The organism is Microbacterium esteraromaticum, from assembly GCF_900163815.1.
GTDB lineage: Bacteria > Actinomycetota > Actinomycetes > Actinomycetales > Microbacteriaceae > Microbacterium > Microbacterium esteraromaticum_B.
In genome coordinates this window covers 1-57671 of record NZ_FUKO01000012.1, presented here as the reverse complement: position 1 = coordinate 57671, position 57671 = coordinate 1, and the positions used below count along the sequence as shown (strand labels likewise).

The window sequence follows — 57671 nt, the reverse complement described above, 5'->3', positions numbered from 1 at the left end:
CGAAGCGCGCAGCGGCAGTATCCTGGGCGTCGTCTGCCAGCTCGGCGGGCAGACTCCGCTCGGTCTCGCGAAGGGCATCGAAGCAGCCGGGTACACGATTCTCGGCACCAGCCCCGCCGCGATCGACCTCGCCGAGGAGCGCGAGCTCTTCTCGCGCCTGCTCGACGAGGCGGGGCTCGTCGCTCCGCGCAGCGGCACCGCCATCGACGTGGACGCAGCCGTGCGCATCGCCGAGGAGATCGGCTACCCCGTGCTGGTGCGGCCGAGCTTCGTGCTCGGCGGTCGCGGCATGGAGATCGTCTACGACACCCCGACGCTGCGTGACTATTTCGTGCGCACCGCGGGCGAGGTGGTCATCGAGGCGGGCAAACCGCTGCTCGTCGACCGCTTCCTCGACGACGCGATCGAACTCGATGTCGATGCGCTCTACGACGGCACCGATCTGTACATCGGCGGCGTGATGGAGCACCTCGAAGAGGCCGGCATCCACTCCGGTGACTCCAGCTGCACGCTGCCTCCGGTCTCGCTCGGCCGCACCGACGTCGACCGCATCCGCGTGGCCACCCTCGCGATCGCTTCTGGCGTGGGTGTGCGCGGCCTGCTGAACGTGCAGTTCGCGATCAGCGCGGGCGTGCTCTACGTCATCGAGGCCAACCCGCGGGCGAGCCGCACGGTGCCGTTCGTATCGAAGGCACTCGGCATTCCGATGGCGAAGGCGGCCAGTCGCATCATGGCCGGTGCGACCATCGCCGACCTGATCGCCGAGGGGATGCTCCCCGTGCAGGACGGCTCTCGCATCCCGCTGGGAGCGCCGGTGGCGGTCAAGGAGGCAGTGCTTCCGTTCAAGCGCTTCCGCACGGCAGACGGCAAGATCGTCGATTCGGTGCTGGGGCCGGAGATGCGCTCCACCGGTGAGGTCATGGGAATCGATCGTGATTTCCCGACGGCCTTCGCGAAGAGCCAGGCTGCCGCCTATGGCGGCATGCCCACCTCGGGAACCGTCTTCATCTCGGTGGCGGATGCCGACAAGCGCGCCGTCATCCTCCCCGCGCACCGCCTGCAGCAGCTCGGATTCACGCTGGTGGCCACGGAGGGCACGGCCGAGATCCTCAGCCGCAACGGCATCGATGTCACGGTCGTGTCGAAGTACAGCGACACCGTCGACAGCGGTGAGGTGAACATCGTCGACCTCATCAACGACGGCGAGATCGACATCGTCGTTAACACGCCCAGCGGCGGTGCCGCGCGTGCAGATGGCTATGAGATCCGTGCGGCCGCGGTCGCCGCGGACAAGGCGCTGTTCACGACGATGGCCGTTCTCGGCGCCGCGGTCAGCGGAATGGATGCCGCACACGAGAGCTTCTCGGTGCGCAGCCTGCAGGAGTACGCGCATGATCGGCAGGCGTCGATGTGACTGCGTCCTTCGGGGCACGTCTGCAGACTGCGTGGGATGCGCACGGTCCGCTGTGCGTCGGGATAGACCCGCATGCCGCACTGCTCGACCAGTGGGGCCTGCCGCAGAGCGCCGACGGCATCCGCTCCTTCGGGCTTGCCGTGGTTGCGGCCGCGGCGGGTCGGGTCGGTGTCGTGAAGCCGCAGGTCGCGTTCTTCGAGCGCTTCGGGTCGCGAGGATTCGCCGCGCTCGAGGACGTCATGGCATCGGCCAGAGCTGCGGGTCTGCTGGTGATCGCCGACGCCAAGCGCGGCGATATCGGCTCCACGATGGCCGGCTACGCCGCAGCCTGGCTGGAGCCGGGTTCGCCGCTGGAAGCGGACGCGGTGACGATCAGTCCTTATCTGGGACCGGAGTCACTGCGCGATACGCTCACCAGCGCAGTGCGCGCGGAGAAGGGCGTCTTCGTGCTCGCGGCGACCAGCAACCCGGAGGCGGCTGCGCTGCAGTCCGCGCTCACCGTGGACGTCGCTGCTGGTGTCGAGCAGACCGTTGCACAGCGGGTTGTTCGCGACGTCACCTGGGTCAACGGCTCGGACGCATTCGACGGCGGCATCGGGCCCGTCGGCGTGGTCATCGGCGCGACGGTCGATCGCGCCGAACTCGGGCTGGATGACGGGATGCTGATCAGCACGCCCATCCTCGCCCCCGGTTTCGGAGCGCAGGGCGCGACTCCGGAAGATCTCACCCACCGCTTCGGATCACTCGCCGGCAATGTGCTCGCGAGCGAGAGCCGGAGCATCCTCGGCGCCGGACCCGATGGCATTGCCGAGGCGATCACCGCGCGTGCGACGCGTTATCAGGAGGTTCTTCGTGGCTGAGCGCCCGGCTGTACCGGTTGTCGATCGTCTTGCCGCGTCACGGCGTGCACTGGAGCGCCGACGGGCGCGCGCCGCGCTCAAACGCGACCTCACCACGCGGGTGATCGCACCTCAAGATGTGCTCAGCGCCGCGCTCGCGGATGCGGACTCCGACGCCGCGACGATGCGCATCACCGATTTTCTGATGGCACTGCCGGCGATCGGCGCCGGCAAGCGGGATCGCGTCCTGGAGCAGCTGCGGATCTCGGACGTCAAGCGCCTGGGCGGCCTCGGCGTGCGTCAGATCGCGGCGCTGTCGGAGTGGCTCGACGAGCGGTTCCCGATTCCCGCTCCGCGCAGTGGTCGCAGCCGATTGCTCGTGCTGGCCGGTCCGACGGCGGTCGGCAAGGGCACGGTCGCTGCGTGCATTCGTGAATCCCACCCCGAGATCCACCTCTCTGTGTCGGCGACCACACGCAAGCCCCGACCCGGCGAAGTCGACGGTGTGCACTATTTCTTCGTGGATGACGCGGAATTCGACCGGCTGATCGCTGAGAATCAGCTGCTGGAATACGCCGTGGTGCACAATTCGCACCGCTACGGCACGCCGCGCCGGCCAGTGGATGAAGCACTGGCTGAAGGAAAGACGGTCCTGCTGGAGATCGATCTGCAGGGTGCCCGCCAGGTGCGCGCCGCCGAGCCCTCGGCGACGCTGGTCTTCCTGCTGCCTCCGTCGTGGGACGAATTGGTGCAGAGACTCGTGGGCCGGGGCACGGAGGATGCCGAGGAGCGCGCCCGCAGATTGCGCACCGCACGCACCGAACTGGCTGCCCAGAACGAGTTCGATTTCCGCATTGTTAACGCGGACGTCGCCACGGCGGCCCGGGAGGTCGTAGAATTGTCTTCAGTCTCTGCGCGTTGAGCTTTCGCGCGCGCTCTCAACTGCTTCGCGGCACGTCATAAAACTACGACACCGCCGCCTGACCAGGAGGTCCACCATGGCCGGAACCAACCAGGGCATCATCGATCCGCCGATCGACAACCTTCTCGAGCGCGTCTCGTCGAAGTACGAGCTCGTGATCTTCGCGTCCAAGCGCGCGCGCCAGATCAACGATTACTACTCCGACCTGCACGAGGGCAACCTCTTCGACAACGTCGGCCCGCTGGTCGACTCGTCGGTGGAGGACAAGCCGCTCACCATCGCTCTGCACGAGATCAACGAAGACAAGCTCCGCATCCGTCACGCTGAGTGATCTTCGCACCGGGAGCCGCCGACGTCCGTACCCGGATGTCGGCGGCTCCCTGCACACTGGCGTAGAGCCGAATCCGGCTCCGCCCGAACTTCCAGCCCTGGAGCATCGATGAGCGCGTTGCGTCTGTTCACGTCCGAGTCCGTCACCGAGGGACACCCCGACAAGATCTGCGACCAGATCTCGGACAGCATCCTCGATGGTCTGCTGACCGTCGATCGCGATTCTCGCGTCGCTGTCGAAACGCTCGTCACCACCGGTCTTGTGCATGTAGCGGGTGAGATCCGCACCGAAGGCTACGTGGACATCCCCACGATCGTGCGCGACGTGGTCAACGGCATCGGATACACCTCCAGCGACATGGGTTTCGACGGCTCGTCGTGCGGGGTGAGCATCTCTGTGGGGGAGCAGTCCTCCGACATTGCACACGGTGTCGATCAGGCCCAGGAGCAGCGCGACGGCGGGTCCACCGACCCGCGCGACGAGCTCGGCGCAGGCGACCAGGGCATCATGTTCGGCTTCGCGACCAACGAGACTCCGCAGCTCATGCCGATGGCGGCATGGACCGCGCACCGCATCGCCGAGCGACTCACCGACGTGCGCCGCTCGGGTGAACTCGATTTCCTGCGGCCAGACGGCAAGACACAGGTCACGCTGGGCTACGACGGCTTCACACCGAAGACCATCGATTCGGTCGTGCTGTCGACCCAGCACCACCCCGACATCTCGCAGGAAGAACTGCGCGCACTGGTGCGCACCGCCGTCATCGACCCGGTGCTCGCTCAGATCGGTCTCGACCTCGCCGATGACCTCAAGTACTACATCAATCCGGCCGGACCCTTCGTCACCGGCGGGCCGAAGGGCGATGCGGGGCTCACCGGCCGCAAGATCATCATCGACACCTACGGCGGCGCAGCCCGCCACGGTGGCGGTGCGTTCAGCGGCAAGGATCCGTCGAAGGTCGACCGCTCGGGTGCCTACGCGATGCGATGGGTGGCGAAGAACGTCGTCGCCGCAGGACTCGCCGACCGGGCAGAGGTGCAGGTGGCGTACGCCATCGGCGTCGCCCGCCCGGTGGGGCTCTACGTCGAGACGTTCGGCACCGGCAAGGTCGACGAAGCAGCCATCACACGCGCCATCACCGATGTCTTCGACCTGCGTCCGCAGGCGATCATCGAGGAACTCGACCTGCTGCGCCCGATCTACGCTCAGACAGCGGCCTACGGCCACTTCGGCCGCGACAACGCCGACTTCACGTGGGAGAAGACCACCCGCGCTGACGAGCTGCGCCGCGCCGCCGGCCTCTGAGTCGACATGACATCGGGGCGGCGCATCGCGCGTGTGCTCATCGATTCACCTCTGCCGCAGCTGGATCGACTGTTCGACTACGCGCTCCCACCGCAACTCGGCAACGTCGAGTGCGGCGTCCGGATCAAGGCGCCGCTGCGCACCGCCGGCCGGGTGATCGACGGCTACATCGTCGAGATAGACGAAGAGCACGATGCGGCGCGAGCCCTCTCCGAGATCGAGAGCGTCGTCTCGCCGGTGGTCGTCTTGCCCGACCGGCTGTACCGACTCGCGCGCCGCGCGGCTGATCGCGCCGCCGGCTCGGCATCCGACATCCTGCGGCTCGCAATCCCGAAGCGCCAGGTGCGCGTCGAGAAGTCGTGGCATCCGATCGAGGACGCACCTCTGCCAGACGCTGACGCCCATGAACGCGCCACCGAAGTCATCGCCGCGTACGACGGTCTCGATGAGGTGCTCGCCGAACACGCACGCGCCGCGGTCGAAGCCATCCCCGTGCAAGAGGGCGCGATTGCCGGGTGGGCACTGCTACTGGCTGCCACGGCGACGACGAAGCTCGCCGGGGGACACTCCAGCATCCTCGTCGTGCCCGACTACCGCGATCAGGAGATGCTGGTCGCGGCACTGAACACCATGCTGCCGGCCGAGGCTGTCGTCAGGCACGACGCCAGGCAGACGAACCCCGACCGGTACCGTGCGTTCCTGCGAACCCTGGGCGACGCACCGTGCGTAGTGATCGGCAATCGCTCCGCGGTCTATTCGCCGGTGCAGGCGGGTCTGGTCGCGATCTGGGATGACGGCGACCCGCTGCTCGCCGAACCGCTGGCACCGTACGTGCACGCGCGGGACGCGGCGCTCATCCGCCAGGAGCAGGAGGAGAGCACCCTGCTGCTGGTCGGACACACGCGGTCGAGCGATGCCGAACGGCTGGTGCAGCACGGCTGGATGCGCGATGTGACCGCCGTCCGACGGATCACACCGCGGGTGCTGCTGAGCACGCCGCAGGAGCTGGAGCAGACCGCGCAGCGCGTGCCATCCAGCGCCTTCTCCGCTGCGCGAGCGGCCACCGCTGAGGGCCCGGTGCTGGTGCAGGTCGCACGACCCGGGTTCTCACCGACCCTGGTCTGCGCGACGTGCCGCACCCCCGCCCGATGCGCGCACTGCGGCGGCCCGCTGGGAGCACGTCGCCGCGGCGCCGTACCGGTCTGCGGCTGGTGCGGACGCGCGGCGAACTCGTGGCGGTGCGCAGAGTGCTCGTCCGACAAAGTGCGCCTGGCCTCCTCGGGCACAGAGCGCACCGCCGACGAACTCGGTCGGGCCTTCCCCGGGGTGCGGGTGATCGTCTCCGACGGTGCTCACCCCGTGACGCAGGTCGATACGAAACCTGCACTGGTCATCGCCACCCGCGGCGCCGAGCCCATCGCCGAGGAAGGCTATCGCGCGGTCATTCTGCTCGACGGCGCCCGGATGCTGCAGGCCCCCGATCTGCGGATCGGCGAGTCGTGCCTGCGCTGGTGGGCGAACGCGGCCGCTCTCGCAGCGCCCGGCGCACCGATCCATCTCGTCGGCGTCAACGGGCCCGTGGCGCGCGCGCTGGCCACCTGGAGCGCGGCGGGATACGCGCGCAGCGAGCTCGAGGATCGGCTGCCGCTGCACATGCCGCCGACGACCCGCGTCGCGCAGATCGACGGGCTGCCGGCGTCGGTTCGGGCAGCCCTGGATGCGCTCGCTGAAATCGGCATCCGCGGTGAAGCGGTGCTCGGCCCATTGCCCCACGGCGATGACGGCAGAGTGCGCGCACTCGTGCGCTTCGGCTACGCGGCTGGCCAGACAGTCGCCAGCACCCTGCGTGCCGTGGTCGTCGCGGACGCCGCACAGAGCCGACGCGGACGCGGCCGTGTTCGAGCCACCCTCGCGGTGCATCTCGATATCCTCGAACCAGAGATCTGATCGACGACCTCGCATCAGCACAGCCCCATACTCACCGGAGAACCTTCATGCGCCTCGTCTTCGCTGGCACACCCGCCGTCGCGATTCCCACCCTGCAGCTGCTCGCCGCACGTCATGAGATCGTCGCTGTGGTGACCCGGCCCGATGCGCCACTGGGCCGCAAACGGATCCTGACGCCCTCACCCGTGGCCGCAGCCGCTGCCGAGCTGGGAATCGCGGTGATCAAGACCGCCCGGCTGGATGACGACGCCACCGGTCGGATCGCCGCGCTCCGCGCTGACCTCGGGGTGATCGTCGCCTACGGCGGAATCGTCCGGGAACCGCTGCTGTCGACACCTGCGCACGGCTGGATCAACCTGCATTTCTCGATGCTGCCGCAGTGGCGCGGCGCCGCACCGGTGCAGCGCGCGCTCATCGCAGGCGATGCCGAACTCGGGGTGAGCGTGTTCCAGCTCGTCGCACAGCTGGATGCGGGCGACGTCTTCGCCGCGCGCACGGTCGCGATGCCCGCTGAGGCCACGGCGGATGCTGCTCTGAGCATCCTCGCCGACGACGGTGCGCAGCTCACTGCCGATGTCGTCGATGCAATCAGCGACGGATCAGCGGTGGCAGTTCCCCAGGTCGGCGAGGTCTCCCTGGCGCCGAAACTCGTACTTGAAGACGGGCTGATCGACTGGGCAGAGAGCTTCGCAGACATCTTCGGCCGCTACCGAGGGGTCACTCCGGAGCCCGGCGCGCACACCACAGTCGATGGCTCCCGGCTGAAGATCCTCGCCGCGTCTCCCGCCGCGGACGACGCGCCGAAGCTCGCCCCCGGCGAAATCGTCGGCACGAAGGCATCGGTGCTCATCGGCACAGCCACAGTCCCTCTCGATGTCACGCGCGTGCAGCCGGCGGGCAAGGGCGCCATGAGCGCAGGCGACTGGTGGCGGGGCCAGCGCGAGCACGAGAATCTGAAGGCAGGATCATGAATCGTTCGCACGACGGGGCCCGGTCTTCGGGCGTTCCTCGTCCTCGCGCCATCCAGCCCGCACGCTGGGTCGCCTATGACGTCCTGCACGCCGTCTCGGTCTCCGACGCCTACGCGAACCTGCTGCTGCCGAAGCTCATTGCGGATGCGGAGCTCGACACGCAGGACGCTGCTCTCGCCACCGAACTGACCTACGGCACGCTGCGCCGGCGAGGAACCTACGACGCCATCATCGCCGAAGCCGCTGGTCGCTCCGCAGACGACATCGATGCTGCCGTTCTCGACGCACTGCGACTCGGAACGCACCAGCTCCTCGCCACGCGAGTGGCCCCGCACGCCGCAGTGAACGAATCCGTGAATCTCGTCGCCGCAGAAGTGGGTCGCGGTGCCTCTGGTTTCGCGAATGCCGTACTGCGGCGCATCGGCCGCGACACAGCCGAGACCTGGCAGGAGCGCATCGAGGGGCACGCCCGCTCAGACGACGAGAAGCTCTCGCTGCGCACCGCGCACCCGGTGTGGGTGATCCGTGCGCTGCGCCGAGCCCTCGCGGCAGAAGGACGAGTCGAGGAGCTCGACGACCTGCTGCACTACGACAATCTCTCGCCCGAGGTGACGCTGGTGGCTCTTCCCGGACTCGCTGAGCCCGGCGAGCCACGGCGTCCATACGCGCCCACGGCCTTCGGCTCGCCCGGAGGAGACCCGCGTGACGCGATGGCGCACTCGAACGGAGCGATTCGAGTGCAGGACGAGGGCTCGCAGCTGGTCGCACTCGCGGTGGCAGGTGCCGCACCGATCCGCGAAGGAGAGCACTGGCTTGACCTGTGCGCGGGGCCGGGTGGCAAGACCGCGCTGCTCGCCGCGCTCGCCCATGCCGGCGGTGCGGTGCTGGAGGCCAACGAAGTGGTGCATGCACGTGCCGGTCTCGTCCGTCAGGCTGTGCGCCCGCTGCCCATCGACGTCACGGTCCATGAGAGCGATGGTCGCGAGTTCGCCGCGCGGCATCCCGGCGAGTACGACCGCATCCTGGTCGACGCGCCGTGCACGGGCCTCGGTGCGCTGCGGCGCCGTCCGGAAGCCCGCTGGCGGAAGTCTCCGGAAGACGTCGCTGAGCTCGTCGTCCTGCAGACCCAGCTGCTGGATGCTGCGATCGACGCACTCGCGCCGGGGGGCATCGTCGCCTACGCGACCTGCTCGCCGCACCTCGCCGAGACCACTGGCGTCGTGGCCGACGTGCTGCGGCGCCGACCGGACGTCCGAGAACTCGATGCGCGCGCGGTCCTTACCGAGGTGTCATCTTCGCCGATCGACCTCCCCGCTTCAGATGCGGCTGCGGTCGGCTCGGCTGCACCGGGTCGCCTCAGCGCGCAGCTGTGGCCGCACCGGCACGGCACCGACGCCATGTTCCTCGCGCTGCTGCAGCGTCCGACGATCACCGCACCCGATGCCCGCACGACGAACGGAGACCGCTGACATGACCCTGCCCGGAGCACCGCGCATCAACCCCAGCATCCTGGCGGCGGATTTCGCCAACATGCAGGCGGAACTCGCCCGCATCGCCACGGCCGACTACGCGCATGTCGATGTGATGGACAACCACTTCGTGCCCAACCTCACGTTCGGGCCGCAGATGGTCGAGCGCATCCAGGCGACGAGCCCGATCCCGCTGGATGTGCACCTGATGATCACCGACCCCGACCGCTGGGCACCGGGCTACGCCGAACTGGGAGCGGCCAGCGTCACCTTCCACCTCGAGGCGGCTGCGGATCCCGTTGCTCTTGCTCGCCGACTGCGGGCGATCGGCGCGCGTGCCGGGATCGCCATCAAGCCCGGCACCGCGGGGGAGCCGCTGTACGACATTCTCGATGAGTTCGACCAGATCCTCGTGATGACCGTCGAACCCGGCTTCGGCGGACAGGGCTTCATGCCGGAGACCATGCCGAAGCTGCGCGCGCTGCACGATGAGGCGCGCCGACGCGGCTCGGACGTCTGGCTGCAGGTCGATGGCGGGATCACCGACAGCACGATCGCCCAGGCCGCCGCCGCCGGTGCCGACACCTTCGTCGCCGGTTCAGCCGTGTACAGCGCCGACGACGTCGAGGCTGCTGTCACAGGTCTTCGTGAGCGTGCACGAGCGACTACCCTGGAATCGTGAAGACTTTCGACGAACTTTTCGCCGAGCTCAGCGCTACGGCGCTGGCCCGCCCCGAGGGCTCGGGCACCGTCGCACAGCTTGACCGCGGCATCCACGCGATCGGCAAGAAGGTCGTCGAAGAGGCGGCCGAGGTGTGGATGGCAGCCGAGTACGAGACCGCCGAGAACACGGCCGAGGAGATCTCGCAGCTGCTGTATCACCTGCAGGTGATGATGCTCGCGAAAGGGCTGAGCCTGGAGGATGTCTACCGACATCTCTGAGCGCGTCCCGACCAGACCGTTCGATTCTGAAAGACACCCATGCTCCGCATCGCCGTACCCAACAAGGGTTCGCTGTCCGAAACCGCCGCCGAGATGCTCACGGAGGCCGGCTACACGGGTCGCCGCGACCCTAAGACGCTGCACGTGATCGACGCTGACAGCGACGTCGAGTTCTTCTATCTGCGTCCCCGCGACATCGCGACCTACGTGGCCTCCGGTGCGCTCGATGTGGGCATCACCGGGCGCGACCTGCTCCGCGATGTCCGACAGGACGACGCGCGCGAGATCGAGCAGCTGGGCTTCGCCCGCTCGACGTTCCGCTTCGCTGCCCCTCCCGGTCGTTACTCCACCGTCGAAGATCTCGCGGGCGTGCGCGTCGCCTCCGCCTATCCCGGCCTCGTCGACGATTTCCTTCGCGAGCACGGGGTCGAAGCCGAGCTCGTCGCCCTCGACGGCGCCGTGGAATCGGCCGTGCAGCTCGGCGTCGCCGACGTGATCGCCGATGTCGTGGAGACCGGCACCACCCTGCGCCAGGCGGGCCTTGAGATCTTCGGTCCGGTCATCATCGAATCCGAAGCCGTGCTGATCAGTCGACCAGGCGATGCGCCGGGCACCGCCCGGCTGCTGCGGCGGCTGCGAGGCGTGATGGTCGCCCGGCAGTTCGTTCTCCTGGACTACGACCTCCCGGCGAACCTCATCGAGCAGGCTGTGGCGATCGCCGGCGGCCGAGAGTCGCCGACGATCTCACCTCTGCGCGATCCGGATTGGGTGGCCGTGCGCGTGATGATTCCGCGTCGCGGCATGAATCAGGTGATGGATGACCTGTACGCCCTGGGCGCACGGGCTATCCTCGTCTCGGCGATCCACGCGGCGAGACTCTGATGACCGTCTCCGCTCGTGTCATCCCGTGCCTGGACGTGGCCGGCGGCCGGGTCGTGAAGGGCGTGAACTTCCAGAACCTGCGCGACATGGGCGATCCTGTCGAACTCGCCGCGCACTATGCCGCGCAGGGTGCGGATGAGATCACCTTTCTCGACGTCACCGCGACCGTCGATGCGAGGGCCACGACCTACGAGATGGTGCAGCGCACCGCCGAGCAGGTCTTCGTTCCGCTGACCGTCGGCGGGGGAGTGCGCAGCGTCACAGACGTCGCCCGACTGCTCTCCGTCGGCGCCGACAAGGTCGGGGTGAACTCCGCGGCCATTGCTCGCCCCGAGCTGATCGATGAGATCGCCGATCGCTTCGGCGCGCAGGTGCTGGTGCTCTCGCTCGATGTCAAGCGCGCGAGCGGCACCGCATCCGGTTTCGCCATCACGACCCACGGCGGGCGCTCGGAGACGACTCTGGATGCGCTCGACTGGGCGCGAGAGGCGATCGAGCGCGGTGCGGGCGAACTGCTCGTCAACTCCATCGACGCCGACGGCACGAAGGACGGCTTCGATCTCGAACTGGTCCGACTGATGCGGGAACTCTCCTCGGTGCCGGTGATCGCCTCCGGCGGCGCGGGAACGGTCGATCACTTCGCCCCGGCGATCGAGGCCGGAGCGGATGCTGTGCTCGCCGCCAGTGTCTTTCACAGCGGCCAACTCTCGGTGAACGACGTGAAGCAGGCGCTGCGCGCCGCCGGCGTGACGGTGCGACTGTGAGCATCATGGAGGACGACATCGCGCGGGTCGTCTGGAATGACGCGGGCCTCGCACCGGTGATCGTGCAGCAGCACGACACGCGCGAAGTGCTGATGCTCGCGTGGATGGATGCCGAAGCGCTGCGGAGGACCCTCACGGGCGGGCGTGCCGTGTACTGGTCGCGATCGCGTCAGGAGTACTGGCGCAAGGGCGACACCTCGGGCAACACGCAGCGCGTGCATGGGGTCGCTGTCGACTGCGACGGCGACACCATTCTGCTCATGGTCGACCAGCAGGGGCCGGCCTGTCACACGGGCACCCGCACCTGTTTCGACGGACGTGCGCTGACGATGACTTTCACGGAGGGCGAGTGAGCATGCTGCGACGCGCACGCTCACTTGCTGTGCTCTGCTTTCTGCTCGCAGGCGGCATCGGCATCATCTCCTCCACCCAGACCTGGGTGGAGGTGACCAGAGCGGATGCCGGTGAGCAGCTGCTGGTGGCAGGAGCCGACGCGGTCGCGCTGCTCGCGCCCCTCTCGCTGGCGGTGCTGGCACTGGGTGCTGCGCTGTCGATTGCCGGACTCGTCCTGCGGTACCTGTTCGCGCTGCTGGGGGCGGGCGGTGCACTGGTGCTCATCACCAGCACCCTGCCCGTGGTCTTCGACCCGCCGGTGGAGGTCGTCGCCGCTTCCGTGGCCGAGGCGACCGGCCTCAGTGGCACCAGCGCCCTGCACGAAATCGTCGCGAGTCTGACACCCACCGCGTGGCCGGCTGTGGCCCTGTGCGCGTGGGTGGTGCTGCTGGCGGCATCCGTCTTCGTCGTCGCCACGGCGCATTCCTGGGCGGCCGGTGGCAAGCGCTACCGCTCGACCGCAGAAGCTCACCATCAGTCCACCGGCCCGTTGGACGCAGTCGATTCCTGGGACGAGCTGTCTCATGGCACCGATCCCACCGACTGAGCCGGATAGACTAGACCCATCGCCGACCCTCCGGAGGAGAACATGACCAATCCGATCGCCGACCCCGGTCACGGGCACTCACCTGCTGCCTGGGTAGCAGTGACGATCATGCTGATCGGCTTCGCCATCGGCACCGTCTTCTTCTGCCTCGAGCAGTCGACGGGCGTGTGGATCTCTGCCGCCATCGTCGTGATCGGTGCGATCACCGGCGTGGTGCTGGCCAAGGCGGGCTACGGAGTGAAGGGCCCGAAGTACGCGCCCAAGGCGCACTGATGGTCCTCGCCGACCTGACGGCCGGCGCAGTCGAAGACGCTCAGCGTCGCGCGCTCACACGTCCGCTCGCGGACGTCGAGCGTGACGCGGCGGCGCGCCCCGCTGCTCGCGACGTGCTCGCCGCCCTCGCTCCAGCCGACCGGGTGAAGATCATCGCCGAGGTGAAGCGCGCAAGCCCATCGCGCGGCGTGCTGGCCGACATTCCCGACCCAGCACGGCAAGCAGCCCTGTATGAGCAGGGCGGTGCCTCGGCGATCAGCGTCCTCACCGAGGAGCGCCGCTTCGGCGGCAGTCTCGCCGATCTTGAGGCCGTGACTTCGCGGGTCTCGCTGCCCGTGCTGCGCAAGGACTTCATCGCCACGCCCTATCAGGTGTTCGAAGCACGCGCCGCAGGTGCCGACCTGGCTCTGCTGATCGTGGCAGGACTTTCACAGAAGGTGCTCCGCGAGTTGTACGCGTTGATCCTCGAGGTCGGCATGACGCCGCTCGTCGAATCGCATTCTGCGGACGAGCTCGAGATCGCGCTCGATCTGGGGGCCGACCTCATCGGCGTGAACGCCCGAAATCTGAAGACCCTCGAGCTCGACCGCGACATGTTCGGGCGGCTCGTCGATCGCATTCCGGATACGGCGGTCAAAATCGCCGAATCCGCCGTGCTCAGCCCGGCTGACGTCGCACACTATCGGCAGGCCGGCGCCGATGTGGTGCTCATCGGCGAAGCGCTGGTCACGGGCGATCCCGTCTCGACACTCACCGAATTCCTCGCAGCAGGCTCCATGCCCGTGCGCGAGATCAAGGAGAAGCAGTGACTGCAAGCCTGCGCGACCAGCATGGGCCGTTCTTCGGCGAGTTCGGCGGACGGTACATGCCCGAGTCTCTGATCGCCGCGATCGACGAGCTCACCGTCGCATACGAGGATGCCATCGCCGACCCGGAGTTCCGGCGCGAGCTCGCGACGCTGCTGCACTCGTACGCGGGCCGGCCATCGCCGATCACCGAGGTGCCGCGGTTCGCCGAGCATGCCGGCGGTGCGCGGGTCTTTCTCAAGCGAGAAGACCTGAACCACACCGGGTCGCACAAGATCAACAATGTGCTCGGCCAGGCGCTCCTGACCAGACGACTCGGCAAGACGCGCGTGATCGCCGAGACCGGTGCCGGTCAGCACGGTGTCGCCACGGCGACCGCTGCCGCGCTCTTCGGCCTGGAATGCACGATCTACATGGGCGAAGTCGACACCGAGCGCCAGGCACTGAACGTCGCCAGAATGCGCCTTCTGGGCGCCGAGGTCATCGCGGTGACCACCGGATCTCGCACCCTGAAGGACGCGATCAACGACGCATACCGGGATTGGGTGGCCACCGTCGAGACCACCAACTACATCTTCGGAACGGCGGCGGGGCCGCATCCGTTCCCCGCGATGGTGCGTGATTTCCAGAAGATCATCGGCGAGGAGGCCCGCGAGCAGCTGCTCACCGAAGCGGGTCGTCTGCCGGATGCCGTCGTGGCCTGCGTCGGCGGCGGTTCGAATGCGATCGGGATGTTCGACGCCTTCCTCGATGACGACGACGTGAAGCTGTACGGCGTCGAAGCCGCGGGCGACGGAGTCGACACTCCGCGTCATGCCGCGTCGATCGAACGCGGCCGCCCGGGTGTGCTGCACGGTGCCCGCACCTACCTGCTGCAGGATGAAGACGGTCAGACGATCGAGTCGCACTCGATCTCCGCCGGTCTGGACTACCCGGGTGTCGGCCCGGAGCACGCATGGCTGAACGACATCGGTCGTGCCGAGTACATTCCAGCCACCGATGACGAAGCGATGCAGGCACTGCGACTGCTGAGCCGCACCGAGGGCATCATCCCCGCGATCGAGTCGGCGCACGCGCTGGCCGGTGCGCAGCGGATCGGCCGCGAACTCGGCCCGGACGCCATCATCGCCGTGTGCCTCTCCGGACGCGGCGACAAGGACATGGACACCGCCGCGCAGTACTTCCATCTGTACGACGAGCAGGAGACAGATTCGTGAGTCGCGTCGAAGCAGCCATCCGCAAGGCGCAGGATGCCGGGCGCGGCGCGTTCATCGGCTACCTGCCGGTCGGCTACCCGGACCTCGAGACCAGCATCCAGGCCGCGCTGACGCTCGCACGCAACGGGGCGGACATCATCGAGCTCGGTCCGCCCTACTCGGATCCGGTCATGGACGGCGCGGTCATCCAGGAAGCCACCCAGCAGGCACTGGCCAATGGATTCCGCATGCGCGATCTGTTCACGGCTGTGAAGCGCATCTCTGCAGAAACGGATGTGCCGGTCATCGTGATGACGTACTGGAACCCGGTCATGCAGTACGGAGTGGACCGCTACGCCGATGACCTGCTCGCTGCCGGCGGCGCAGGCCTGATCACTCCCGACATCACGCCGGAGTCGGCATCCGAGTGGATCGCTGCGAGCACGCGCACCGGCCTCGACCGCATCTTCCTCGCCGCGCCCACGTCGAGTGATGAGCGCCTCGATCTCGTCATCTCGTCTTCCACCGGGTTCGTTTACACCGTCTCGACGATGGGGATCACGGGGGAGCGGGCAGCACTCGACCTCGCCGCGCGCACGCTCGTCGAGCGCATGCGCTCTCGTGGCGAGACGCGCGCCTGCGTCGGCATCGGCATCTCCAATGCCGAACAGGTCGCCGGAGTGATCGAATACGCCGACGGAGCGATCGTCGGCACCGCCCTGGTGAAGGCCCTCCGCGACGGCGGACTCGAGGCTCTCGCCGAAACCACCAGAACACTCGCCGACGGCACTTCGTCGACGCGATACTAGGATCGTCTTCATGCCTTTCGCGCTTCACAGCACCCTCTCGGGTGTGCCCATCAGCATCCCGAGCCCGCCGGTCAGCTCTTTCCCACTCGGCCCGCTGACCATCCACTTCTACGCGCTGTGCATCATCGCCGGCATCATCGCCGCCGTGCTGCTCACGAATCACCGCCTCACCAAGCGCGGGGCGGAGAAGTGGGTCGTGATAGACATCGCGATCCTCGCGGTGCCGATCGCCATCATCGGCGCGCGCATCTTCCACGTCCTCACGCACCCGAACTTCTACTTCGGACCGGACAAGAACACCTGGAACCCCTTCGAGCCCGGTTCCGTCTGGGCCATCTGGGAGGGCGGCATCGCCATCTTCGGCGCTCTGCTCGGCGGAGCAGTCGGCGCGTGGCTCGGCTGCCGGTGGACCGGCATCCGCTTCTGGACGTTCGCCGATGCGCTCGCTCCGGGGATGCTGCTCGCACAGGCCATGGGCCGCTTCGGCAACTGGTTCAATCACGAGCTCTTCGGTCTGCCCACGGACCTGCCCTGGGGTCTGGAGATCGAATCGACCAACCCGGCGTTCCCCCCTGGCCTTGCCGAGGGCACGCTGTTCCACCCGACTTTCCTGTACGAGGTCATCTGGAATGGTCTGGGTGTCATCGCGCTGCTCTGGCTCGGACACAAGTTCCGCCTGCAGTGGGGCAAGCTCTTCGCGATCTACCTGATCTGGTACAGCGCAGGACGCATCGTGTGGGAGTCGATCCGCATCGACCCGAGCGAGATCATCCTGGGACTGCGCAGCAACGTCTGGGCTGCGATCATCGGCGTGGTCGTCGGTCTCGTCATCATCGTCGTGCAGACGCGCCGTCACACCGGCGTCGAACTCTCGCCGTATGTGCCCGGTCGGGAGCCCGCGACGGCGGATGTACAATCGCAGAACGATCCTTCCGACTTCGTCGATCTGAGTGAGCCTCCGGCTGAAGAAGTCATCGCAGGAGCCACCGCCACAAGCACCGCTCACTCCAGCGAGGACGACGTTCGATGACCATCTCCGTCGAGCGACACCCATTGCACTGAACGAGCGGGCCGACGACGTCCCCAGGTTCATCTGAAATCTGAGGACGGTAACTGGTGTATTTCCAGCCACCCTATGGCGCCTCCGGCGCCTACCCCCCAAAGCAGGGACTGTACAACCCGGCGTTCGAGAAGGACGCCTGCGGCCTGGCCATGGTCGCGACGCTGCGCGGCGAAGCCGGGCACGACATCATCGCACTGGCCCTGCAAGCGCTGCGAAACCTGGAACACCGCGGTGCAATCGGCTCTGATGCCGGCACCGGCGATGGCGCCGGCATCCTGACCCAGATGCCGGATGCGTTCCTCCGCTCGGTCACTGAATTCGAACTTCCCCCCGCTGGTGAATACGCCGCCGGCCTGGCGTTCCTCCCTCGGGAGTCGAGCGCCCGCCGCGAGCAGAAAGCCGGCATTGAGCGCATCGCCGCCGAGGAGGGCCTCACGGTCCTGGGCTGGCGTGTCGTTCCCACCGCCAACGAGAACCTCGGCAAACTCGCCGATGAGGCCCGCCCCGCATTCGAGCAGCTGTTCCTCGCGTGCCTTGGCTCCGGCGACAGTGCTGGCTCCGCGCTCGCACTGGACCGCCTCGCCTACCGGGTGCGCAAGCGCGCGGGCCATGAACTCGCCGCGTACTTCGTCTCGCTGTCGGCGCGCACGCTCGGCTACAAGGGGATGGTGACCACCCTGCAGCTGGAGCCGTTCTACCCGGATCTGCAGGATGAGCGCTTCGCGTCGGAGCTCGCGGTGGTGCACTCGCGCTACTCGACGAACACCTTCCCGTCCTGGCCGCTTGCACAGCCGCTGCGCATGCTCGCCCACAACGGCGAGATCAACACCGTCGGCGGCAACCGGAACTGGATGCGGGCGCGCCAGTCGCAGCTCGCATCTGAGCTTCTCGGTGGCATCCGCCCCCTGTTGCCGATCTGCACCGTCGGGGCCAGCGATTCCGCGTCGTTCGACGAGGTGCTCGAACTGCTCACCCTGACCGGGCGCAGTCTGCCCCACGCCGTGATGATGATGGTGCCGGAGGCGTGGGAGAAGCAGTCCGACATCGATCCCGATCTGCGGGCGTTCTACGCCTACCACGCGAGCCAGATGGAGCCATGGGACGGCCCGGCCGCGCTGATCTTCACCGACGGCACGCAGGTCGGCGCAACCCTCGACCGCAATGGGCTGCGTCCAGGACGGTGGACAGAGACCACCGACGGGCTCGTGGTGATCGGCAGCGAGACCGGCGTGCTCGAGTTCGAGCCGCAGCGCATCAAGCGCCGCGGGCGGCTGCGTCCGGGCCACATGTTCCTCGTCGACACCGCTGAGGGGCGCATCGTCGACGACGAGGAGATAAAGCGGGATCTCGCCGGGATGCACCCATGGCAGGAGTGGCTCGACGAGGGCGCAGTGCGACTGGCTGATCTGCCCGAACGCGAGCACATCGTGCACCCCGCAGCATCCATCACCCGCCGTCAGCGCACCTTCGGCTACACCGAGGAGGAAGTGCGCATCCTCCTCACGCCGATGGGGCAGAACGGCGCGGAGCCGCTGGGTGCCATGGGCAGCGACACCCCCGTCGCCGTGCTCAGCGCGAGGCCGCGCCTGCTCTTCGACTACTTCGTGCAGCAGTTCGCGCAGGTCACGAATCCGCCGCTGGATGCCATCCGCGAGGAGGTCGTGACGAGTCTGCGGCTGGGCCTCGGACCCGAACGCAACCTGCTCAGCTGGGGGCCGGATCACGCCCGCACCGTGACCCTGGATTTCCCGGTGATCGACAACGACGAGCTGGCGAAGATTCGTCACATCGAACGGGCCCTTCCCGGCCGCTCCAGTGCCACGATCAAGGGGCTCTATCATTTCGACGCGGGTCCGCACACGCTGCAGGAGAGGCTCTCCGAGATGTGCGCCGAGGCGGATGCCGCAATCGAACGCGGCGCGGAGCTGCTGATCCTCTCTGACCGCGACTCGAACAAGGATCTCGTTCCTATCCCGTCGCTGCTGATGGTGTCCGCTGTGCACCATCACCTGATCCGACGCCAGAACCGCATGAAAGTCGGTCTGGTCGTCGAGGCGGGCGATGTGCGCGAGGTCCATCACGTCGCCACATTGATCGGCTACGGCGCGTCGGCGGTGAATCCCTACCTGGCGATGGAGACCGTCGAGCATCTGGTCCGCACCGGTTTCATCACCGGCATCACCCCCGAGAAAGCGGTGCGCAACGTCATCTACGCGCTCGGCAAGGGCGTGCTGAAGATCATGTCGAAGATGGGCATCTCCACGGTCTCCTCGTACGCGGGAGCGCAGGTGTTCGAAGCCATCGGCCTCAGCCAGGAACTGATCGATACGTACTTCACCGGCACCGAATCGAAGCTCGGCGGAATCGGCCTCGAAGACGTCTTCGCAGAGAATCAGGCGCGTCACGACTTCGCCTATCCGGAAGATGCGGCCGCACGGGCCCACGAGCGGCTGTGGACCGGCGGCGAGTACCAGTGGCGGCGAGACGGATCACCGCACCTGTTCAACCCGGATACGGTCTTCCGGCTGCAGCACTCGACCCGCACTCGACGCTACGACATCTTCCGCGAGTACACGCAGCTCATCGACGATCAATCGCGTGAGCTGAAGACCCTTCGCGGGCTGTTCGAACTGCGAACCGGCGAGCGTCCGCCCGTTCCGCTCGACGACGTCGAACCGGTCAGTTCGATCGTGAAGAGGTTCTCCACCGGAGCGATGAGCTATGGCTCAATCTCTCAGGAGGCGCACGAGACTCTCGCGATCGCAATGAACCGCCTCGGTGCGAAGTCGAACACCGGCGAGGGCGGTGAAGACCCGGAGCGTCTCACAGACCCCGAGCGCCGCAGCGCCATCAAGCAGGTCGCATCCGGCCGGTTCGGCGTCACCAGCCAGTATCTGACCGAAGCCGACGATCTGCAGATCAAACTCGCTCAGGGTGCGAAACCGGGGGAGGGCGGTCAGCTGCCCCCTCAGAAGGTTTATCCGTGGGTTGCGCGCACACGCCACGCGACGCCAGGGGTGGGGCTGATCTCGCCTCCGCCGCACCATGACATCTATTCGATCGAAGACCTCAAGCAGCTGATCTACGACCTCAAGCGCGCCAACCCGCGCGCGCGGATCCATACGAAACTGGTCAGCCAATCCGGCATCGGCGCCGTTGCCGCCGGCGTTGCCAAGGCACTCAGCGACGTCGTGCTCATCTCGGGCCATGACGGCGGCACCGGTGCGAGCCCGCTGAACTCGCTGAAGCACGCTGGCACGCCGTGGGAGCTCGGCCTCGCGGAGACCCAGCAGACCCTCATGCTCAACAGCATGCGCGACCGCGTGGTGGTGCAGGTCGATGGCCAGCTGAAGACCGGCCGTGACGTCATCATCGGGGCGTTGCTGGGCGCGGAGGAATTCGGGTTCGCCACCGCGCCGCTGGTGGTGAGCGGGTGCATCATGATGCGCGTCTGTCACCTCGACACGTGCCCGGTGGGTGTCGCGACCCAGAACCCGGTGCTGCGCGAGCGTTTCACCGGCAAGCCGGAGTTCGTCGTCAACTTCATGGAGTTCATCGCGGAGGAGGTGCGCGAGCTGCTCTCCGAACTCGGATTCCGCACGCTCGAAGAGATCGTCGGCCGCACCGAGCTACTGCGGACGGATGCTGCCGTGCGGCACTGGAAGACCGAGGGGCTGGATGTGTCGCCGATCCTGCATGGCCCGGCGTTCCCCGCGAGTGAGCCGCGTCGCAGTTCCCGTTCCCAGGACCACGAGCTCGACAAGCACTTCGACAATATGCTGATCGGGTTGTCGGCCGACGCTCTCGACGCGGGCGCTCCGGTCGTGATCGACCTGCCCATCCGCAACACCGAGCGCGCTGTCGGCACCATGCTCGGCAACCGTGTGACGGCGCGCTACGGGGCCGAAGGTCTCGCCAGAGGCACGATCGACGTCACTCTGCGGGGCACCGCCGGGCAATCGCTCGGCGCATTCCTGCCTTCCGGCATCGTGCTCCGACTCGAGGGCGACGCAAATGACTACGTCGGCAAGGGGCTCTCCGGCGGTGACATCACGATCCGTCCGCCGCGAGAGGCGACATACGCCCCGCACCACAGCGTCATCGCCGGCAATGTGATCGGCTACGGAGCCACTAGCGGAGCGCTGTTCATCTCCGGAATGGTGGGGGAGCGCTTCCTGGTGCGCAACTCGGGAGCCACCGCCGTCGTCGAGGGTGTCGGTGATCACGCCCTCGAGTACATGACCGGCGGGCTCGCCGTCATCCTCGGTGAGACCGGCCGCAACTTGGGTGCCGGCATGTCCGGCGGCATCGCCTACGTCCGTAGCCTCAACCCTGCCCAGGTGAACACGGAGGGCCTGGGCTCGGGGGAACTGCGCCTGGAAACCCTGGACGGGGCCGACACGGAAGTGCTGCGCACGCTGCTCGTCGAGCATGTCGAGCGAACCGGTTCGCCACTGGCATCCGAGATCCTGGCCGAGTTCCACACCGCCGCGGCCGGTTTCGTCAAGGTTCTGCCCCGCGACTTCGCCGCCGTGCAGAACATGCGGCAGGAAGCCGAGGCAACAGGACTCGACCCCGACGGCGACGATATGTGGCAGCGAATCCTGGAGGTGACCGGTGGCTGACCCCAAAGGCTTTCTGAAGACGACCGAGCGCGAGCTGCCTGCCCGGCGCCCGGTTCCGGTGCGGATCCTCGATTGGAAGGAAGTATACGAACCCGGAGACCGCACCGTGCTCAAGCGTCAAGCGGGACGATGCATGGACTGCGGTGTGCCGTTTTGCCACTCGGGATGTCCGCTGGGAAATCTGATCCCGGAGTGGAACGACCTCACCTGGCGCGACGAGGGCCGCATGGCCATCGACCGACTGCACGCCACGAACAACTTCCCGGAGTTCACTGGGCGCCTGTGCCCGGCGCCCTGCGAGAGCGCCTGTGTGCTCGGCATCAATCAACCCGCGGTGACCATCAAGCAGATCGAGGTCTCGATCATCGATGAGGCCTTCACGCACGGGTGGGTGGAACCTCAGCCGCCACAGCGTCTCACCGGCAAGACCGTCGCCGTTGTCGGTTCGGGACCCGCGGGTCTCGCAGCCGCGCAGCAGCTCACCAGAGCGGGGCACACCGTGGTCGTGTTCGAGCGCGACGATCGCATCGGCGGTCTGCTGCGTTACGGCATCCCCGATTTCAAGATGGAGAAGCGGCACGTGGAATCCCGGCTGCGTCAGATGCAGGACGAAGGGACGCGATTCCGTGCCGGCGTCGAAGTCGGCCGGCACATCTCCTGGGACGATCTGCGCGCGCGCTACGACGCTGTGCTGATCGCGACGGGCTCCACCGTGCCGCGGGAACTGCCGATACCCGGGCGAGATCTGCCGGGCGTGCACTTCGCCATGGAATACCTCGTCGAATCGAACCACGCGACCGCCGGTGACTCGGTCGCCGACCAGATCAGCGCTGCGGGAAAGCACGTCGTCGTCATCGGCGGCGGCGACACCGGCGCCGATTGCATCGGCACCGCACATCGCCAGGGCGCGCTGAGCGTGACGAACCTCGCCATCGGACGCCAGCCCGGTGTCGAGCGCGCGGAGCATCAGCCGTGGCCGATCATGCCGACGCTGTTCGAGGTGCAGTCCGCTCATGAAGAGGGCGGAGAGCGCACGTATCTGGCATCCACCGTCGAATTCCTCTCGGATGCTGCGGGCGTGCTGCGCGCTGTGCGCGTCGCGGAGACGGAGTTCGTGGACGGCAAGCGCGTGCCCAAGGGCGGCAGCGAACGCGAGATTCCCGCAGATCTTGTGCTGATAGCCATGGGGTTCACCGGCCCGGAGACGCAGTCGTTCACTGGCCGTACGACCCCAGCGGTGACAGAGCGAGGCCTCCTGGTCCGGGATGACGGCTACGCCACCTCAGAGCCCGGGGTCTACGTCGCCGGTGATGCTGGCCGCGGACAGTCGCTGATCGTGTGGGCGATCGCCGAAGGGCGCGCCTCCGCCGCGGCGATCGACCGTCATCTGATGGGATCCACATCGCTTCCGTCGCCGGTGGACGTCACGGATGTCGCGCTCGGCATCCGGCCCGCGTAGGCTGAGCGCGGCAACGTCGCCTAATTTCCCTGTTCCCCCTCACCCTGGAGATGCCGTTGAGACGCGCGAAAATCGTCGCCACACTCGGACCCGCAACCTCGACCTATGAAACGGTCCGCGCCCTGATCGACGCGGGCGTGGACGTCGCTCGGCTGAACCTCAGCCACGGCGACTACTCGGTTCATGACGCAAACTACGCGAACGTGCGGCGTGCTGCCGAAGACGCCGCGCGCGCCGTCGCCATCCTCGTCGACCTGCAGGGACCGAAAATCCGCCTCGGCAAGTTCGAAGACGGTCCGTACGAGCTCGAGGCCGGTGACATCTTCAAGATCACGACCGAGGACATCATCGGCAACCGCGAGATCTGCGGCACGACGTTCAAGGGTCTGCCCAACGACGTCAAGCCGGGTGACTTCCTGCTGATCGATGACGGCAAGGTCCGTGTCGAGGTCGTCGAGTCCGACGGCACGGTCGTCACCACGCGTGTCATCGTCGCAGGCGCCGTATCGAACAACAAGGGCATCAATCTGCCCGGCGTCGCCGTGAACGTGCCCGCGCTGAGCACAAAGGATGAGGACGATCTCCGCTGGGGGCTGCGCATCGGTGCAGACCTGATCGCGCTGTCGTTCGTCCGCGACGCGAGCGATGTGCGACGCGTGCACGAGATCATGGCGGAGGAGGGCGTCCGCGTCCCCGTGATCGCCAAGATCGAGAAGCCGCAGGCGGTTGAGGCGCTCGAGGAGATCGTCGACGCCTTCGACGGCATCATGGTCGCTCGCGGCGACCTCGGAGTCGAGCTGCCGCTCGAAGCCGTGCCGATCGTGCAGAAGCGCGCCGTGGAGATCGCACGCCGCATGGCGAAGCCGGTCATCGTCGCCACGCAGATGCTGGAATCGATGATCAACAGCCCCGTGCCGACCCGCGCCGAGACCTCGGACGTCGCCAACGCCGTGCTCGATGGCGCGGATGCCGTGATGCTGTCGGGCGAGACGAGCGTCGGGGACTACCCGGTCGTGGTCGTAGAGACCATGGCGCGCATCATCGAGTCCACGGAGGAGCACGGTCTGGAGCGCATCGCGCCGCTGACGAGCACACCCCGCACGCAGGGCGGTGCCATCACGCTGGCCGCTCTCGAGGTCGCGGAGTTCGTCGAGGCCAAGTTCCTGTGCGTGTTCACGCAGTCAGGTGACTCCGCACGCCGTCTGTCGCGACTGCGCTCGCGGATCCCGATGCTGGCGTTCACGCCCGAGCCCGGCATCCGTCGCCGCATGGCGCTGACGTGGGGCATCCGCTCGACGCTGGTCGACATGGTCAAGCACACCGATGCGATGTACCTGCAGGTCGACGAGCACCTTTTGAAGAACAAGCTGGCCGAGATCGGGGATCGCGTGGTCGTGATCTCCGGTTCCCCTCCCGGCATCATCGGCTCCACCAACGACATCCGCGTCCACAAGGTCGGGGATGCCGTGGGCGGAGCGGCGCCGGTCTACAAAGCCGGAATCTGAGCACAAGACGAGGGCGGAGCCGCAGGTTCCGCCCTCGTCTGTGCGCTAAAGTCGTTCACGGGCCGGCGTGGCGGAATGGTAGACGCGGAGCACTCAAAATGCTTTGTCCGAGAGGTCGTGTGGGTTCGAGTCCCACCGCCGGCACCAATGCCTGGAGGGTCGCCTTGCGCGGCCCTCCGCGCGTTCGCACCTGCAGCAGCGTCAGTCCGATAGGATTTCATCTGTGACCGAGCAAGAACAGCCTGAACAGCCTGAACAGCCCACGGCATCCGCCCCGCGACGCGTCGTCGTCGCGGAGGATGAGTCGCTGATCCGCCTCGACATCGTCGAGATCCTGCGCGACAACGGCTTCGATGTCGTCGGTGAGGCTGGTGACGGCGAGACAGCCGTGCAGCTCGCCACGGAGCTTCGCCCCGATCTGGTGATCATGGACGTGAAGATGCCCCAGCTGGATGGCATCAGCGCGGCCGAGCGCCTGCACAAGGCGAACATCGCTCCTGTCGTGCTGCTGACGGCATTCAGCCAGAAGGAGCTGGTCGAGCGTGCGAGCGAGGCCGGTGCGCTGGCCTACGTCGTCAAGCCCTTCACCCCGAACGACCTGCTGCCGGCGATCGAGATCGCACTGGCACGCCACGAGCAGATCATCACGCTCGAAGCCGAGGTCGCCGACATGGTCGAGCGCTTCGAGACCCGCAAGCTCGTCGATCGCGCCAAGGGCCTCCTGAACGAGAAGATGGGACTCTCCGAGCCCGAGGCATTCCGCTGGATCCAGAAGGCGTCGATGGACCGCCGCCTCACGATGCAGGATGTCGCGAAGGCGATCATCGAGCAGCTCGCTCCGAAGAAGTAACCACAGCCTTTATCAGAACGGCCCCGTTGCGACGCAGCGGGGCCGTTCTGCTTCTGCAGCCGTGTCAGGCCGGCATGTCCTTGATCATGTTCGTGATGCGGATCGTCGAGCAACGGCGGCCCTGTTCGTCATCGACCGCGATCTCATGCACGGTCATGCTGCGCCCGAGGTGCACAGGCGTGCAGACCGCGGTGACGATGCCGGAGGTGGCCGAACGGGTGTGCGTCGCGTTGATGTCGACTCCGACGGCGAGGCGGCCGGGTCCGGCGTGCAGGTTCGCGGACATCGAACCCAGCGACTCGCCGAGCACGACGTAGGCGCCGCCGTGCAGCAGGCCGACCGGCTGAGTGTTGCCCTCGACGGGCATGGTTGCGACGCTGCGCTGGATGCCGAATTCGGTGAACTCGATGCCCATCTTCTCGGCCAGCGCTCCCATGCCACGGTGGGTGGCCCATTCCAATCCGGCGGTCTGGGTCGTTTCGGTCATGCATCCTCCTCGGCGAGTGTCCGCCACTCTCGTTAGGCTTGCAGGGTGACGGACTCCGCAAAGCCTACCCTCATGGTCGTCGACGGCCACTCGCTCGCCTATCGTGCCTTCTTCGCCCTGCCGGTCGAGAATTTCACCACGAAGGACAACCAGCACACGAACGCCATCTACGGCTTCTTGTCGATGCTGGTGAACCTGATCAAGGCAGAGAAGCCCACCCACCTCGCCATCGCGTTCGACACGTCACGGCACTCGTTCCGCACCGATGAGTACCCCGAGTACAAGGCGACCCGATCAGAGAGCCCCCAAGAGTTCAAGGGCCAGATCCCTCTGCTGCAGGACTGCCTGGCCGCGATGGCTATTCCGGTGCTCACCCAGGTCGGCATCGAGGCCGATGACATCCTGGCCACACTCGCGAAGCAGGGTTCTGAGCAGGGATACGACGTGCTCGTGGTCTCCGGCGATCGCGACACGATCCAGCTCGTGAATGACGATGTGACGCTGCTGTACCCCTCGGTGCAGGGGGTGTCGCAGCTGAAGCGCTACGATCCCACGGCGGTGGAAGAGCGCTACGGAGTGCGTCCGGAGCAGTATCCCGACGTCGCAGCCCTCGTCGGCGAAACCAGCGATAACCTCCCGGGCGTGCCGAAGGTGGGGGAGAAGACCGCCGTCAAGTGGCTCACCCAGTTCGGAACTCTCGATGAACTACTCGCCCGGGCCGAGGAGATCAAGGGCGTCGTCGGCGGCAACCTCCGCGAGCACATGGATGCTGTGCGCAGAAACCGCAAGCTCAATCGCCTCCTCACCGACGTGGAGCTGCCCGTCTCTCCGGACCAGTTGGCAGTCGCGCCCATCGATGCGCAGGCAGTGCGTGACATCTTCGCGCGCCTGGAGTTCCGCACCCTGCTTCCGCGTGTGTTCGACGCCGTTGGAGCGGGTGATGAAGCGGTGCACGATGAGCCGGCGATGAAGGTCCCCGCGCCGACCGAGTCTTCGGCATCCGCCATCGCGGCCTGGCTGAACACGCAAGACGACGAGATCGCCGTCGCCTTCGCCACCGCGGGCGGGGTGATCTCTCGAGTGGGAGTCGCCAGCCTCACTGAACTGCACGAGTGCGATTGGAACGATGAGACGGCGGTGGCGCTGGGGCCCTGGCTCGCATCCGACGCGGCAAAGGTCATCAACGACGCCAAGTCACCGCTGAAAGCGCTGCTGCGGGCTGGAATCCGACTCGGCGGCCTCGCGTACGACACGCTCCTGGCCGGCTGGCTGATGCGTCCGAGCTTCCCCGACAAGACACTCGGTCACCTCGTCTCCCGCTATCTGGATGAGAAGCTGCCAGAAGCCGACCCCACTCAGCTCGTCCCCGAGACCGACGGCGCCACCCCATCGCAAGAGGCGTGGTTCACCCTGCGCACGGCAGCTGCAATCCGTGAAGACATGCCCGAGTCGGTGGCATCCGTCCTCACCGACATCGAGCTGCCGACGCTGCTCGTCCTCGCCGATATGGAACTCGCGGGCGTCGCCGTCTCGCACGACGTGCTGTCGACGTTCTCTGCCGAACTGCTGACGCGCACGGACGGCATCGCCGTCGACGCGTTCGCTCTCGTCGGACGAGAATTCAATCTCGGCTCGCCGAAGCAGCTGCAGGAGGTGCTGTTCGAAGACCTGCAGCTGCCGAAGACGCGCAAGACCAAGACCGGATACTCGACGGATGCTGCGGTGCTCGCCGACCTGCGCGAATCGAACCCGCATCCGTTCCTCGACCTGCTGCTGCAGCACCGTGAGGCGACCAAACTGCGACAGATCATCGAATCGCTCGACAGCGCGATCGGCAAGAACGGGGCGATCGCCGACGATCACCGCATTCACACGACGTACGTGCAGACCGGCAGTCAGACCGGCAGGCTCTCCAGCACCGACCCGAACCTGCAGAACATTCCGGTGCGCACGGAGGAGTCCAGGCGCATCCGCAGCGCATTCGAGGTCGGCGAGGGCTACGGAACGCTGTTGACGGCCGACTACTCGCAGATCGAGATGCGCATCATGGCGCACCTGTCCGGAGACGAGGGCCTGATCGAGGCGTTCCGCACCGGTGAGGATCTGCACCGTTTCGTCGGTGCGCGAGTCTTCGGCGTCGAGCCGGAGGAAGTCAGCTCGGCCATGCGCACGAAGGTGAAGGCGATGTCGTATGGCCTGGTGTACGGGTTGAGCGCCTTCGGTCTTTCCAAGCAGCTGCGCATCGAGCAGTCCGAGGCGAAGAAGCTCATGCTCGAGTACTTCGCGCGCTTCGGTGCGGTGCGCGACTACCTGCGGGCATCGGTGATCAAAGCCAAGGAAGACGGCTACACCGAGACGATCTTCGGACGCCGTCGCCCGTTCCCCGATCTGAGCAGCCCGAACCGCGTGCTGCGTGAGAATGCCGAGCGCGCGGCGCTCAACGCGCCGATTCAGGGCAGCGCCGCGGACATCATGAAGATCGCACTGATCAGAATTCACGATGATCTTCACGGCAGCGAACTGCGGTCTCGTGCACTGCTGCAGATCCATGACGAACTCGTCGTCGAGGTCGCACCGGGGGAGTGGGATGCGGTGGAGGAGATCGTCCGCGCCCGAATGGCTGGTGCCGCAGAACTCACCGTGCCGCTGGATGTGCAGGTCGGCCGTGGTCGCGACTGGAACGAGGCCGCGCACTGACAATCTCAGTGGCCCAGACCTTCGTGGGTCCCTGAGCCTGTCGAAGGGCCACCACAGATAAGCTCGAATCCATGATTGCTGAAGCTCGCATCCCCTCGGCCATCGATCAGATCGCAGAGGACTGGGTCGACACACTGGTCGATCTTTCACCGGTTCTGGCTACCTATATCGGGCGAAACGAAGCCAATGGGCGCCTCGATGATGTCAGCCCGGAAGGCCACGAGCGCTCAGTGGCTGCCACTCGTGAGGCTCTCGCGCGCCTGGATGCCACGGAGCCCACCGACAGCATCGACGCGATCACCAAGACCGATCTCTCGGCAGAGCTGCGGCTCGAACTCGAGCTGCACGATGCACAGTGGCACCTGCGCGACCTCAATGTGATCGCCTCGGCTGCGCAGGATTTCCGACAGGCCTTCGATCTCATGCCGACCGCCGAGGTCGAGGACTGGGCTGTCGTCGCTGAGCGCCTGGCCGCGGTTCCGGATGCGCTCAAGGGGTACACCGAGACTCTCCGTGAAGGAATCCGGCGGGGTGTCGTGCCCGCGCGTCGCCAGGTCGTGGAGGTTGCCAAGCAGATCACCCGCTACAGCGCTGACGACGGCTTCTTCGCCTCCTTCATCGCCGGCGCCGCTCCGCAGGAGGGCCAGCTGCCGGCATCCCTCGCCCGTGAGCTCGCCGACCGCGCCGGGGCCGCTCGGGTCGCGTACGACACGCTGGGCTCGTTCCTCAGCACCGAACTCGCGCCGGTCGCCGGTGAGGAAGACGCTGTCGGGCGTGAGTTGTACGCGCTGAATTCGCGCCGCTTCCTCGGCGCGAGCATCGACCTCGACGAGACCTACGAGTGGGGTCGTGAAGAACTCGCTCGGATGATCGCCGAGCAGGAGTCCATTGCGAATGAGATCCTCCCGGGTGCCACGCTGGAAGAGGCTGTCGCCCACCTCGAGGCCGACCCGAGTCGCAAGCTGCATGGGACCGACGCACTGCAGAAGTGGATGCAGGAGACGAGCGACCGCGCCATAGCCGAACTCGGGGTCTCGCATTTCGATATTCCCGAGGAGATCCGCGCACTGGAGTGCATGATCGCGCCGACGCAGGAGGGTGGGATCTACTACACCGGTCCCACGGACGACTTCTCCCGCCCGGGCCGGATGTGGTGGTCGGTGCCCGAAGGCGTCACCGAGTTCGACACCTGGCGCGAGCTGACGACCGTCTACCACGAGGGTGTGCCCGGTCATCACCTGCAGATCGCGCAGGCGACCTACAATCGCGCTGAGCTGAATACGTGGCGTCGGGTGCTCGCCGGCACCTCCGGCCACGCCGAGGGATGGGCCCTGTACGCCGAGCGTCTCATGGAGCAGCTCGGTTACCTCGATGACCCGGCTGACCGTCTCGGGATGCTGGACGGGCAGCGGATGCGCGCGCTGCGCGTCGTCCTCGACATCGGCGTGCACCTCGGCAAGCCCCGTCTCGATGGCGAGGGAGTCTGGGATCATGACTACGCGCTGGAGACGATGCGGCAGAACGTGAACATGCCGGACGAGTTCCGGCAGTTCGAGGTCAACCGGTACCTTGGCTGGCCCGGGCAGGCACCGTCGTACAAGGTCGGCCAGCGCATCTGGGAAGAAGTGCGTGATGCTGCGCGTGCGCAGCAGGGCGAGGCGTTCTCATTCAAGGATTTCCACAAGCGCGCACTGGACATCGGCGGTGTCGGACTCGATACGCTGCGCACGGTCTTCGCCCGCTGATCCCGACGTCGCCCAGGACAGCTCTGCGTCCGCACAGGAATAGGGTGGAGAGCATGGCGGCAGTGCGATTCGTGGCGATCGGCGATTCCTTCACCGAAGGGGTCGGCGATGAGCTTCCCGATGGCACCGTTCGCGGATGGGCGGACATCGCTGCGCAGGGCTGGGCGGATGCGACCGGCGCGCCGATCGAGTACGCGAACCTGGCGATTCGAGGGCGTCTGGCGTGGCCGATCGTCGAAGAGCAGCTGGAGCCGGCGCTCGCGCTGAAGCCGACGCATCTCTCGTTCAACGGCGGTGGCAACGACATCCTGCGTCCCAATACTGATGTCGAGCACATCGCGGACGTGTTCACCCGAGTCCTTCGACGCTGTGACGAAGAGGGTGTGCGGCTGATCATCCTCTCGGGAGCCAATCCGAGTGCGCAGCTGCCGCTGGGTCCCGTGTTCCAGCGGCGCGGCGATGCTCTGTCGAGCGCCGTGCTGAGGCGCGTCGAGGGGCGGCCCGATGTCGTGCAAGCGCTGAACTGGCCCGACACCGAACTGTCGCAGCCGAAGTACTGGTCCGAGGACCGACTGCATATGAACACGCACGGGCACCATCGGGTGGCGGCGCGGGTGCTGCATGCCCTGCAGCTCAACCCGCCAGAAGAGTGGTGGTCGCCCACCTCGACGCCGACGGCCGGACCGTCAGGCCTGAAGTACTACCGCGAGTTCGTGGGGCCGTGGATCAAACGCCGAGTGACGCGCACCTCCTCGGGCGACGGCCGCACAGCGAAGTACGCCGACTGGGTGGAAAGACACCCGCAATGAGCCGCTTCTCCGGCCGGCGACTACCGCGCCGCCTCACACAGCTCTTCGTCGGACTGTTCCTTTACGGCATCGGCATCGCGTTCATGATCCGCGGTGCGATCGGCGCCGCCCCCTGGGATGTTCTCACTCAGGGCATCACCCGGCATGTGCCGCTGACCTTCGGCACGGTGACGATTCTCGTCAGCGGCGTGGTGCTGCTGCTGTGGATCCCGATCAGGCAGAAGATCGGGATCGGCACGGTCATGAACGCGCTGTGCGTCGGCCCGGCCGCCGATGTCGGGTTCCTGCTGATTCCAGAGGCTGAGCCCCTGTGGTTGCGCGTGCTGTTCTTCGTCATCGGACTCACCGTGCTCGCCGCAGCGACCGGCTTATACATCGGCGCGCACTTCGGCCCCGGCCCACGTGATGGCCTGATGACAGGCCTGCACCAACGACTCGGCTGGCCGATCTGGATCGTGCGCACCTGTCTCGAAGTGACGGTCGTCGCCATCGGATGGGCGCTCGGCGGCAACGTCGGCGTCGGTACCGTCGCGTTCGCGCTGCTGGTCGGCCCGATGTGCCAGTTCTTCATGCGCGTGTTCGCGGTGCGCATCGCCGGGGGAGAGAAGTCGACTCGCACCGAAGGTCCTCGCACCGGCCCACTGCGGGTGACGGGCTGAGCATGGATCTGTGGGAGATGCGGGCGCTGCCGGCAGGCGCGGTCACGCTGCACGATGCGCGTCGTGACGAGCACCGCACCGTTGACCTGGAGCAGTTCGAGATCGGCGTGTTCGCTGTCACCGAAGAGCAATTCGCCGAGGTGCTGGGTGTGCCCGCGCAGCATCCCCGTCGACCTGCGCGAGATCTCAGCTGGCTGCGGGCGATCCGCTTCTGCAACGCCGCATCGGAATGGGAAGGGCTCGACCCGGCCTACGCGTTCGAAGGCGAGGACATCACCTGGCATGTGGATAGCGACGGTTACCGGCTGCCGACCGAAGCGGAGTGGGAATACGCCTGCCGAGCAGGGTCGGTCGGACCGCACTACGGTCCGCTGTCTGAGGTCGCGTGGTCTGCGTCCGACGGCGTGGATGCGCCACAGGATGTCGGGATGAAGCTGCCGAATCTGAATGGTCTCTTCGACACGCTCGGCAATGTGTGGGAATGGTGCTGGGACTTCCTCGATCCGGAGCGATACGACGACTACCGGGTGTTCCGGGGCGGCGGGTTCGCCGACGATTCCTGGAGCGTTCGCGCATCTGTGCGCCGTGGCGGGGCTCCGCGCATGCACCATGACGACGTGGGCATCCGGCTGGCGCGCGGCGGCTTCGATGGACAGGACGCCGCACAGGGGTGGTCGGCGAAGGCGGATATCGAGCGGGGCGGACGCGGCGGCTCGCGCCCGATGGGGTGGACTCCGCGCAGCTGACAGCATCCGCCGATAGGTCTTAGCGGTGTCGACGTCGTTCCGGGTCGAGGCCCATGCGGATGCGGGTGTTCTTGCGCTCGTAGATGATGAACGTGATTCCGAGCGCCCACAACGGCACCTGGGTGAGGAAGGCGAGGCGAAAGGCATCGAGCGAGTATGTGTCGGGCGTGCCGGCGCCCTGCAGGTCGAGCGTGAGTCCGATGAGGAAGATGGCGGTGAGCGCGGCGAGGAAGCCGCCGGAGTTGGTGACGCCGGTTGCGGTGCTGAGGCGGTGCGCCGGGTTGTGGGTGCGGGCGTGGTCGAACGCGACCATGGATGCCGGGCCGCCCGCGGCCAGGCAGACGACGAGCACCACGAGCAGCCAGAAGGGCGCGGGCCCTGGCCAGAACGCGACCGCGAGCCATGCGAGCACCTGCACACCGACGCTGGGCAGCACCAGCGCCAGGGAACGGCGCGTAGGGATACGGCGAGAGAGGATGCCGAGTATCGGGCTGAGGACCATGGCGACGACCACGTTCAGCGACAGCAGGCCCGCCGCTGCGGTGGGGGACAGACCTTCGCCAGCAGTGAGAAAGGGCATTCCCCACAGCAGCAGCAGAGCGGTGCCGGCGAACGGGGTGGTGAAATGCGACCAGAAGGCGAGTCGCGTGCCCGGGTGCGCCCAGGCAGCTCGGATGCCGACGCCCGTGTCGATGGCCGACGTGATGACCTGGATCACACCGGTCTCGGTGTTGACGGTAACGTCGGCTGCGCGCTCGGGTGGGTGATTGCGGATGATCGCCCAGACGAGCACCGCGAACAGCAGGCCGAGGCCTGCGATGCTGCCGAAGGTGATCGTCCAAGTCGTGGCATGCAGGAGCGCGGCCAGGGGGAGCAGGGCAACAAGTTGGCCGGACTGACCGACCAAGCCGGTCATCTGCACCATGATCGGTCCACGCTGCGCGGGGAACCATGTGGCGACCAGTCGCAGCACCGCGGGGAAGATAGCGGCGTCTCCGGCGCCGAGCAGCACGCGTGCGATGAGGGCGATGCCGATGCTGGGGGAGACCGCCATCACGAACTGGCCAGCTGCCATCAGAAGCATGCCGATGACCATGATCGGGCGGGAGCCGTAGCGGTCGAGCAGTACTCCGATCGGGATCTGCATGCCGCCATAGACGGCGAGCTGCACCACGGCGAAGAGCGACAGTGTGGCGGCATCCGCGTGGAAGCGCTCGGCAGCATCCACGCCAACGGAACTCAGCGAACTGCGGTTGGTGATCGCGAGCACATACGCAGCGACGGCGACGCCCCAGATCAGCCAGGAACGCCATCCCGGTGCCTCACGGAGCAGGGGAGTGGCGGTCACTTTCCCAGAGTAGTCGGCGCGGCCGGCATCCCTGCCGTCGATGACTGTGGACGGTTCAGCTGGTGGAATCCTCCTGGAATGCGCGAACTTCCTGCGCGCACCGGCATGCCGCAGCGATCTTCGCGGCCCAGTCCAGTGCATCGTCGTAGGTGGGCAGCTCGAGCACGGTATACCCGCCTTCCATCTGCGCGGTCTGCGAGTACGTGCCCTGCGTGATGTTGCGTTCCGCATCGACGCGCGCCGGTGGCAGCAGCTCGTCGATGCCACCGTTGAAGATCCATACACCAGCCTCCTTCGCCTCCTGCACGACGGCCCGTGCGGCCTCGGCCACAGCCAGCAGTTCCTCGTCGGAGAATGTCATCGCAGCGCTCGGGAACGAGATCAGGTACTTGGTCATGTCTTTACCGTAGGGGAGACGGGCGACGAACGTAATAACTGCGACGTTCAGGCGAAATGGGTTGTGGATGTGCGGCGGCGGGAAGACATTCGGTCTGCACACTTCGGGTTCCTGTCGACTTGTCCACTGTCCGCATATCGGTTATGACCTGGCCTTCGCCAGTATCAGAGGCACACTGCTCGCGCACAGCGAGGGGGGTGCCCCTATGTCGTTTGTCAAGCCGCGAAGGCGGGCGTCGTGGCTCGTGATTCGTAGAGGGTGCCGTCGCGGAGCATGGCGTAGAGGACGTCGCATCGGCGCCGTGCGAGGGCGATGAGGGCTTGGTTGTGGCGTTTGCCTTGGGCGATCTTGCGGTCGTAGTAGGCGCGCGAGATCGGGTCGCGGAGCGCTGCGAAGGCGGAGAGAAACAGTGTTCGTTTGAGGATCTTGTTCCCGCGCCTGGAGGGGTGCTCGCCGCGGATCGATGAACCAGATCTTCGCGTGACCGGTGCGAGCCCGGCGTAGGCGGCGAGGTGGCCGGCGGTGGCGAAGTCTTTGCCGGAGATCTCGGTGAGGAGCCTGGCTGCGGTCCTGACGCCGACTCCGGGCATGCTCGTCAGGACGGGCTGAAGAGGGTGCGCCTCCACGAGACGTTCGACCTCAACGGCGATCTCGGCCCGTTGCCGGCGCAGACCTGCGAGCTGTTCCGCGAGGCGCGGCAGAACGAGCGCGGCGGCGTTGGTGCCGACCACGACGACCGTCTGCTCGCTCAAAGCCGCGATGATCTGCTCCGCGAGGTGGCGTCCCATGCGGGGTGCGAGCTTGACCAGCCGGTTGCCGAGCCGGGTCGCTCCCGCGGCCTTCATCGTGGCCGGAGACGGATAACGCTGCAACAAGTCCAGCACGGCCGGATGATCCAGATGCGGGCCGAGGACCCGCTCCAGGGCAGGGTGGATCTGCGTGAGAAGCCCGCGGATCCGGTTGCTCGTCGCGGTGGCCTGCCCGACAAGGTCGTCATCGAAACCGCAGAGCATGGAGAGCTCAGCGACCTGTTCGTCGGCGAGTTGTATTGACCGCAGTGCGTGAGGGAGTGTGCGGGCGGCTTGCGCGATGATCGCCGCGTCCCGAGCGTCGGTCTTCGCTTCGCCCGCGTGCAGGTCTGCGATGCGGCGCATCGCGAGGCCGGGGAGATACCCCACTAACACGGCCTCCGCCTGAGCGACCGCAATCGGAAGGGCGCCTATCGTCGCGGGCTGATCCACGACGAAGAGCACCAGGCCATGTCGTTTCAGGCTGCCAATGACCGTGCGTAGTCGCGCCTCGTCATTCGGGAGTGCCTTGTCATAGAGCACCGCTCCGCTCCGGTCCAGGGCAACGGCGTGGTGTTCGCCCTTGCCGACGTCGACACCGATGAAGACATCGACTTGTTCGTATCGTTCGATTGTCACCTGCTTCTCCGTCCGTGAGACGTGGCCTGAACCAGGGCGGTGAGTCTCGGCATCCACGTTACGAACGGCCTCAGCATCCGCTGGGTCCAGCCCCTATCAGCGATCACTCACTGCCGAACCGGACCCGGTGACAACACCCCCCGGATCATCAACGACTGGGGGCAACAATCATGCCGGGCCCGGCAGGCCAACACCCTCCAAGAATGACTCCTGAACGGCTACGAAGAAAGTAACGAGGGGATGCCGTCCTTCCTCGAGCGGTTGGGATTCGTGCAGCGTCTGCTCGACGGCCTCGTCGTCGAGGCGACGGCGCAGGTGATCGAACGTGACGGTGCGCCCCGCGACGAACGGCTGACCATGCAGAGCGGATGCCGGGATGCATCCGAATTGCTCCGCCGCATGCTGCGGGTGGACGGACCCACGGCTCGCCGCCCGCGTGAGCTCGTGGTGTCAGCTCACCCGTTCGCTTCGTCGTCCCCGAAGCACTTCTGAACGTCGAGGCCGCTATCCTCGACCTGTGCCAGAACGGCGTCAGCGTCCTTGCCCGGCTCGATACCGGCGGCCGTCAGGCACTCGCGGTACTTGACGAACGTTTCGGAGTCGTACGACTTGGAAAGCTGCCATTGGAAGTCGACGGGCGCAAAATCGACATAGCACTTGTCATACACAGGCTTCGCTTCGGCGAGGTAGGAGAACTGGCGCACGCCGCCGACGTCGCGCTTGACGGAGAGTTCGGCACCGCCCTGATTCATGCACGCCTCGAAATTCGCGTATGCCTCGTCGTACACCTGTTGCGTGACGACTTTCACACCCTCGGGCAGAGGTCCTGCTTCGGGGTTGTTGAATGCTCCGCCGAACGCGGCCAGCCCGCCGACTGTCCCATGCCGGCCGTGGCGACGAGTGCGCCGACGATCATCGTTCGCTTCTTCATGTCTCGTCCCTCACGAATTCACAGTCGATAACCCGGCGACCGACGTTACGACGGGATTTCACCAGCAACGCACCGGCGCATCACCTCGAGGGACGTGTAGATCATGCCAATCGTCTTCCAGTAATCTGACATAATGTGCATTATCGGTTATTCCTCACAGGAGGTCATCCATTGGTGTTGACGACGTGGAGCCCGTGACGATGCCACGATTCGCAGAGGACATTGTCACCGGACACTGCAACGACATCCAGGCCTGCAAGCCTCAACGCGCTCGCGCACTGAATAGCGTCATAGCCGCGAAGCGCGTCAGTGCGCGCGAGCGATGCGGCTGTCCGCATCAAGGTCTCATCAACCTCGACTGCGGAAATCTCCTGCCAGAGGTCAGCGAGCACCGTGAGGGCAGCTTCATGCTCATCTGCATCGATTCGATGTGCGCGAACGGCAGACGCCAGCGCCGCAGACGCCTCGACGTAGGTCACCCGGGAAGACAACTTCGCACTGGCTCCATCCCACAGACGTGCGCAGCGTGACGTAGTCGGTTCGGCGATAAGGAGCGGAACCAGTGCCGATGTATCCAGATAAACGATCATCTGCGTTGTTCTGTGATCAGATCGCTGACTAGTACGCCTTCACCGACCTTCACCGGTTCGAGTCTTGACTCCCCATAGCGTCCCGCCGGTGTCACCAGGCCCTCAGCGATCAGTCGTTCCAGTGCGCTGGGCGCGTCGTAGGCCACCAGGCGAGCTACTGCTTTGCCGTGATCCGTGACCACGACCTCCTCGCCTTCGCGTGCGGCCGCAACATACTTGCTGAGTCCGTCGCGCAGCTCCCGAATGCCTACGTTCATCACTCCCCCAGCCATTATGGCGTGTTATCTACCTTGATTATAGCCACAATGCGATCCGAGCGCTTATCGCTGACCCTATTGCCGCGATGCTGTCAGCTCCAGAGTTTGACCAAATGCCGTTCGTCGGGACGGAGCAGCTGGCGGATGCGCGCATCGAATGTCACCAGCGCGCACCCGTTCACCGCTGCGATGTTCACCAGATGCAGATCTGGCATGCCGCCGGCGATACGTCATCCGCAAGCCATGACCAGCCCGGGGCATCTCGGAAGGTCTGCACCTGTGCCAGCGCCTCGGAAGAGCTGAGAGCACGGCCCACGACCGCTTCTGTCAGCATCGACCGTAGAAGACCGAGTTCGGTGACCGGCGTGGGTGCACCAGGAATCGGCCTGAGAAATCCGCATCGATGTCGTCCTGGTCGTGCATCCTCACGCTCCGACGTACGCCGCAAGATGCTTGCCGGTGAGGGTCGAGCCGTCTGCGACGAGGTCCGCCGGCGTTCCCTCGAAAACGACACGTCCGCCGTCGTGACCTGCCCCTGGCCCGATGTCGATGATCCAGTCGGCATGTGCCATCACCGCCTGATGGTGCTCGATGACGATGACCGTCTTGCCCGTGTCGACGAGGCGATCCAGCAGCCTGAGAAGGTTTTCGACGTCGGCGAGGTGCAGCCCCGTCGTCGGTTCGTCGAGCACATAGGTGCCCGCCTTCTCCCCCATCTGGATCGCGAGCTTGATGCGCTGCCGCTCCCCACCGGACAGCGTCGACAGTGGTTGCCCGAGGGCGAGATAGCCGAGCCCGACATCGTCCAGGCGGCTCAAGATGGCAGCAGCCGTGGGAATCCGCGCTTCGCCATCGCTGAAGAATGCGAGCGCATCGGAGACCGGTAGGTCGAGCACCTCGGTGATGTCGAGCCCACCGAGCTTGTAGACGAGCACATCGGCCTGGAAACGCTTGCCTCCGCAGTCCTCGCACAGCGTCTCGATCGTGTCCATGAAGCCGAGCTCGGTGACGATCACCCCAGACCCCTTGCAGGACGGGCACGCGCCCTCGGAGTTCGCACCGAACAGCGCCGGCTTCACACCATTCGCCTTCGCGAACGCTTTGCGGATGGGCTCCAGCAACCCGGTGTAGGTGGCCGGATTGCTGCGCCGTGAACCGCGGATCGCGGTCTGATCGATCGACACGACATCAGGCAACGGCGAGATCGAACCGTGCACCAGCGAGCTCTTGCCTGATCCCGCAACGCCCGTGACGACGGTGAGCACCCCGGTCGGGACGTCGACGTCCACATCCTGCAGATTGTTCGCGTCAGCGCCCCGCACCGCGATCGCGCCGGTGCGCTCTCGCACAGCATCCTTCAGCGTGGCGCGGTCGTGCAGGTGTCGGCCGGTGAGCGTATCGCTCTTCGTGAGGGCGTCGACGGTCCCTTGGAAACAGATCTCTCCGCCGGCGCTGCCTGCGCCAGGGCCCAGGTCCACCACCTGATCGGCGATCGCGATCGTCTCCGGCTTGTGCTCGACGACGAGCACGGTATTGCCCTTGTAGCGCAATTGCAGCAAGAGCGCATTCATGCGCTCGATGTCGTGCGGATGCAGTCCGATCGTCGGCTCATCGAAGATGTACGTGACGTCGGTGAGCGATGAGCCGAGATGGCGCAGCAGCTTGATTCGCTGCGCCTCTCCCCCGGATAGCGTGCCGGACGGACGCTCAAGACTGAGATCGCCCAAGCCGAGAGTGACGAACGAATCCAGGTTGGCGCGCAGCGCATCCAGCAACGGGCCCGCGCCATTCAGGTCGAGGCCACGAACCCAGTCAGCCAGCTCCGTCACCTGCATCCGGCACGCGTCGGCGGTGCTGATCCCGTCGATCTTCGATGCCCGAGCGCCCTCGGTGAGCCGCGTGCCCTCGCATTCCGGGCACGTGGCGAACGTCGCAACCCGCTCGACGAAGGCACGGACGTGCGGTTGCAGCGCGTCGACATCCTTCGACAGCATCGACTTCGTGATCTTCGGGATCAGTCCCTCATAGGTGATGTTGATGCCGTTGATCTTGACCTTGGTGACCTCGCCGTACAGAAACAGCTGCCGCTGCTTGTCGGTGAACGCTTCGACCGGCTTATCGGCGGGATAGAACCCGGACTCGGCGAATTGTCTGACCATCCACCCATCTGCCGTGTAACCCGGCACCATGATCGCGCCAGCTTCGAGCGACTTCGACTGATCGACGACCCGCGCGAGATCGATGTCCGACACCGCTCCCCTCCCCTCGCACCGCGGGCACATGCCGCCGAGGTAGATCGCATCCTTGACGATCTTCTTCTCGCCTTTGGGCCCGGTCATCACCCCGCTCGCCTTCTGCGTGGGGATATTGAACGAGAATGCCGTCGGTCCACCGATGTAGGGCTCGCCCAGCTTGGAGAACAGAATCCGCAGCATCGCATTGGCATCCGTCACCGTGCCCACCGTCGAGCGCGGGTTCGCGCCGAGGCGCTCCTGATCGACGAGAATCGCGGTCGTCAGTCCCTCCAGCACGTCTACATCCGGGCGTGGCACCGAGGGCATGAACCCCTGCACGAACGCGCTGTACGTCTCATCGATCATGCGCCGAGACTCGGCCGCGATCGTATCGAACACCAGCGAACTCTTGCCCGAGCCAGAGACTCCCGTGAACACTGTCAGCCTGCGCTTCGGCAGGCTGACAGTGATATTCTTCAGGTTGTTCTCGCGCGCGCCTTCGACGCGAATGCTGTCGTGGCGGTCGGCCGGATGCCCATCAGTCACTGCGGTTCCCTCGTGCTCAAGAAGTGCGGATGCTGTCAGTTCGTTCCCTGCGACTCGGCGGCCCTTACGCGCCAGCGCATATGAGCACTACTGTGAGCACTACCTTGCATGTCATCTCCGAAAGGACCATTATGACCGCCGTTCCTTCTGCTGTCCCGGGTTTTCTGCGTTCCGTGAGGATCTTTCTCGGACTTTCGGGGGCCATCGCACTGATCGCTGGGTTGGTTCTGCTGATCTGGCCCGGAAAGTCCGCCGTGATCGTCACCGGCATCTTCGCGACCTACCTCATCATCGGCGGCCTCGTCTACCTGGGGCTTGCCATCTTCTCCGGTAAGGGCGGCGGCTGGTCCCGCATCGGCCACATCGTCCTGGGTCTGCTCTACATCGCCGCGGGCATCATCGCTTTCGCGAACCTCACGGCTGCAACGGTCACGCTGGCCATCATCGTCGCGATCTTCATCGGCGTCAGCTGGATCGTCGACGGCGTCGTGTCATTGAGCCTCCTCGGGCACAACGCGACTAAAGTCTGGACTCTGCTCTACGCCCTGTTGAGCATCGTCGCCGGCATCGTCGTCCTGTTCTCGCCGCTGTATGCCGCAGCCCTGCTCTGGATGATCCTGGGTATCTCGCTGGTCGTGCTCGGAGCGATGCAGATCGTCCGTGCGATCACGATGAACAAGGATGCCGCGACGGCAGCTGCTCACGTCTGACATCTGTGGCGAACACAGAAGGAGGCGGTACCGATATCGGTACCGCCTCCTTCTGTGCGAGAAGCTACTTGGAAGCGAAGTCCGAGGTATCGCCCGTCAGTCGTGTGTTGTCAGCGGGCACCGGGTCGACCGCGGCCTGAGCCACCTCGGCGGCGAATTCCGAGACGTTGTAGAGCTTGCCGGCAGACTCGCGACGTCCGGCGATCGCGCCGGGGTTGGCCCGCTCGAGCAGAGTCGCAGTGATCGTGCCCTCGATCATGTCGCCCGAGACGACCGTTAAGCCGATGCCCTTGGCTGCAAGGCCGGGGATGAGCTCGCGCAACGCATCTTCGCCGGCGCGCTTGGACTTCGCCACCGGTTCGTATTCGGGCATTGTCGGTGTGGTGCGGATGAAGTGCGCCTGGTGGCTGGTGACGAACACGATCCGTGCGCCATCACCCATCAGCGGCTCCGCCGCCTGCAGCACATTCACCTGCGCGTCACGGTTGAGCTTGAGGGCGTAGTCCTCTGCCATTCCAGACTCCATGCCGCCGGAGGCATTGAGAACAAGAATGTCGAGCCGACCGAACTCCTCACGCACGCTCTGGAACATCGCGGAGACGGAGTCGGGATCGGTCAGATCGGCCCCTACAACGAGCACACGGCGTCCGAGTGCCCGTAGCTCGTTCGCGAGCTTCTCAGCGCGGGGGGCCTTGTTGCGGAAGTTGATCACGACATCAGCGCCGGCTTCGGCGAAGTAGCGGATCGTGTCAGCGCCGATCCCTCGTGACGAGCCGGTGACGAGCGCCACCTTCCCGTCAAGGGATCCGGCCGGAAGGATCTGGGTCATATCGATTCCTCGTAGTGCTCGGGGATCGCACGGTCGGCGACACCCCACCCTACATCGGCAACCGCCCCTGACCGGGCGGATCGCTGCGTGATACGTTGACCACAGGAGGCGGCATGGACGGTTTTGCGACATCGCTTGCAGGCATCGAAGATTGGGCCTGGATCGGCTGGTTGGTGCTGATCGCCCTGTTCCTGGTCATCGAGATGCTGACCCTCGACTTCACCTTCCTGATGCTGGCATTCGGCAGCGTCGTCGGCTTGGTCACCGATCTCGTCGGCGTGCCTATCTGGGCGCAGGTCATCATCGCCGCCGTCGCCGCGGCCGCTTTCATTCTCTTCCTGCGCCCGCCGCTGCTGCACCGGCTGCGCCGCGGCGAGGACCCGACGAAATCCAACGTCGCCGCCCTTATCGACCTGCGCGGCATCGCTCTGCACGACATCACCCAGGTCACCGGTCAGGTCAAGCTCAGCAACGGCGATACCTGGACCGCCCGCAGCGCTGATGGCACGCCGATCTTCGAAGGCAGCCGCGTCGCGGTCTCCGAGATCAGCGGCGCTACCGCCATCGTCCGTCCCGTGACCGAATAGGAGCACTGATGAACGACGCCTCGTTCATTCCCACCGCGATCGCCTGGATCCTGGCGATCGCCGTCATCATCTTCGTGCTGGTCACCCTGGCCCGCGCCATCCGCATCATTCCGCAGGCGACCGCCGGCATCGTCGAACGCCTGGGCAGGTACCACAAGACTCTGCAACCCGGTCTGAACATCCTGGTGCCGTTCATCGACCGACTTCGGCCCCTGCTGGACATGCGCGAGCAGGTCGTCTCATTCCCTCCGCAACCGGTGATCACCGAGGACAACCTCGTGGTCTCCATCGACACCGTCGTGTACTTCCAAGTGACGGATGCCAGGGCCGCGACGTACGAGATCGCGAACTACCTGGGTGCCGTCGAGCAGTTGACCACGACGACGCTGCGAAACGTCGTCGGCGGTCTGAACCTCGAAGAGGCGCTCACCAGTCGTGACGAGATCAATGGGCAGCTGCGGGTCGTTCTGGATGAGGCCACCGGCAAATGGGGCATTCGCGTCTCGCGCGTCGAGCTGAAGGCGATCGATCCGCCGGTCTCCATCCAGGACTCCATGGAGAAGCAGATGCGCGCCGAGCGCGATCGACGCGCTGCGATTCTCACGGCTGAGGGCTCGAAGCAGTCGCAGATCCTCGAAGCCGAAGGGCAGCGCCAGGGCGCGATCCTGCGCGCCGAGGGCGATAAGCAAGCGGCTGTGCTGCGTGCACAGGGCGAAGCAGAGGCGATTCAGAACGTCTTCAGCGCGATCCACCAGGGTCAGCCCGATGACAAGCTCCTCGCCTACCAATACCTGCAGATGCTGCCGAAGATCAGCGAGAGCGCATCGAGCAAGTTGTGGATCATCCCCAGCGAACTCACCGAGGCGCTCAAGGGCATCGGCACAGCGTTCACCCCCAAGGGTGACGGGTCCGTTGGCGTCGACAAGTACCCTGGCGCGTGACGCACCCGTACCTCGCCGGAACCGCCCATCCTCGAGTCCTCGCCCACCGCGGACTGGCATCCGCACCGGGTGAGGATTCGTCCATCTGGGAGAACACCGCGGCGGCCTTCGCCGCCGCCGATGCCGCCGGTGCCGAATACATCGAGTCCGACTGCCAGGTGACCGCCGATGGCGATATCGTGCTCTTCCACGACGAGACGCTGCAGCGACTGTTCGGCGATGCCCGTGCCGTCAGCGAGGTGCGCACACTCGAACTCCGGCGCCTGTTCGCCGACTATGGTGGCCTGCTCACGATCGGTGAGGCGCTGGATGCGTTTCCCAACGCCCGGTTCAACATCGATGTGAAGACGGATGCCGCAGCCGAGCCGATCGGGGCGCTGGTCGCACCCCACGCGCATCGCGTGCTGCTGTCGAGCTTCGACGACAGGTGCCGGCGCGCTGCACTGGCATCCACGATGCGGGCCGGTGCCAGCATCCGCCCGGCGACATCGGGTGGACGCTCGATCATCGCGGCTCTGCGCGTGCTCTCTGCTCTGCACCTCTCCCCTGCCCGCGTCCTGCGCGATATCGACGCGGTGCAGATCCCCGAGAAGCACAGCGGAGTGCGGCTCTTCACACCGCGACTGGTGCGCACAGCTCACCGGTTCGGCGTGGAAGTGCACGTCTGGACCGTCAACGAGACGGCCGATATGCTCCGGCTGAGAGACGCTGGAGCAAACGGCATTATCACTGATCGGGCTGACGTGGCACTGCGTACACTGGACAGGCCCTGATACACCGTGTGAAACACTTTTTTCCTGGGATTCCGCTGTGAGTTATGCGCGGAACTCCGGAGTGTGGATGAAGCGCACAGGCGCACGCGTTATACCTGACAGCGACGAGAGGACCACACAATGGCAGATCGCAGCCTTCGCGGCATCCGACTGGGTGCCCAGAGCCTTCAGAGCGAAGAGGGCGTCGTGTTCATGGAACGACGCGCCACTTTGTACAAATGCGAGACGTGCGGCCACGACACGACCCTGATGTTCTCGGCCGACGCCGAGCCGCCGCAGACCTGGGAATGCCGCAGCTGCGGTGCAGATGCAGTGCTTCAGGTCGATGGTGCCTCGGTTCAGCTCGAAACCGCCGACGAGAAGGCGGTGCGCACACCGTGGGACATGCTGCTGGAACGCCGCAGCGTGGAGGAGCTCGAAGAGCTTCTCGCAGACCGTCTCGCCTACGTCCGCGCACGCCGCGGCGCCGGTGAAGACCCGACGAAGCGCGAGCGCGTCGGCGCCTGAGCTACCGTTGCCGTCGATTCAGTGCGCCGGCGACGAGCAGCACCATAGGCCCGGTGATCAGCAGCGCGAGTTGCACCCACGGGCCCAGCAGTATCCCCGCCGTGAGGCCGGATCGCAGTTCGACATCGTCGAGCAGCGCTCCGGCCTCATCTGCGTCCAGGGAAGACACTGTCGAGCCATCGGGACGGATGATCTGGCTCGTGCCGACAGTGGATACGTTGACCACGCTGCGCCCGGTCTCGATCGCCCGCATCCGGGCGAAGGCGAGTTGCTGCAGGTTCTCTTCGGTGCCGCGGAAATCGGCGTTGTTCGTCTGGAAGACGAGCACCTGTGCTCCAGCCTCCACCCCTTCACGGATGACCTCGTCATAGATCACGTCGAAGCAGATGGCGAGACCGACACCCACGTCTCCGACATGAACGATCGGCGGGTTCGAGCCGGGCGTGTACTCGCGCTGGATCAGTCCGACCAGATCGGGAGCGAGCAGGTTGAAGAACGCGCGGTCCGGAACGTATTCGCCGAATGGCACGGGATGCCGCTTATCGTGCAGCTGCGTTGCCGTGCCTTCTGCCGTCCACAGAAACGACGTGTTGAAGATGTCGTCGCCGCGTTCGGTCGCGGTGTTGGCCAGCAGCGGAGCATCCATGCTCGTCACGACCCGCGTCAGACGCCGGGCCGTCGATGAGTCCTGGAACGGGTCGTAGTCGACGCCGCCCTCTGGCCACACGATCAGGTCGATGTCTTCGCCGTGCAGCGGCTCCGTGGCCGCCATCTGGGCGGTGATGACCCCGTACTCCTCGCGCTTGTCGAAATAGCCGGTGGTGCCATTGCCCTGCACCGCTGCGATACGCATGCTCCCGGCATCAGCGGTGGGAAACAGCGGCGTGAACAGCAGAACCAGCACGGCGGCGACCGGAGCGATCAGCGCTGCAGGCCGCCGCCATGTGCGCAACCGGACTACTTCGATCAGCAGGGCGACGACGGCGACCATCAAGAAGCTGAGCCCGCTCACGCCGACCCAGGATGCCACCGCGGCGAACGGCCCCTCGGATTGGGTCATGCCCATGCGCGCCCAGGGGAACCCGCCGTACGGCCAGTTGCCGACGAACAGCTCCTGCATCGTCCACAACGCCGCGACGGTGAGCGGCAGCGCGATGAGGCGGCTCTTCGGCCAGACTCTTGGCATCCACCGATACGCCAGCGTGATCGGCACGAGGGCCACCGCGGTGAGCGCCGCCTCGAGCGTCGCCAGGGCCGCCCAGGGCACCGGGCCGAGGTAGCGCGACGTCCATGACACGAGCAGGAAGAAGAACACCACCCCGTAGATCGCGGAGACGAGAATCGCGCCACCGACTCGGCGGCCGTTCAATGCGAGCAGGAGCAGTGCGAGGGCGACAAAAGCGAGTGGCCATGCGCTGAATGCGGGGAACGCCAGGTACATCGACAACCCGGCGGCCGCAGCCATCCAGGTGGCCACCCAGAGCGGCATCATCGGGCGCGGCAGAGCCGGGGCGTTCTTCGTCTTCTTCATCAGGTCAGACAGTCGTGTAGGAGACGATTCCGCGGCGGATGCCATCCAGCGAGCGCCGTGCAGTGCGCGCGAGATCGCCGTCCTCTGCGACGATCGACAGCTGGTCGAGCAGATCGATCGTCTGCTTCGCCCAGCGCACGAAGTCACCGGCGGCCATGTCGGCGTCGATCAGCACCCTGTCCAGCGACCCGCCGCGCGCCCACGAGTGCATCGCCGCGGCGAGGCCCGGGGCCAGTGGCTCGCTGCGCGGCAGCGAGTAGTCGTGCTCGAGCTCATCGAGTTCGGCCCACAGCCGGATCGTGGCGTCGTAGGCGATCCGGAAAGCGCCTCGCGGCATACCGCGCTCACCCATGGTCTGCTCGTCACGGCGCGGCTCGTAGACCAGGCAGCTCGCCATGGCAGCCAGCGAGGGTGCGTCGAGATTGCGCCAGAGGTTTTGACGAAGCGACTCGGCGACGAGAAGGTCACGCTCGCCGTAGATGCGACGCATGGTGCGCCCAGCCTCGGTGAGCACCAGGTCGTCACCGCTGCCGTCGAGATAGTCGACGACCTGCAGCACCTCGATGACACGGTCGAAGATCCGCGCGACTGTGCCAGTGCGGGTCTCGATCTGACGGCGGATGCGATCGGTGTCGCGCTTCAGCGAGTAGTAGCGCTCTGCCCAGCGGGCGTGCGCCTCGCGGTCGGGGCAGCTGTGACAGCTGTGCCGCTGCATGCGAGTGCGCAGGGTCTGGATCTTGCGCAGACGCTTCTCTCGCGCGACGCGCGGCCCGCCGGCATCCTTGCGGTTCTTCTTCTCGAGGTCGCTGAGCTCTCGGCGGATGCTGGCGTAGTCGAGAAAGTCGCCCTTCTCGCAGGTCATCGCATCGGAGTACCCGCGCAGTGATTCTTCGGCCTCGCGGACTTTGCGGGCGAGGCCGACTACTGCTCGATCGGCCTGGAACTGCGCGAACGACGATTCGAGGATCTCGCGCGCCCTGGCCCGTCCGAATCGGTCGATCAGGTTGACCGCCATGTTGTAGGTGGGCCGGAAGCTCGAGTTCAGCGGATATGTGCGCCGTGACGCCAGCGATGCCACGGCCTGCGGGTCCATGCCATCGACCCACTGCACGACCGCATGCCCTTCGACGTCGATGCCACGACGACCTGCGCGGCCGGTCAGCTGGGTGTACTCCCCCGAGGTGATCGGCACCCGCGCCTCGCCGTTGAACTTCTCCATCTTCTCGAGCACGACGGTGCGCGCCGGCATATTGATGCCCAGCGCGAGGGTCTCGGTGGCGAACACCGCCTTGACGAGCTTGCGCTGGAAGAGCTCCTCGACGACCTCTTTGAACGCGGGCAGCATGCCGGCGTGGTGCGCGGCTACGCCGCGCTCGAGGTTCTCACGCCATTCCCAGAAGCCGAGGACGTCGAGCTCATCATCCTGCAGCGAGCGAGTGCGGTCGTCGACGATGCCGCGAATCTCTTCGCGCTCCTCCTGGGTGGTCAGATGCACGCCGGATCTGCGCACCTGTTGCACGGCGGCGTCGCATCCAACCCGGCTGAAGATGAAGAAGATCGCGGGGAGAAGATTCGCGCGCTCGAGCAGCTGCACGACTGCCGGCCGGTCGACGCGTTCGATGCGCCGACCGCCGCCCGAATGCACCGGCGCCCCACCGCCACGACCTCGACGCTGCGCGTGCCGGCCGCCGTAGCGGCCACCGGACTGCTGCTGGCCCCGCCGATGATCGCCTTCGCGAGATCCGCCGAACGGTCGGATGCGGAGCAGTTCCTGATTCACCCGGGTCGTGGAGCCACCTGCGCGATCATCGAACAGCGGCAGCAGGTCATCTCGTACGAGAACGTGCTGCTCCAGCGGCACAGGCCTGATCTCCGAGACGATCACCTCGGTGTCACCGCGCACGGTGTCTAGCCAATCGCCGAATTCCTCAGCATTCGAGACGGTCGCGCTCAACGCCACCAGGCTCACGCTCAGCGGCAGGTGCAGAATCACCTCTTCCCAGACCGGGCCGCGAAAGCGGTCTGCCAGGTAGTGCACCTCGTCCATGACCACATAACGCAGATCGCGCAACGCATCGGAGTCGGCGTACAGCATGTTCCGCAGCACTTCCGTGGTCATCACGACGATCCGCGCATTGCCGTTGATGTTCGTGTCGCCGGTGAGCAGGCCCACATGCTCTGCCCCGTAGACGGCTACCAGCTCGCGGAACTTCTGGTTCGAAAGCGCCTTCATCGGCGTCGTGTAGAACGCTTTGTCCCTCGGCGTCTGCATCGCCAGGTGGATTGCGAACTCCCCCACGATGGTCTTGCCCGCACCCGTCGGTGCGGCGCACAGGACGCTTCGACCACGCTCCAGTGCGTGACAGGCCTCGATCTGGAAGGGATCGAGGTCGAAACGCTGCTGATTCGCGAATACCTGAGTCTGAGGGTGCTGTGCCGCTGATCGCGCTGCGGAGTAGCGCTCAGAGGGGGATGTCATGCGGTGCTGACGTCAGGATCGAGTCCGGCTGCGATGGTGCGCTTGCGCTTGCGCCGATCGAACAGCATCGAAAGGAGTCCGGCAGCGAAATAGAGCACGATGAGGATGCCGGCCAGCATGAGCATCGAGAAGATATCCGCGGCGGGTGTTGCGATCGCCGCGAACAACGCGGAGATCAGGACTGCGACCCGCCAGCCCTTCACGATCGCACGTCCGGTGATCACTCCGGCGAGGTTCAACGCGACCATGAACACCGGGAGGACGAACGAGACACCGATGACGATCACGAACTTGAAGATGAAGTCGTAGTACTCGGCTGCCTTGAAGTAGTTCACCGCGTTTTCCGGCACGAAGTTCGACATCACCTCGATGACGTGCGGTGCGACGATGATGGCGACGTAGACGCCCGCGAAGAACAGCGGAATCGCCGAAACGAGGAACCAGATCGTGTAGCTGATCTCTTTGCGCGTGAGCCCGGGCATGATGAATGCCCACACCTGCCAGAGCCAGATAGGGGCCGAGAGCAGGAGCCCGATGGCGAACGCGATTCGCAGACGCAGGTTGAACGCTTCGGAGACCGTGCTGAACATCAGCTTGGCGAAGTCAGTGCCGTGCTTGGCATCGAGGACGTGAATCGGCTCTGTGATGAACGCGATGATGGCATCCGTCGCGATGAACGCCACCACCATGCCCACTGCGAGGCCGATCACCGCGATGATCAGCCGGTTTCGGGCCTCACGCAGATGCCCACCCAGAGACATCCGTCGATCGCGCTTGGTCCCCTGAGGCTGCGCGTCGACTTCCACTGCCGCCACGGGCTAAGAGGCTCGGGGCGGCGTGTCCTGGTCGGCAGGACGCTCGACGGCCGGTGCCGTGGACCCCGTGGCCGGGGCGTCAGTGCCATTCGCCGTGGTGGCGGGCTCGTCGTCGTCCTTCATCGCCTTCATCTCACCCTTGAAGACGCGGGCGGACTGCCCGATGCTCTTCGCCAGCGCCGGCAGCTTTGCTGCGCCGAAAAGAAGCAGGATGATGATCAGAATGATCCACAGGTGTGGCCCTGCAAAAAGATTGCCCATGGATTTCTCCTCTTGTGGGTCGGGTTTTTTCAGTCTAGCTCGGAGCCCGGCGTGTCGGGTGCTTTGTAGAGATCGAGTCCGCACGTCGCCCACTCGCGTGTCGCCGCACGCGCAGACGGTGGATCGAGCACCTCCAGCGCGCCGCCGAAACGGGCCGCGATCCTCTTGATTCCGCGCGGGTCGCCCATTCGCATGCTGAGCGTGACGACGCCATCCGCGTCATCGATCACCTCGTGCGGGAACGCCCCGAGCAACGGGACGAGCGCTTCTGGTAACCGAATCGTGACCTTCCCCGCAGACACATCCTGGTCGGATGATGTCGGCGTGACGGCATCCGCATGAGTGATCTCGATGTCGGTGAGCTCCGGGTCGCTCACCCGGTCGAGATGGAATGTGCGCACCGCGCGACGCAGGTGGCACCAGCCCTGCAGATACCACTGGCCGTTCGTGATCAGGATCTGCATCGGATCGACAGTTCGAGTCGTGACGGCGGCATCCGGCGCCTGGTAGCGGAACGACACCGCGACGCCGTCGTGGAGGGCCCGTGAGACGAGCTGCTGCACCTCGCTGACGGCCGTCGGAGCGACCACGAGGTCAGGCGGTGCATCCGCTGCGCCGCGGGCGAGTTTCGAGATCAGCCCCGCGACGAGACCCGAGTCGGCGACCGCGGGCACGGCGGCGACGAGCTGCAGGCCCGCCATCAGTGCAGCCGCCTCGCGCGCGGTGAAGCGCGGCACGCGACGCAGGGCGACGTCATTCGTGATCTCGATCATCCCGTGCTGATCGAGCAGATCCCAGTCGATGTCGAACATCTCCTGCGGCAGCTGCCAGTATCCTGACTCGCCAGGCAGACCGATCACGGTGAGCTTCTCCACCATGGAGCGCATCTCGTTCGGCGTGACGCCGAACTCGTCCGCTGCCTCGTCCAGAGTGACCTGGCCGCGCTCGAGCAGATACGGCACGAGAGTGAGATAAAGCCGAACGCGGTCGGCGGCCAGCAGCGGCCCGGGTGCAGCCATCATCGTTCTCCCCCACCCGTCGACTGATGCGCGTCGACGACCGCCGACAAACGGGCGATCACGCTCTGTCGAAGAGCGGCGGGCTCCACCACGCGCACCTCTGGGCCGTACGTCGCCAGTTCGTCTGCGAAGATGTGCAGGTCGACGTAAGGCACCCTGATCCCCTGCCGTGCCGCGATCGACCGGCGACCGAGCCGCAGCGCGGCCTCAGTGCCCGGCGTGACCTCGAGCAGCGCGTGCTGACTGGCTGCCACGGCAGCGAGACCTTCGAGAGCTCGGTCGGCGGCCCCGTCGCGCAGTGCGGCGTCGAATGTCTGCCCGGTGATCTTCACATCGCCGGTGACGCGGCTGAGCAGAAATGTGCGCTCGGCAGCGGCGTCGATGTCGATGCCGAAGACGTGCCAGCGCGACTCGTACTCGAGGAGCGCGAGGGGGCGGATGCGCCGTCGCGTGGGTTCGTCCTCACCTGGCTTGAGATAGTCGAAGACAGCGACCCGGCTGCGTTCGATGCCTTCCTGCAGCTTCGGAAACGCGGCATCACGCACCGCGATGCGCGGGGCGAATCCGATGATCTGCTCGTCGCCGTCGATCCCCAGCGCCCGGATCTTGCGCACGCCCGCTTGCGCATCGACCGACACGGACTCCTCGCTCCAGACGCTGCCGGCGAGCCGCAGAACCGCGAGTTCGGCGGGCGTGAACTCGATGTCTGCCGGAAGGTCGTATTCCGCGAGCGGGATGCGGTAGCGAGCTTCGCGGAGATCAAAGGGGTCAGCGGGATCACCCAGCGTCTCGATCGGGACGCCCATCGTGCGCAGCTCGTCTTTGTCGCGCTCGAACATCTTCTCGAGGGCGTCCGGCTTCGCGCCTGCCTCTGCGCGCTGACGGTACCCCGAGACGTTGTCGAGGATCTGCTGCTTGGTCAGGCCGATCTCCGTCGCCATCAGCGCGACGACGAGATTGGTCAGCCGCTCTTCGGCAGGGATCCTCGACGACGTCATTTCTGAAGCAACTCCGCAGGCACGATGCCGAGCACATCGATGACGTACGCAGTCGCGTCACCACCCTCTCCGGGCACGACAACCAGCAGCTGCGATCCGACGGTCGCCTCAGAGATGGCCTTCAGCGCATCTTCGGGCAGCTTCGACGTGTCGAAAATAGGTCCGCTGTCCCAGGTGGTGCCGGCCACCGAGCGGTCGGCCCAGCGGACCGCCGTGTGCAGAAAGAGCGGGGTGCCGTCTGCCACGGTCTCCCCGTCGCCTTCGATCAGCGTCTGGACTACGGCCTTCTCAGGCGCGGCGCTGTCGGGGATGATGATGCCGGGCCGCCCATCGGGCGCGCGAACGACGGTAGGAAGGCCCCGGGCGTCGTTGAAGACATCGCGTCCCTCTGCCTTGGGCCGGAGCGTGTACTGAATGTCGTAGATCGCAACGAGACTGCCGTTGTCGCCGATCCCGACCTGCGCTGCCATGCCTTCAGGCAGATCCTTCGCCGGCAGTGCGACGGCGACGCGGCTTCCCGCGGTCGCGCATTCCAGGGCCTTGTCGACCCCGGGAAGCTCGGCATCGGCCGATTCCGGGCTCCACAGGTTCACCGCGGCGTGAATCTGCGCGCCGGTGTCGCCGTTGAGCAGCACGCGGGTCATGATCGCGCTCTGCGCGTCGGAGCTGATCGCCCGTCCGTCGCCGACGATGAGATCGGTATAGGTCATGTGACCGGTGCGAACCTGCGCCTCGAGGCTCGCGGCCGGCGCGCCGATATCGCCACTCACCTGCACGGAAGAAGCCAGTGTCGCCGAGCTGTCGCGATCACAGGCGACGCCGTCGAAGGTCGGCGCGGAGGAGCAGCCGGTCAGAACGAATGCAGACAGGGCGAGGGCCGAAAGGGCAGCGGTCGATTTACGCACGCGCCCCAGTCTATTCCGAAGCGTCGGCCTCATCGCGCGACGCGGCCGCCGCGCGCGCGCCGGTCGCGGCCTTCTGCGCTTCGCGGACGCGCTTGCGGAGGTTCTTGTCCGTGATCTCTCGGTCGCCGACAGCGCCAGGAGTCCACAGTTCGACGTCCTCGTCGCCATAGCTCGATTTCGAAGCGCGCCGCTTCACTTCCGGCGCGATGGCACCGGGCGCCAACCGCCGTGCGGTGAGCAGGAAGCCGGTGTGAGCCACCATGCGATGATCCGGCCGCACGGCGAGACCCTCGACATGCCACCCTCGGACCATCGTCTCGGACGCGTCGGGGTCGGTGAACTGTTCGGTGCCACGGATGTACTCCGCTACGCGAGAGAGCTGCGTAGCAGTAGCGATGTAGCAGATGACGACGCCGCCGGGCGCGAGTGCCTGCGCCACGACGTCGATGCATTCCCACGGGGCGAGCATGTCGAGGACGACGCGGTCCACCGTGCCGGTCTCGAACTGCTCGGGCAGCTGCTCGGCGAGGTCGCCCACGACGACGTTCCAGGTGTCCGGAGCGCCGCCGAAGAAAGTCTCGACATTGGCCTTCGCCACTTCGGCGAAATCCTCCCGACGTTCGAACGACGTCAGGCTGCCGTCCTGGCCGATGGCGCGCAGCAGAGCCAAGGACAGAGCGCCGGACCCCACCCCGGCCTCCACCACGACAGCACCGGGAAAGATGTCGGCCTGCATGATGATGGCCGCGGAATCCTTCGGGTAGACGATCGCGGCGCCCCGAGGCATCGACATCGCGAAGTCACGCAGCAGCGGCCGCAGGGCGAGATAGTCGTGACCGGCACTGTTCGCGACGACGGAGCCATCCGGCTGACCGATCAGGTCGCTGTGCTTGAGCACGCCATGATGGGTGTGCAGCTCACCGTCTGCACGCAGCGTCACCGTGTGCATCCGCGCTTTGGGCCCGGTCAGCTGAACTCGGTCTCCCTCTCGGAACGGCCCGCGGGGTCGCGACGCGCTCATCGCGCCGCCCCCTCGTGCAGTCGCGCATGCAAGTCGCGAATATCCGCAGCCGTTCGGTCCTCGAGAGAGGGCCAGAGCTCGTGCGCCCCAAGGCCGTCAAGGCCCACGATGTGCGGAACGCCGAGGGTCACGGCGCCAGAAGCAAGCCCTGAGGCAAGGCCCGTCGGCGAGTCTTCGATCACGACAGCATCCGCGATGTCGATGCCGAGGAGCGACGCCGCCTTCAGGTAAGGGTCGGGAAAAGGTTTGGGCCGAGCGACCTCGTCACCAGCGACGACCACATCGAACGCGGTGAAGCCGATCAGGTCGACGACGCTCGTGGCCATCCGCTTGAGCGACATCGTCACCAGACCCGTCGGTATGCCGTCGGCGCGCAGGTCGGTGAGCAGCTCGCGTGCTCCAGGACGAAACGGAACCCCCTCGGTGCGCAGTCTCTCGGCGACGCCGTCCGTCAGCAGCTGCACGATCGCCTCTGCCTCCATGTCGACGCCGGCGTTCTGAAGGATCTTCGCGCTGTCGATCAGGGCATTTCCCACCAGCTGCAGCGCATCTTCGTGGGTCCAGGTGCCACCATATGACTCGACGAGGTCGGTCTCTACGGCCATCCAATACGGTTCAGTGTCGACGAGGGTACCGTCCATGTCCCACAGGACTGCGCTGGGCTTGTTGCTCACTGAACCCATGGTAGCCCGGGTCTTCGCGCATCACCGGCCGCGGGCGGCTAGCCTGGAGAGACCCCTCGGGACTGACAGGAAGGAGCGCGGTGGACGTTCTCGGCTCTCGGATCATCGTCGCAGCGTTCGACGGATGGAACGACGCGGGCGAAGCCGCCAGCGGCGCCATCGCCAGTCTGCAGGAATCCGTCGAGTACGAGCGGGTGCATTCCGTGGATCCCGAGCTGTATTTCGACTACCAGTACACGCGACCTTCGACGCAGATGGATGCCACGGGACGACGTGCGCTGACGTGGCCCGCGGCGACGCTGTGGCGGCCGACTGTCACGGTCGACGGACCCGAGCTGTGGCTGCTGACGGGTGCGGAACCTGCCCGCGCCTGGCAGGCGTTCGCGAACGAGTTCATGGATATCGCGCTGCGCGACGACGTGACCGGTTTCGTCACGCTCGGAGCGATGCTGTCAGATGTTCCGCACACGCGACCGATTTCGGTGTTCACCTCCAGTCAGGACGACCGCGTCCGCGACGCCCACGGCTTGGAGAAGTCGACGTACGAGGGGCCCGTCGGCATCCTCAGCGTCTTCGAGCACTTCGCTGAGCAGGCGGGGATCCCCTCTGCCAGCATGTGGGCGAGTGTGCCGCATTACGTCGCCACTGCCTCGCCGTCGCCGAAGGCCACCCTCGCGCTGCTTGATCGGCTCGAAGAGCTCACTGGCGTGGGGCCGGCTCGGGAGCACCTGCGCACAGCATCCGCCGCCTGGGAAGCCTCGATCGATGCGGCCGCCGCCGAGGACGAGGACATGACCGAGTACATCCACCAGCTGGAGCGCACGCGCGACACCTGGGACTCCCCCGATGCCTCCGGCGATGCGATCGCGCAGGCGTTCGAACGCTACCTCCGTCGCCGCGGCGACGGCCCCGACAAGCGCTGATCGCTCCGGACGCCTGAGCCTGTCGAAGGGCCGCTCGTCCGAGCGCGGAGATCAGAGCGCGGGAACGGTTCCCGTCGCAAGCAGCACGATGAGCGCGGTTCCGAGCAGGATGCGGTAGATCACGAACGGCAGGAAGCTGCGCTTGGAGATCCAGTTCATGAAGAATGCGATCACGCCCAGTGCGATCACGAACGCGATGCCGGTGGCCGCGAAGGTCTCGCCGAGGCCGAAGTGCTGGTTCGGGTCGTCCCAGTGCTTGAACAGCTGGTAGAACCCGCTGCCGAAGACGGCCGGAATCGCGAGCAGAAAGGCATAGCGTGCGGCGGCCGCGCGCTCGTAGCCGAGGAACAGCCCCATGGTGATCGTTCCCCCGGAGCGAGAGACCCCCGGCACCAGTGCAAGAGCCTGCGCGAACCCGTACGCCACGCCGTGCGGGTAGGTCAGCTGATCGAGCTTGCGCTTCTTGGCACCCATGTAGTCCGCGATGCCCAACAGGATGCCGAAGCCGATCAGCATGATCGCGATCAGCCAGAGCGACCGGAGCACGGTTTCGATCTTGTCCTGGAACAGGAGGCCGAGCACCACGATCGGGATGCTTCCGATGATGATCAGCCAGCCCATCCGGGCGTCCGGATCATTCCGCGGGGCCTTGCCCGCCAGTGACCGGAACCACTGCCGGATGATGCGCACGATGTCTCGCCAGAAGAACACGACAACGGCCGCTTCGGTGCCGATCTGCGTGATGGCGGTGAAGGCAGCGCCGGGGTCTTCACCCGAGGGCAGGAAGATCCCGAAGATGCGCAGGTGCGCGCTGGATGAGATCGGCAAGAACTCGGTGAGTCCCTGGAGGACGCCGAGAATGAGGGCTTCGAGCAGGTGCATACAGGGCTTTCTGACGTGGCAGGTGAAGTGCGGGAGAGCGGATGCCAGTCAGCAGGACCGCAGCAGATCGGCCAGCACCCGCTGACCGAAGACAAGCGATTCTACGGGAACACGCTCGTCGACGCCGTGGAACATCCCGGTGAAGTCGAGATCCGCGGGCAGCTGCAGCGGTGCGAAGCCGTACCCCGTGATGCCGATGCTGGCCAGCGCCTTGTTGTCGGTGCCGGCGCCGAGAAGATAGGGGATCACCGGAACGCCCGGGTCGTGCTTGCCGAGGGCCGCGACCATCGCGTCGACGAGGTCGCCTTCGAACGGGGTCTCCATGCCGATATCGCGCACGACGGTGTCGATCTGGATGTCGTCGCCTACGATGCGCTGCAACTGGGCGAGCACATCGTCTTCGGTACCGGGGATCACACGGACATCCACGAGCGCTTCCGCAGTCTCCGGAATGACGTTGTGCTTGTACCCGGCGGTCAGTGCCGTCGGGTTCGCCGTGGTGCGGAACGTCGAGCGCAGGAACGCCTCGGCGGGTCCCGCCGCCGCAGCGAGGGCGTCGGGATCGTCGGTCGTGCGACCGGTCAGCTCGCCAAGGCCCTGCAGCAGTGCCTCGGTGGTCGGCGTGAGTCGGATCGGCCAGCGGGTGCGCCCGATCGCCGCGACGGCTTCCGCGAGCCGCGTCACGGCGTTGTCCTCGTGGTATCGGCTGCCGTGCCCCGCGCGGCCCTTGGCGACCAGTCGCAGCCACATCAAGGCCTTCTCCCCCACCTGCAGCAGGTATGCGCGCTGATCGTCGACGGTGATCGAGTAACCGCCCACTTCGCTGATCGCCTCGGTGGCGCCCTCGAACCATTCCGGCTTATCGCGCACGACCAGAGCGGAGCCCTCGACGCCGCCGTTCTCCTCATCAGCGAAGAAGACCAGGATCAGATCGCGATCGGGCTGCTCACCGGCGCGCAGCAGGTCGGCGACCGCGGTGAGGATCATGGCATCCATGTTCTTCATGTCCACAGCGCCACGACCCCACAGCATCCCGTCGCGGACGACGCCCTCGAATGGGTCGACGGTCCAGTCCTCGGCCATGGCCGGGACGACGTCCAGGTGTCCGTGCACGACCAGCGCCGGCCGCTCCGGGTTGCGTCCGCGCACGCGCGCCATCACGTTGGTGCGGCGCGGGATCGGCTCGTAGTATTCCGGCTCGAGTCCGAGGCTCTTCAGATAGGCGCCGACGTACTCGGCAGCCTCGCGCTCGCCGTTCGCCTTTCCACCGCCGAAGTTCGAGGTATCGATGCGGATCAGGTCACGGGCGATCGCGGCGACCTCGGGCAGTGCTGTCTCGGACATGAGTCCAGGCTATCGAAGCGGCGAGCCACGCCCGGGCGTCGGTTCGGTTCGTAGCCACTGTGGAAACCTGGTAACGTTTCTCTCCGGTCGGCAACGACTTTTCATCACCTGCGCGGGTGGCGGAATGGTAGACGCGCTGCGTTGAGGTCGCAGTGCCCGCAAGGGCGTGGGGGTTCAAGTCCCCCTCCGCGCACGGATGTCCTGAGTCGCGACATAGTTTACGAACTTGTCGCGGCTCAGGGCTTTTTTGTTGTCTGATGTGTTGACGGCTGACGGGG

At 66.2% G+C, this 57671-nt stretch carries 57 protein-coding genes and 2 tRNA genes (1 of these 59 running past the window's edge); 37 read left to right on the top strand and 22 right to left on the bottom strand.

Going from position 1 to position 57671, the window contains the following annotated elements:
- The 24 genes from carB to FM104_RS03495 all read left to right on the top strand — a co-directional run.
- Positions 1-1414, top strand: partial view of a carbamoyl-phosphate synthase large subunit gene (gene carB / locus FM104_RS03610; RefSeq protein WP_087130101.1) — the 3' end only. Its footprint begins 1874 nt before the window's first position; 1414 of the gene's 3288 nt are visible here — the last part of the coding sequence; the start codon falls outside the window, past its left edge; it ends in the stop codon at positions 1412-1414.
- Positions 1411-2274 (top strand): orotidine-5'-phosphate decarboxylase, encoded by an 864-nt coding sequence (gene pyrF / locus FM104_RS03605; RefSeq protein WP_087130100.1) that lies wholly within the window; start codon positions 1411-1413, stop codon positions 2272-2274. The genes carB and pyrF overlap by 4 nt, the downstream gene beginning before the upstream one ends.
- Complete coding sequence (gene gmk / locus FM104_RS03600; RefSeq protein WP_256971506.1) at positions 2267-3175, top strand: guanylate kinase; 909 nt, start codon at positions 2267-2269, stop codon at positions 3173-3175. The genes pyrF and gmk overlap by 8 nt, the downstream gene beginning before the upstream one ends.
- Before the next feature lie 76 nt (positions 3176-3251).
- Positions 3252-3506: a DNA-directed RNA polymerase subunit omega gene (gene rpoZ, locus FM104_RS03595; protein ID WP_087130098.1), complete on the top strand. Its 255-nt coding sequence runs from the start codon at positions 3252-3254 to the stop codon at positions 3504-3506.
- A gap of 108 nt (positions 3507-3614) precedes the next feature.
- On the top strand, positions 3615-4811 hold the full coding sequence (gene metK / locus FM104_RS03590) for a methionine adenosyltransferase (protein ID WP_087130097.1): 1197 nt from the start codon (positions 3615-3617) through the stop codon (positions 4809-4811).
- Between the two features lie 6 nt (positions 4812-4817).
- Positions 4818-6758, top strand: a complete 1941-nt coding sequence (locus FM104_RS03585) for a hypothetical protein (RefSeq protein WP_087130096.1) — start codon at positions 4818-4820, stop codon at positions 6756-6758.
- 47 nt (positions 6759-6805) lie between these two features.
- Positions 6806-7729, top strand: a complete 924-nt coding sequence (fmt, locus tag FM104_RS03580) for a methionyl-tRNA formyltransferase (RefSeq protein ID WP_087130095.1) — start codon at positions 6806-6808, stop codon at positions 7727-7729.
- Positions 7726-9198, top strand: coding sequence for an RsmB/NOP family class I SAM-dependent RNA methyltransferase (locus tag FM104_RS03575; protein WP_087130094.1), 1473 nt, complete (start codon positions 7726-7728; stop codon positions 9196-9198). Before fmt ends, FM104_RS03575 begins: the two co-directional genes overlap by 4 nt.
- Before the next feature lies 1 nt (position 9199).
- Positions 9200-9880, top strand: coding sequence for a ribulose-phosphate 3-epimerase (rpe, locus tag FM104_RS03570; protein WP_087130093.1), 681 nt, complete (start codon positions 9200-9202; stop codon positions 9878-9880).
- Positions 9877-10140, top strand: a complete 264-nt coding sequence (locus FM104_RS03565; protein ID WP_087130092.1) for a phosphoribosyl-ATP diphosphatase — start codon at positions 9877-9879, stop codon at positions 10138-10140. Before rpe ends, FM104_RS03565 begins: the two co-directional genes overlap by 4 nt.
- A gap of 39 nt (positions 10141-10179) precedes the next feature.
- Complete coding sequence (gene hisG, locus FM104_RS03560; protein WP_087130091.1) at positions 10180-11022, top strand: ATP phosphoribosyltransferase; 843 nt, start codon at positions 10180-10182, stop codon at positions 11020-11022.
- Positions 11022-11786, top strand: a complete 765-nt coding sequence (gene hisF, locus FM104_RS03555) for an imidazole glycerol phosphate synthase subunit HisF (protein ID WP_087130090.1) — start codon at positions 11022-11024, stop codon at positions 11784-11786. Before hisG ends, hisF begins: the two co-directional genes overlap by 1 nt.
- Before the next feature lie 5 nt (positions 11787-11791).
- Positions 11792-12139, top strand: coding sequence for a phosphoribosyl-AMP cyclohydrolase (gene hisI / locus FM104_RS03550; protein ID WP_087130257.1), 348 nt, complete (start codon positions 11792-11794; stop codon positions 12137-12139).
- A gap of 2 nt (positions 12140-12141) precedes the next feature.
- Complete coding sequence (locus FM104_RS03545) at positions 12142-12726, top strand: Trp biosynthesis-associated membrane protein (protein ID WP_179206669.1); 585 nt, start codon at positions 12142-12144, stop codon at positions 12724-12726.
- A gap of 42 nt (positions 12727-12768) precedes the next feature.
- Positions 12769-12999, top strand: a complete 231-nt coding sequence (locus tag FM104_RS03540) for a DUF6704 family protein (RefSeq protein WP_087130088.1) — start codon at positions 12769-12771, stop codon at positions 12997-12999.
- Positions 12999-13808 (top strand): indole-3-glycerol phosphate synthase TrpC, encoded by an 810-nt coding sequence (gene trpC, locus FM104_RS03535; RefSeq protein WP_087130087.1) that lies wholly within the window; start codon positions 12999-13001, stop codon positions 13806-13808. The genes FM104_RS03540 and trpC overlap by 1 nt, the downstream gene beginning before the upstream one ends.
- 56 nt (positions 13809-13864) lie before the next feature.
- Positions 13865-15022, top strand: coding sequence for a tryptophan synthase subunit beta (gene trpB / locus FM104_RS03530; protein WP_256971519.1), 1158 nt, complete (start codon positions 13865-13867; stop codon positions 15020-15022).
- Positions 15019-15810 (top strand): tryptophan synthase subunit alpha, encoded by a 792-nt coding sequence (trpA, locus tag FM104_RS03525; protein ID WP_087130085.1) that lies wholly within the window; start codon positions 15019-15021, stop codon positions 15808-15810. The genes trpB and trpA overlap by 4 nt, the downstream gene beginning before the upstream one ends.
- 10 nt (positions 15811-15820) lie before the next feature.
- Positions 15821-16840: a prolipoprotein diacylglyceryl transferase gene (lgt, locus tag FM104_RS03520; RefSeq protein ID WP_087130084.1), complete on the top strand. Its 1020-nt coding sequence runs from the start codon at positions 15821-15823 to the stop codon at positions 16838-16840.
- 182 nt (positions 16841-17022) lie between these two features.
- Positions 17023-21498: a glutamate synthase large subunit gene (gene gltB / locus FM104_RS03515; RefSeq protein WP_373407830.1), complete on the top strand. Its 4476-nt coding sequence runs from the start codon at positions 17023-17025 to the stop codon at positions 21496-21498.
- Complete coding sequence (locus FM104_RS03510; protein ID WP_087130082.1) at positions 21491-22957, top strand: glutamate synthase subunit beta; 1467 nt, start codon at positions 21491-21493, stop codon at positions 22955-22957. The genes gltB and FM104_RS03510 overlap by 8 nt, the downstream gene beginning before the upstream one ends.
- A 56-nt stretch (positions 22958-23013) precedes the next feature.
- Positions 23014-24462 (top strand): pyruvate kinase, encoded by a 1449-nt coding sequence (pyk, locus tag FM104_RS03505; protein WP_087130081.1) that lies wholly within the window; start codon positions 23014-23016, stop codon positions 24460-24462.
- A gap of 61 nt (positions 24463-24523) precedes the next feature.
- A tRNA-Leu gene (locus FM104_RS03500) sits at positions 24524-24609 on the top strand.
- A 76-nt stretch (positions 24610-24685) separates the two neighbouring features.
- Positions 24686-25312, top strand: a complete 627-nt coding sequence (locus FM104_RS03495; RefSeq protein ID WP_087130080.1) for an ANTAR domain-containing response regulator — start codon at positions 24686-24688, stop codon at positions 25310-25312.
- 64 nt (positions 25313-25376) lie between these two features.
- Here the strand turns inward: FM104_RS03495 and FM104_RS03490 are convergent, their stop codons facing one another.
- The gene (locus FM104_RS03490) at positions 25377-25799 is read right to left on the bottom strand and encodes a hotdog fold thioesterase (RefSeq protein ID WP_087130079.1); all 423 of its coding nucleotides are present in this window, start codon (positions 25797-25799) and stop codon (positions 25377-25379) included.
- 45 nt (positions 25800-25844) lie between these two features.
- Between FM104_RS03490 and polA the strand changes: the two genes are divergently transcribed.
- From polA to FM104_RS03465, 5 genes are all read left to right on the top strand, one after another.
- Positions 25845-28496, top strand: coding sequence for a DNA polymerase I (gene polA, locus FM104_RS03485; RefSeq protein ID WP_179206656.1), 2652 nt, complete (start codon positions 25845-25847; stop codon positions 28494-28496).
- A gap of 71 nt (positions 28497-28567) precedes the next feature.
- Entirely contained in the window at positions 28568-30241 is a 1674-nt protein-coding gene (locus tag FM104_RS03480; protein WP_087130077.1) for a DUF885 domain-containing protein, read from the top strand.
- A gap of 53 nt (positions 30242-30294) precedes the next feature.
- Positions 30295-31050, top strand: a complete 756-nt coding sequence (locus FM104_RS03475) for an SGNH/GDSL hydrolase family protein (RefSeq protein ID WP_179206655.1) — start codon at positions 30295-30297, stop codon at positions 31048-31050.
- Positions 31047-31709: a membrane protein YczE gene (yczE, locus tag FM104_RS03470; RefSeq protein WP_087130076.1), complete on the top strand. Its 663-nt coding sequence runs from the start codon at positions 31047-31049 to the stop codon at positions 31707-31709. Before FM104_RS03475 ends, yczE begins: the two co-directional genes overlap by 4 nt.
- A 2-nt stretch (positions 31710-31711) precedes the next feature.
- Complete coding sequence (locus tag FM104_RS03465; RefSeq protein ID WP_087130075.1) at positions 31712-32455, top strand: formylglycine-generating enzyme family protein; 744 nt, start codon at positions 31712-31714, stop codon at positions 32453-32455.
- A gap of 19 nt (positions 32456-32474) precedes the next feature.
- Here FM104_RS03465 and FM104_RS03460 read toward each other — a convergent pair whose 3' ends face one another.
- From FM104_RS03460 to FM104_RS03450, 3 genes are all read right to left on the bottom strand, one after another.
- Positions 32475-33803 carry an MFS transporter gene (locus tag FM104_RS03460; protein ID WP_256971505.1) on the bottom strand — a complete coding sequence of 443 codons (1329 nt, stop codon included), beginning with the start codon at positions 33801-33803 and terminating at the stop codon, positions 32475-32477.
- A gap of 55 nt (positions 33804-33858) precedes the next feature.
- Positions 33859-34200, bottom strand: a complete 342-nt coding sequence (locus tag FM104_RS03455; RefSeq protein ID WP_087130073.1) for a YciI family protein — start codon at positions 34198-34200, stop codon at positions 33859-33861.
- Between the two features lie 215 nt (positions 34201-34415).
- Positions 34416-35627, bottom strand: a complete 1212-nt coding sequence (locus FM104_RS03450; protein WP_087130072.1) for an IS110 family transposase — start codon at positions 35625-35627, stop codon at positions 34416-34418.
- A 240-nt stretch (positions 35628-35867) separates the two neighbouring features.
- Here FM104_RS03450 and FM104_RS03445 point away from each other — a divergent pair, with 240 nt between their 5' ends.
- Positions 35868-36119, top strand: a complete 252-nt coding sequence (locus FM104_RS03445; RefSeq protein ID WP_087130071.1) for a hypothetical protein — start codon at positions 35868-35870, stop codon at positions 36117-36119.
- On the opposite strand, the gene FM104_RS03440 is transcribed toward FM104_RS03445, so the two are convergent.
- The 6 genes from FM104_RS03440 to FM104_RS03425 all read right to left on the bottom strand — a co-directional run bounded on the left by FM104_RS03440 (position 36083) and on the right by FM104_RS03425 (position 40185).
- Positions 36083-36436, bottom strand: a complete 354-nt coding sequence (locus FM104_RS03440) for a hypothetical protein (protein WP_087130070.1) — start codon at positions 36434-36436, stop codon at positions 36083-36085. The genes FM104_RS03445 and FM104_RS03440 overlap by 37 nt on opposite strands.
- Entirely contained in the window at positions 36433-36558 is a 126-nt protein-coding gene (locus FM104_RS16720) for a hypothetical protein (protein ID WP_256971504.1), read from the bottom strand. The genes FM104_RS03440 and FM104_RS16720 overlap by 4 nt, the downstream gene beginning before the upstream one ends.
- 164 nt (positions 36559-36722) lie before the next feature.
- Positions 36723-37148, bottom strand: a complete 426-nt coding sequence (locus FM104_RS03435; protein WP_087130069.1) for a type II toxin-antitoxin system VapC family toxin — start codon at positions 37146-37148, stop codon at positions 36723-36725.
- Positions 37145-37405, bottom strand: a complete 261-nt coding sequence (locus FM104_RS03430) for a type II toxin-antitoxin system Phd/YefM family antitoxin (RefSeq protein WP_087130068.1) — start codon at positions 37403-37405, stop codon at positions 37145-37147. The genes FM104_RS03435 and FM104_RS03430 overlap by 4 nt, the downstream gene beginning before the upstream one ends.
- A gap of 92 nt (positions 37406-37497) precedes the next feature.
- Positions 37498-37620: a hypothetical protein gene (locus FM104_RS16715; protein ID WP_256971503.1), complete on the bottom strand. Its 123-nt coding sequence runs from the start codon at positions 37618-37620 to the stop codon at positions 37498-37500.
- A 210-nt stretch (positions 37621-37830) separates the two neighbouring features.
- A complete protein-coding gene (locus FM104_RS03425) occupies positions 37831-40185 on the bottom strand; it encodes an ATP-binding cassette domain-containing protein (protein WP_087130067.1) in 2355 nt (784 codons plus the stop codon).
- 173 nt (positions 40186-40358) lie between these two features.
- On the opposite strand from FM104_RS03425, the gene FM104_RS03420 reads away from it, so the two are divergent.
- Positions 40359-40895, top strand: a complete 537-nt coding sequence (locus FM104_RS03420; protein ID WP_256971502.1) for an HdeD family acid-resistance protein — start codon at positions 40359-40361, stop codon at positions 40893-40895.
- Between the two features lie 64 nt (positions 40896-40959).
- Here FM104_RS03420 and FM104_RS03415 read toward each other — a convergent pair whose 3' ends face one another.
- Complete coding sequence (locus tag FM104_RS03415; RefSeq protein WP_087130065.1) at positions 40960-41724, bottom strand: SDR family oxidoreductase; 765 nt, start codon at positions 41722-41724, stop codon at positions 40960-40962.
- Between the two features lie 113 nt (positions 41725-41837).
- Here FM104_RS03415 and FM104_RS03410 point away from each other — a divergent pair, with 113 nt between their 5' ends.
- The 4 genes from FM104_RS03410 to FM104_RS03395 all read left to right on the top strand — a co-directional run bounded on the left by FM104_RS03410 (position 41838) and on the right by FM104_RS03395 (position 44532).
- Entirely contained in the window at positions 41838-42311 is a 474-nt protein-coding gene (locus FM104_RS03410) for an NfeD family protein (RefSeq protein ID WP_087130064.1), read from the top strand.
- Positions 42312-42319: 8 nt separating this feature from the next.
- Positions 42320-43252, top strand: coding sequence for an SPFH domain-containing protein (locus FM104_RS03405; protein ID WP_087130063.1), 933 nt, complete (start codon positions 42320-42322; stop codon positions 43250-43252).
- The gene (locus FM104_RS03400; protein WP_087130062.1) at positions 43249-44025 is read left to right on the top strand and encodes a glycerophosphodiester phosphodiesterase family protein; all 777 of its coding nucleotides are present in this window, start codon (positions 43249-43251) and stop codon (positions 44023-44025) included. Before FM104_RS03405 ends, FM104_RS03400 begins: the two co-directional genes overlap by 4 nt.
- A gap of 120 nt (positions 44026-44145) precedes the next feature.
- The gene (locus FM104_RS03395; protein ID WP_087130061.1) at positions 44146-44532 is read left to right on the top strand and encodes an RNA polymerase-binding protein RbpA; all 387 of its coding nucleotides are present in this window, start codon (positions 44146-44148) and stop codon (positions 44530-44532) included.
- Position 44533: 1 nt separating this feature from the next.
- Here the strand turns inward: FM104_RS03395 and lnt are convergent, their stop codons facing one another.
- The 9 genes from lnt to FM104_RS03350 are packed head-to-tail and all read right to left on the bottom strand — an operon-like array spanning position 44534 to position 54244.
- Entirely contained in the window at positions 44534-46063 is a 1530-nt protein-coding gene (gene lnt, locus FM104_RS03390) for an apolipoprotein N-acyltransferase (protein ID WP_087130060.1), read from the bottom strand.
- Between the two features lie 4 nt (positions 46064-46067).
- Positions 46068-48542, bottom strand: coding sequence for a DEAD/DEAH box helicase (locus tag FM104_RS03385; RefSeq protein ID WP_087130059.1), 2475 nt, complete (start codon positions 48540-48542; stop codon positions 46068-46070).
- Complete coding sequence (gene tatC, locus FM104_RS03380; RefSeq protein WP_087130255.1) at positions 48539-49303, bottom strand: twin-arginine translocase subunit TatC; 765 nt, start codon at positions 49301-49303, stop codon at positions 48539-48541. The genes FM104_RS03385 and tatC overlap by 4 nt, the downstream gene beginning before the upstream one ends.
- Before the next feature lie 57 nt (positions 49304-49360).
- Positions 49361-49618, bottom strand: coding sequence for a twin-arginine translocase TatA/TatE family subunit (locus FM104_RS03375; RefSeq protein ID WP_087130058.1), 258 nt, complete (start codon positions 49616-49618; stop codon positions 49361-49363).
- A 29-nt stretch (positions 49619-49647) separates the two neighbouring features.
- Entirely contained in the window at positions 49648-50637 is a 990-nt protein-coding gene (locus tag FM104_RS03370; RefSeq protein WP_087130057.1) for a helix-turn-helix transcriptional regulator, read from the bottom strand.
- Positions 50637-51635, bottom strand: coding sequence for a helix-turn-helix transcriptional regulator (locus tag FM104_RS03365; protein WP_087130056.1), 999 nt, complete (start codon positions 51633-51635; stop codon positions 50637-50639). The genes FM104_RS03370 and FM104_RS03365 overlap by 1 nt, the downstream gene beginning before the upstream one ends.
- Positions 51632-52540, bottom strand: coding sequence for a hypothetical protein (locus tag FM104_RS03360; RefSeq protein WP_087130055.1), 909 nt, complete (start codon positions 52538-52540; stop codon positions 51632-51634). Before FM104_RS03360 ends, FM104_RS03365 begins: the two co-directional genes overlap by 4 nt.
- Before the next feature lie 10 nt (positions 52541-52550).
- Positions 52551-53561: a tRNA (adenine-N1)-methyltransferase gene (locus tag FM104_RS03355; RefSeq protein WP_087130054.1), complete on the bottom strand. Its 1011-nt coding sequence runs from the start codon at positions 53559-53561 to the stop codon at positions 52551-52553.
- The gene (locus tag FM104_RS03350; RefSeq protein WP_256971501.1) at positions 53558-54244 is read right to left on the bottom strand and encodes an HAD family hydrolase; all 687 of its coding nucleotides are present in this window, start codon (positions 54242-54244) and stop codon (positions 53558-53560) included. The genes FM104_RS03355 and FM104_RS03350 overlap by 4 nt, the downstream gene beginning before the upstream one ends.
- 80 nt (positions 54245-54324) lie before the next feature.
- Between FM104_RS03350 and FM104_RS03345 the strand changes: the two genes are divergently transcribed.
- Positions 54325-55167, top strand: coding sequence for a PAC2 family protein (locus FM104_RS03345; protein ID WP_087130053.1), 843 nt, complete (start codon positions 54325-54327; stop codon positions 55165-55167).
- Positions 55168-55218: 51 nt separating this feature from the next.
- Here the strand turns inward: FM104_RS03345 and FM104_RS03340 are convergent, their stop codons facing one another.
- Together FM104_RS03340 and FM104_RS03335 are read right to left on the bottom strand one after the other, a co-directional pair.
- Positions 55219-56049 (bottom strand): undecaprenyl-diphosphate phosphatase, encoded by an 831-nt coding sequence (locus FM104_RS03340; protein ID WP_087130052.1) that lies wholly within the window; start codon positions 56047-56049, stop codon positions 55219-55221.
- Between the two features lie 48 nt (positions 56050-56097).
- Positions 56098-57393 (bottom strand): M20/M25/M40 family metallo-hydrolase, encoded by a 1296-nt coding sequence (locus tag FM104_RS03335; protein WP_087130051.1) that lies wholly within the window; start codon positions 57391-57393, stop codon positions 56098-56100.
- A 110-nt stretch (positions 57394-57503) separates the two neighbouring features.
- Here FM104_RS03335 and FM104_RS03330 point away from each other — a divergent pair.
- A tRNA-Leu gene (locus tag FM104_RS03330) sits at positions 57504-57586 on the top strand.
- The last annotated feature ends 85 nt before the right edge of the window (positions 57587-57671 follow it).

Coding starts and splice junctions, on each gene's coding strand:
- rpoZ (WP_087130098.1), top strand. CDS start 3,252: ATGGCCGGAACCAACCAGGGCATCATCGATCCGCCGATCGACAACCTT.
- metK (WP_087130097.1), top strand. CDS start 3,615: ATGAGCGCGTTGCGTCTGTTCACGTCCGAGTCCGTCACCGAGGGACAC.
- FM104_RS03585 (WP_087130096.1), top strand. CDS start 4,818: ATGACATCGGGGCGGCGCATCGCGCGTGTGCTCATCGATTCACCTCTG.
- fmt (WP_087130095.1), top strand. CDS start 6,806: ATGCGCCTCGTCTTCGCTGGCACACCCGCCGTCGCGATTCCCACCCTG.
- FM104_RS03575 (WP_087130094.1), top strand. CDS start 7,726: ATGAATCGTTCGCACGACGGGGCCCGGTCTTCGGGCGTTCCTCGTCCT.
- rpe (WP_087130093.1), top strand. CDS start 9,200: ATGACCCTGCCCGGAGCACCGCGCATCAACCCCAGCATCCTGGCGGCG.
- hisG (WP_087130091.1), top strand. CDS start 10,180: ATGCTCCGCATCGCCGTACCCAACAAGGGTTCGCTGTCCGAAACCGCC.
- hisF (WP_087130090.1), top strand. CDS start 11,022: ATGACCGTCTCCGCTCGTGTCATCCCGTGCCTGGACGTGGCCGGCGGC.
- hisI (WP_087130257.1), top strand. CDS start 11,792: ATGGAGGACGACATCGCGCGGGTCGTCTGGAATGACGCGGGCCTCGCA.
- FM104_RS03545 (WP_179206669.1), top strand. CDS start 12,142: ATGCTGCGACGCGCACGCTCACTTGCTGTGCTCTGCTTTCTGCTCGCA.
- FM104_RS03540 (WP_087130088.1), top strand. CDS start 12,769: ATGACCAATCCGATCGCCGACCCCGGTCACGGGCACTCACCTGCTGCC.
- trpC (WP_087130087.1), top strand. CDS start 12,999: ATGGTCCTCGCCGACCTGACGGCCGGCGCAGTCGAAGACGCTCAGCGT.
- trpB (WP_256971519.1), top strand. CDS start 13,865: ATGCCCGAGTCTCTGATCGCCGCGATCGACGAGCTCACCGTCGCATAC.
- lgt (WP_087130084.1), top strand. CDS start 15,821: ATGCCTTTCGCGCTTCACAGCACCCTCTCGGGTGTGCCCATCAGCATC.
- gltB (WP_373407830.1), top strand. CDS start 17,023: ATGGTCGCGACGCTGCGCGGCGAAGCCGGGCACGACATCATCGCACTG.
- FM104_RS03490 (WP_087130079.1), bottom strand. CDS start 25,799: ATGACCGAAACGACCCAGACCGCCGGATTGGAATGGGCCACCCACCGT.
- FM104_RS03480 (WP_087130077.1), top strand. CDS start 28,568: ATGATTGCTGAAGCTCGCATCCCCTCGGCCATCGATCAGATCGCAGAG.
- FM104_RS03475 (WP_179206655.1), top strand. CDS start 30,295: ATGGCGGCAGTGCGATTCGTGGCGATCGGCGATTCCTTCACCGAAGGG.
- yczE (WP_087130076.1), top strand. CDS start 31,047: ATGAGCCGCTTCTCCGGCCGGCGACTACCGCGCCGCCTCACACAGCTC.
- FM104_RS03465 (WP_087130075.1), top strand. CDS start 31,712: ATGGATCTGTGGGAGATGCGGGCGCTGCCGGCAGGCGCGGTCACGCTG.
- FM104_RS03455 (WP_087130073.1), bottom strand. CDS start 34,200: ATGACCAAGTACCTGATCTCGTTCCCGAGCGCTGCGATGACATTCTCC.
- FM104_RS03445 (WP_087130071.1), top strand. CDS start 35,868: ATGCCGTCCTTCCTCGAGCGGTTGGGATTCGTGCAGCGTCTGCTCGAC.
- FM104_RS16720 (WP_256971504.1), bottom strand. CDS start 36,558: ATGAAGAAGCGAACGATGATCGTCGGCGCACTCGTCGCCACGGCCGGC.
- FM104_RS03435 (WP_087130069.1), bottom strand. CDS start 37,148: ATGATCGTTTATCTGGATACATCGGCACTGGTTCCGCTCCTTATCGCC.
- FM104_RS03430 (WP_087130068.1), bottom strand. CDS start 37,405: ATGAACGTAGGCATTCGGGAGCTGCGCGACGGACTCAGCAAGTATGTT.
- FM104_RS16715 (WP_256971503.1), bottom strand. CDS start 37,620: ATGCCAGATCTGCATCTGGTGAACATCGCAGCGGTGAACGGGTGCGCG.
- FM104_RS03415 (WP_087130065.1), bottom strand. CDS start 41,724: ATGACCCAGATCCTTCCGGCCGGATCCCTTGACGGGAAGGTGGCGCTC.
- FM104_RS03410 (WP_087130064.1), top strand. CDS start 41,838: ATGGACGGTTTTGCGACATCGCTTGCAGGCATCGAAGATTGGGCCTGG.
- FM104_RS03405 (WP_087130063.1), top strand. CDS start 42,320: ATGAACGACGCCTCGTTCATTCCCACCGCGATCGCCTGGATCCTGGCG.
- FM104_RS03395 (WP_087130061.1), top strand. CDS start 44,146: ATGGCAGATCGCAGCCTTCGCGGCATCCGACTGGGTGCCCAGAGCCTT.
- lnt (WP_087130060.1), bottom strand. CDS start 46,063: ATGAAGAAGACGAAGAACGCCCCGGCTCTGCCGCGCCCGATGATGCCG.
- FM104_RS03385 (WP_087130059.1), bottom strand. CDS start 48,542: ATGACATCCCCCTCTGAGCGCTACTCCGCAGCGCGATCAGCGGCACAG.
- tatC (WP_087130255.1), bottom strand. CDS start 49,303: ATGTCTCTGGGTGGGCATCTGCGTGAGGCCCGAAACCGGCTGATCATC.
- FM104_RS03375 (WP_087130058.1), bottom strand. CDS start 49,618: ATGGGCAATCTTTTTGCAGGGCCACACCTGTGGATCATTCTGATCATC.
- FM104_RS03370 (WP_087130057.1), bottom strand. CDS start 50,637: ATGGCTGCACCCGGGCCGCTGCTGGCCGCCGACCGCGTTCGGCTTTAT.
- FM104_RS03365 (WP_087130056.1), bottom strand. CDS start 51,635: ATGACGTCGTCGAGGATCCCTGCCGAAGAGCGGCTGACCAATCTCGTC.
- FM104_RS03355 (WP_087130054.1), bottom strand. CDS start 53,561: ATGAGCGCGTCGCGACCCCGCGGGCCGTTCCGAGAGGGAGACCGAGTT.
- FM104_RS03350 (WP_256971501.1), bottom strand. CDS start 54,244: ATGGGTTCAGTGAGCAACAAGCCCAGCGCAGTCCTGTGGGACATGGAC.
- FM104_RS03340 (WP_087130052.1), bottom strand. CDS start 56,049: ATGCACCTGCTCGAAGCCCTCATTCTCGGCGTCCTCCAGGGACTCACC.
- FM104_RS03335 (WP_087130051.1), bottom strand. CDS start 57,393: ATGTCCGAGACAGCACTGCCCGAGGTCGCCGCGATCGCCCGTGACCTG.